This is a genomic window from Pseudomonas sp. 15A4 (genome assembly GCF_016925575.1).
GTDB lineage: Bacteria > Pseudomonadota > Gammaproteobacteria > Pseudomonadales > Pseudomonadaceae > Aquipseudomonas.
On the sequence record NZ_CP068986.1, the window covers coordinates 5,559,387 to 5,617,057 of the forward strand.

48 protein-coding genes, 1 tRNA gene and 7 pseudogenes (2 of these 56 cut by a window edge) are annotated in these 57,671 nt (G+C 59.7%); 24 read left to right on the top strand and 32 right to left on the bottom strand.

What is annotated here, in order from left to right; genetic code table 11:
* Positions 1 to 263 carry the 5' end (the start) of a tRNA preQ1(34) S-adenosylmethionine ribosyltransferase-isomerase QueA gene (gene queA / locus JN403_RS24620; protein WP_205484674.1) on the bottom strand. Its footprint begins 817 nt before the window's first position, so the window shows 263 of its 1,080 coding nt (coding positions 1–263); its start codon is at positions 261 to 263; its stop codon lies off the left edge, out of view.
* A gap of 108 nt (positions 264 to 371) precedes the next feature.
* Between queA and JN403_RS24625 the strand changes: the two genes are divergently transcribed.
* The 4 genes from JN403_RS24625 (at position 372) to JN403_RS24640 (ending at position 4,103) form a co-directional block, all read left to right on the top strand.
* Positions 372 to 456, top strand: a tRNA-Leu gene (locus JN403_RS24625).
* A gap of 88 nt (positions 457 to 544) precedes the next feature.
* Positions 545 to 1,357: a hypothetical protein gene (locus JN403_RS24630; protein ID WP_205484675.1), complete on the top strand. Its 813-nt coding sequence runs from the start codon at positions 545 to 547 to the stop codon at positions 1,355 to 1,357.
* 983 nt (positions 1,358 to 2,340) lie between these two features.
* Entirely contained in the window at positions 2,341 to 2,712 is a 372-nt protein-coding gene (locus JN403_RS24635; RefSeq protein ID WP_205484676.1) for a hypothetical protein, read from the top strand.
* A complete protein-coding gene (locus JN403_RS24640) occupies positions 2,688 to 4,103 on the top strand; it encodes a retron Ec67 family RNA-directed DNA polymerase/endonuclease (RefSeq protein ID WP_240357034.1) in 1,416 nt (471 codons plus the stop codon). The genes JN403_RS24635 and JN403_RS24640 overlap by 25 nt, the downstream gene beginning before the upstream one ends.
* Before the next feature lie 270 nt (positions 4,104 to 4,373).
* Here the strand turns inward: JN403_RS24640 and JN403_RS24645 are convergent.
* A pseudogene (locus tag JN403_RS24645) lies at positions 4,374 to 4,616 on the bottom strand (Presumed portal vertex protein); the annotation flags it as partial.
* Between the two features lie 422 nt (positions 4,617 to 5,038).
* Here JN403_RS24645 and JN403_RS24650 point away from each other — a divergent pair.
* Positions 5,039 to 5,467 (top strand): helix-turn-helix domain-containing protein, encoded by a 429-nt coding sequence (locus JN403_RS24650; protein WP_205484677.1) that lies wholly within the window; start codon positions 5,039 to 5,041, stop codon positions 5,465 to 5,467.
* 600 nt (positions 5,468 to 6,067) lie between these two features.
* Here JN403_RS24650 and JN403_RS24655 read toward each other — a convergent pair.
* Entirely contained in the window at positions 6,068 to 6,811 is a 744-nt protein-coding gene (locus JN403_RS24655) for an SDR family oxidoreductase (RefSeq protein WP_122535009.1), read from the bottom strand.
* A 136-nt stretch (positions 6,812 to 6,947) separates the two neighbouring features.
* On the opposite strand from JN403_RS24655, the gene JN403_RS24660 reads away from it, so the two are divergent.
* The 4 genes from JN403_RS24660 to JN403_RS24675 all read left to right on the top strand — a co-directional run bounded on the left by JN403_RS24660 (position 6,948) and on the right by JN403_RS24675 (position 10,491).
* Complete coding sequence (locus tag JN403_RS24660) at positions 6,948 to 7,835, top strand: LysR family transcriptional regulator (protein ID WP_240356760.1); 888 nt, start codon at positions 6,948 to 6,950, stop codon at positions 7,833 to 7,835.
* Positions 7,836 to 7,978: 143 nt separating this feature from the next.
* On the top strand, positions 7,979 to 8,602 hold the full coding sequence (locus JN403_RS24665; RefSeq protein ID WP_205484680.1) for a DedA family protein: 624 nt from the start codon (positions 7,979 to 7,981) through the stop codon (positions 8,600 to 8,602).
* A 67-nt stretch (positions 8,603 to 8,669) separates the two neighbouring features.
* The gene (locus JN403_RS24670; protein WP_205484682.1) at positions 8,670 to 9,455 is read left to right on the top strand and encodes a transporter substrate-binding domain-containing protein; all 786 of its coding nucleotides are present in this window, start codon (positions 8,670 to 8,672) and stop codon (positions 9,453 to 9,455) included.
* Positions 9,456 to 9,504: 49 nt separating this feature from the next.
* Positions 9,505 to 10,491 (top strand): ATPase, encoded by a 987-nt coding sequence (locus JN403_RS24675; RefSeq protein ID WP_205484683.1) that lies wholly within the window; start codon positions 9,505 to 9,507, stop codon positions 10,489 to 10,491.
* A 77-nt stretch (positions 10,492 to 10,568) separates the two neighbouring features.
* Here JN403_RS24675 and cyoE read toward each other — a convergent pair.
* From cyoE to hmpA, 7 genes and pseudogenes are all read right to left on the bottom strand, one after another.
* Positions 10,569 to 11,458: pseudogene (cyoE, locus tag JN403_RS24680) on the bottom strand (heme o synthase).
* A 10-nt stretch (positions 11,459 to 11,468) separates the two neighbouring features.
* Positions 11,469 to 11,816 (bottom strand): cytochrome o ubiquinol oxidase subunit IV, encoded by a 348-nt coding sequence (gene cyoD, locus JN403_RS24685; RefSeq protein WP_205484684.1) that lies wholly within the window; start codon positions 11,814 to 11,816, stop codon positions 11,469 to 11,471.
* Positions 11,817 to 12,449, bottom strand: coding sequence for a cytochrome o ubiquinol oxidase subunit III (locus JN403_RS24690; protein ID WP_074886388.1), 633 nt, complete (start codon positions 12,447 to 12,449; stop codon positions 11,817 to 11,819).
* 3 nt (positions 12,450 to 12,452) lie between these two features.
* Complete coding sequence (gene cyoB, locus JN403_RS24695; RefSeq protein WP_122535003.1) at positions 12,453 to 14,471, bottom strand: cytochrome o ubiquinol oxidase subunit I; 2,019 nt, start codon at positions 14,469 to 14,471, stop codon at positions 12,453 to 12,455.
* A 3-nt stretch (positions 14,472 to 14,474) separates the two neighbouring features.
* Positions 14,475 to 15,409, bottom strand: a pseudogene (gene cyoA / locus JN403_RS24700) (ubiquinol oxidase subunit II).
* Positions 15,410 to 15,877: 468 nt separating this feature from the next.
* Positions 15,878 to 16,387: a disulfide bond formation protein B gene (locus JN403_RS24705; RefSeq protein ID WP_122535001.1), complete on the bottom strand. Its 510-nt coding sequence runs from the start codon at positions 16,385 to 16,387 to the stop codon at positions 15,878 to 15,880.
* Positions 16,388 to 16,723: 336 nt separating this feature from the next.
* A pseudogene (gene hmpA / locus JN403_RS24710) lies at positions 16,724 to 17,904 on the bottom strand (NO-inducible flavohemoprotein).
* Positions 17,905 to 18,193: 289 nt separating this feature from the next.
* On the opposite strand from hmpA, the gene JN403_RS24715 reads away from it, so the two are divergent.
* The 4 genes from JN403_RS24715 to JN403_RS24730 all read left to right on the top strand — a co-directional run bounded on the left by JN403_RS24715 (position 18,194) and on the right by JN403_RS24730 (position 21,035).
* Positions 18,194 to 19,090, top strand: coding sequence for a chemotaxis protein (locus JN403_RS24715; RefSeq protein ID WP_205484685.1), 897 nt, complete (start codon positions 18,194 to 18,196; stop codon positions 19,088 to 19,090).
* A 41-nt stretch (positions 19,091 to 19,131) separates the two neighbouring features.
* Positions 19,132 to 19,593 (top strand): GNAT family N-acetyltransferase, encoded by a 462-nt coding sequence (locus JN403_RS24720; protein ID WP_205484686.1) that lies wholly within the window; start codon positions 19,132 to 19,134, stop codon positions 19,591 to 19,593.
* A gap of 48 nt (positions 19,594 to 19,641) precedes the next feature.
* A complete protein-coding gene (locus JN403_RS24725) occupies positions 19,642 to 19,968 on the top strand; it encodes a hypothetical protein (RefSeq protein WP_163023052.1) in 327 nt (108 codons plus the stop codon).
* Positions 19,969 to 20,072: 104 nt separating this feature from the next.
* Entirely contained in the window at positions 20,073 to 21,035 is a 963-nt protein-coding gene (locus tag JN403_RS24730) for a GlxA family transcriptional regulator (RefSeq protein WP_205484688.1), read from the top strand.
* Positions 21,036 to 21,084: 49 nt separating this feature from the next.
* On the opposite strand, the gene JN403_RS24735 is transcribed toward JN403_RS24730, so the two are convergent.
* From JN403_RS24735 to JN403_RS24765, 7 genes are all read right to left on the bottom strand, one after another.
* A complete protein-coding gene (locus JN403_RS24735; RefSeq protein ID WP_122623302.1) occupies positions 21,085 to 21,318 on the bottom strand; it encodes a hypothetical protein in 234 nt (77 codons plus the stop codon).
* A 110-nt stretch (positions 21,319 to 21,428) separates the two neighbouring features.
* Entirely contained in the window at positions 21,429 to 22,421 is a 993-nt protein-coding gene (locus tag JN403_RS24740) for a fimbrial protein (RefSeq protein WP_205484690.1), read from the bottom strand.
* 1 nt (position 22,422) lies between these two features.
* Entirely contained in the window at positions 22,423 to 23,196 is a 774-nt protein-coding gene (locus JN403_RS24745) for a molecular chaperone (RefSeq protein ID WP_240356762.1), read from the bottom strand.
* Positions 23,193 to 25,619 carry a fimbria/pilus outer membrane usher protein gene (locus JN403_RS24750; RefSeq protein ID WP_205484692.1) on the bottom strand — a complete coding sequence of 809 codons (2,427 nt, stop codon included), beginning with the start codon at positions 25,617 to 25,619 and terminating at the stop codon, positions 23,193 to 23,195. The genes JN403_RS24745 and JN403_RS24750 overlap by 4 nt, the downstream gene beginning before the upstream one ends.
* A 288-nt stretch (positions 25,620 to 25,907) precedes the next feature.
* Positions 25,908 to 26,651: a molecular chaperone gene (locus JN403_RS24755; RefSeq protein ID WP_172610794.1), complete on the bottom strand. Its 744-nt coding sequence runs from the start codon at positions 26,649 to 26,651 to the stop codon at positions 25,908 to 25,910.
* 72 nt (positions 26,652 to 26,723) lie between these two features.
* The gene (locus JN403_RS24760; protein WP_205484693.1) at positions 26,724 to 27,308 is read right to left on the bottom strand and encodes a fimbrial protein; all 585 of its coding nucleotides are present in this window, start codon (positions 27,306 to 27,308) and stop codon (positions 26,724 to 26,726) included.
* 337 nt (positions 27,309 to 27,645) lie between these two features.
* Positions 27,646 to 27,975: a hypothetical protein gene (locus JN403_RS24765; protein WP_122623296.1), complete on the bottom strand. Its 330-nt coding sequence runs from the start codon at positions 27,973 to 27,975 to the stop codon at positions 27,646 to 27,648.
* A gap of 297 nt (positions 27,976 to 28,272) precedes the next feature.
* Here JN403_RS24765 and JN403_RS24770 point away from each other — a divergent pair, with 297 nt between their 5' ends.
* Genes JN403_RS24770 through JN403_RS24785 form a run of 4 tightly spaced genes read left to right on the top strand, consistent with a single transcriptional unit; the run spans position 28,273 to position 34,656 of the window.
* Positions 28,273 to 29,433, top strand: a complete 1,161-nt coding sequence (locus tag JN403_RS24770) for an efflux RND transporter periplasmic adaptor subunit (protein ID WP_205484694.1) — start codon at positions 28,273 to 28,275, stop codon at positions 29,431 to 29,433.
* Positions 29,430 to 32,570, top strand: coding sequence for a multidrug efflux RND transporter permease subunit (locus JN403_RS24775; protein ID WP_205484695.1), 3,141 nt, complete (start codon positions 29,430 to 29,432; stop codon positions 32,568 to 32,570). Before JN403_RS24770 ends, JN403_RS24775 begins: the two co-directional genes overlap by 4 nt.
* 54 nt (positions 32,571 to 32,624) lie before the next feature.
* Positions 32,625 to 33,302 (top strand): heavy metal response regulator transcription factor, encoded by a 678-nt coding sequence (locus JN403_RS24780; protein WP_122623293.1) that lies wholly within the window; start codon positions 32,625 to 32,627, stop codon positions 33,300 to 33,302.
* A complete protein-coding gene (locus JN403_RS24785) occupies positions 33,292 to 34,656 on the top strand; it encodes a heavy metal sensor histidine kinase (RefSeq protein ID WP_122623292.1) in 1,365 nt (454 codons plus the stop codon). The genes JN403_RS24780 and JN403_RS24785 overlap by 11 nt, the downstream gene beginning before the upstream one ends.
* Positions 34,657 to 35,048: 392 nt before the next feature.
* On the opposite strand, the gene JN403_RS24790 is transcribed toward JN403_RS24785, so the two are convergent.
* Positions 35,049 to 35,474 carry a hypothetical protein gene (locus JN403_RS24790; RefSeq protein ID WP_205484696.1) on the bottom strand — a complete coding sequence of 142 codons (426 nt, stop codon included), beginning with the start codon at positions 35,472 to 35,474 and terminating at the stop codon, positions 35,049 to 35,051.
* Positions 35,475 to 35,742: 268 nt separating this feature from the next.
* Entirely contained in the window at positions 35,743 to 36,084 is a 342-nt protein-coding gene (locus JN403_RS24795; RefSeq protein ID WP_065990097.1) for a zinc ribbon domain-containing protein YjdM, read from the bottom strand.
* Between the two features lie 152 nt (positions 36,085 to 36,236).
* On the opposite strand from JN403_RS24795, the gene JN403_RS24800 reads away from it, so the two are divergent.
* Entirely contained in the window at positions 36,237 to 36,659 is a 423-nt protein-coding gene (locus JN403_RS24800; protein ID WP_122534985.1) for a DUF1810 domain-containing protein, read from the top strand.
* Between the two features lie 24 nt (positions 36,660 to 36,683).
* Here the strand turns inward: JN403_RS24800 and JN403_RS24805 are convergent, their stop codons facing one another.
* From JN403_RS24805 to pmbA, 5 genes are all read right to left on the bottom strand, one after another.
* Entirely contained in the window at positions 36,684 to 37,571 is an 888-nt protein-coding gene (locus tag JN403_RS24805; RefSeq protein WP_205484697.1) for a ZIP family metal transporter, read from the bottom strand.
* A 29-nt stretch (positions 37,572 to 37,600) separates the two neighbouring features.
* The gene (locus JN403_RS24810) at positions 37,601 to 38,212 is read right to left on the bottom strand and encodes a superoxide dismutase (protein ID WP_205484698.1); all 612 of its coding nucleotides are present in this window, start codon (positions 38,210 to 38,212) and stop codon (positions 37,601 to 37,603) included.
* 1 nt (position 38,213) lies between these two features.
* Positions 38,214 to 38,675, bottom strand: a complete 462-nt coding sequence (locus tag JN403_RS24815) for a hypothetical protein (protein ID WP_205484699.1) — start codon at positions 38,673 to 38,675, stop codon at positions 38,214 to 38,216.
* Between the two features lie 11 nt (positions 38,676 to 38,686).
* Positions 38,687 to 39,118, bottom strand: coding sequence for a FagA protein (locus tag JN403_RS24820; protein ID WP_240356764.1), 432 nt, complete (start codon positions 39,116 to 39,118; stop codon positions 38,687 to 38,689).
* Between the two features lie 166 nt (positions 39,119 to 39,284).
* Positions 39,285 to 40,631: a metalloprotease PmbA gene (gene pmbA / locus JN403_RS24825; protein ID WP_122623287.1), complete on the bottom strand. Its 1,347-nt coding sequence runs from the start codon at positions 40,629 to 40,631 to the stop codon at positions 39,285 to 39,287.
* Between the two features lie 93 nt (positions 40,632 to 40,724).
* On the opposite strand from pmbA, the gene yjgA reads away from it, so the two are divergent.
* Positions 40,725 to 41,246, top strand: a complete 522-nt coding sequence (gene yjgA / locus JN403_RS24830) for a ribosome biogenesis factor YjgA (protein ID WP_065990105.1) — start codon at positions 40,725 to 40,727, stop codon at positions 41,244 to 41,246.
* A gap of 48 nt (positions 41,247 to 41,294) precedes the next feature.
* Here yjgA and tldD read toward each other — a convergent pair whose 3' ends face one another.
* The 8 genes and pseudogenes from tldD to mreB form a co-directional block, all read right to left on the bottom strand.
* The gene (tldD, locus tag JN403_RS24835) at positions 41,295 to 42,737 is read right to left on the bottom strand and encodes a metalloprotease TldD (protein ID WP_205484700.1); all 1,443 of its coding nucleotides are present in this window, start codon (positions 42,735 to 42,737) and stop codon (positions 41,295 to 41,297) included.
* 22 nt (positions 42,738 to 42,759) lie between these two features.
* Positions 42,760 to 43,590 (bottom strand): annotated as a pseudogene (locus JN403_RS24840) (carbon-nitrogen hydrolase family protein); the annotation flags it as partial.
* A gap of 208 nt (positions 43,591 to 43,798) precedes the next feature.
* Positions 43,799 to 47,613 (bottom strand): annotated as a pseudogene (locus JN403_RS24845) (YhdP family protein).
* 190 nt (positions 47,614 to 47,803) lie between these two features.
* Positions 47,804 to 49,261 (bottom strand): ribonuclease G, encoded by a 1,458-nt coding sequence (rng, locus tag JN403_RS24850; RefSeq protein ID WP_205484701.1) that lies wholly within the window; start codon positions 49,259 to 49,261, stop codon positions 47,804 to 47,806.
* A complete protein-coding gene (locus tag JN403_RS24855) occupies positions 49,258 to 49,869 on the bottom strand; it encodes a nucleoside triphosphate pyrophosphatase (protein ID WP_205484702.1) in 612 nt (203 codons plus the stop codon). The genes rng and JN403_RS24855 overlap by 4 nt, the downstream gene beginning before the upstream one ends.
* A 250-nt stretch (positions 49,870 to 50,119) precedes the next feature.
* Complete coding sequence (gene mreD, locus JN403_RS24860; RefSeq protein WP_065990112.1) at positions 50,120 to 50,611, bottom strand: rod shape-determining protein MreD; 492 nt, start codon at positions 50,609 to 50,611, stop codon at positions 50,120 to 50,122.
* The gene (gene mreC / locus JN403_RS24865; RefSeq protein ID WP_205487689.1) at positions 50,611 to 51,783 is read right to left on the bottom strand and encodes a rod shape-determining protein MreC; all 1,173 of its coding nucleotides are present in this window, start codon (positions 51,781 to 51,783) and stop codon (positions 50,611 to 50,613) included. The genes mreD and mreC overlap by 1 nt, the downstream gene beginning before the upstream one ends.
* Positions 51,784 to 51,975: 192 nt before the next feature.
* Positions 51,976 to 53,013, bottom strand: a complete 1,038-nt coding sequence (gene mreB, locus JN403_RS24870; protein ID WP_020292894.1) for a rod shape-determining protein MreB — start codon at positions 53,011 to 53,013, stop codon at positions 51,976 to 51,978.
* A gap of 207 nt (positions 53,014 to 53,220) precedes the next feature.
* Here mreB and gatC point away from each other — a divergent pair, with 207 nt between their 5' ends.
* The 5 genes and pseudogenes from gatC to JN403_RS24895 form a co-directional block, all read left to right on the top strand.
* On the top strand, positions 53,221 to 53,508 hold the full coding sequence (gatC, locus tag JN403_RS24875; protein ID WP_122534975.1) for an Asp-tRNA(Asn)/Glu-tRNA(Gln) amidotransferase subunit GatC: 288 nt from the start codon (positions 53,221 to 53,223) through the stop codon (positions 53,506 to 53,508).
* Between the two features lie 15 nt (positions 53,509 to 53,523).
* A pseudogene (gatA, locus tag JN403_RS24880) lies at positions 53,524 to 54,974 on the top strand (Asp-tRNA(Asn)/Glu-tRNA(Gln) amidotransferase subunit GatA).
* 11 nt (positions 54,975 to 54,985) lie between these two features.
* On the top strand, positions 54,986 to 56,431 hold the full coding sequence (gene gatB, locus JN403_RS24885) for an Asp-tRNA(Asn)/Glu-tRNA(Gln) amidotransferase subunit GatB (RefSeq protein WP_205484703.1): 1,446 nt from the start codon (positions 54,986 to 54,988) through the stop codon (positions 56,429 to 56,431).
* Positions 56,432 to 56,582: 151 nt separating this feature from the next.
* Positions 56,583 to 56,957, top strand: a complete 375-nt coding sequence (locus tag JN403_RS24890; RefSeq protein WP_205484704.1) for a septal ring lytic transglycosylase RlpA family protein — start codon at positions 56,583 to 56,585, stop codon at positions 56,955 to 56,957.
* A 36-nt stretch (positions 56,958 to 56,993) separates the two neighbouring features.
* Positions 56,994 to 57,671: the 5' portion of a calcium/sodium antiporter gene (locus JN403_RS24895; protein ID WP_275900189.1), read on the top strand. 384 nt of this gene lie beyond the right edge of the window; only the first 678 of its 1,062 coding nucleotides appear in the window; it begins with the start codon at positions 56,994 to 56,996; its stop codon lies off the right edge, out of view.

Here is a 57,671-nt window from a genome sequence, read left to right on the forward strand (position 1 = left end):
TGATCGAGAACGCGCTCAACGAGGATTTCCAGCTTGCCACCCGAGGCTTTTTGCCCGAACAGCCGCGCCGGAATCACCCGGGTATTGTTGAAGACCATCAGATCGCCGGGGCGCAAATGCTCCAGCAAATCAGTGAATTGGCGGTGTGCCAGCGCGCCGCTTGGCCCGTCGAGGGTCAGCAAACGGCTGCTGCGTCGCTCCGCCAAAGGATGGCGAGCGATCAATGAATCCGGGAGCTCGAAGGTAAAGTCAGCGACACGCATGATGGGGTTCGTCTAGCAGGGCCGGGAAGTTTAGCCGAATAAGTGAAAATTGACCATGAAACATGATTGACCAACGGTAGGCTCATCTCTATACTTCGCCGCCATTGAGCCCTGATGGCGGAATTGGTAGACGCGGCGGATTCAAAATCCGTTTTCGAAAGAAGTGGGAGTTCGATTCTCCCTCGGGGCACCAGCACAATGAAGAAAGGCCTTGATTATCAAGGCCTTTTTTTCGTCTGGCGTAAAGTTGGCGTAAGAGGATTTTTTCCAGGAGGAATGTTTTGGCCCCTTTCAAGCTCGACTGGAAGTTCTTCAGCACCTTTGCTGTGAGCATCTTCGCGATCGCCATATCGCTCTATCTTCCTCGGGCCGAGCTCACTGCGCACGAGCTAACCATGACCCTTGTATCGTCCTGGGAGCTGCAGCCACCCAGCGGACCGCGCTTTCAGGATCTCCAAGTCATACTCGACGGCGATAAAATCGAAAACCCCTTCGTCTCCTCCATCACGATTACTAATACCGGCTCCAAGCCCGTTGCCAGCGCAGATTTTGAAAGCCCTATGGTTTTGACTACGGAGGAGCCTGCACGGTTAGTCACCGCGAGGTTGGCGGGATCGACTCCCAAAGGTATTCCGGTTGAGCTGCAAATCGCCGACGGTAAAATCAAGATTCTTCCATTTTTATCCAATCCTGGCGATGAGATAACGATCACGCTCGTAACCTCGGGAAAACCAGTAGTAAAGCCGACCGCCCGAATTGCAGGCATTAAAGAGATCATCGTTGAAGATTTCACTACTCCTCGCACTAAACCGGTAGCCGCTCTGTGGGCTGGCTTCGTCTCCGTCGGGTGCTTTTGTCTCTACACCTTCTATATGGGATACGGACGACTTTTAAAACCCGCCGTGATCAGCCCATGGATACGCGTTCCAACAGTGTTCTTCTTAGCTTTGTTCGCAATTCAGGCGATCCAAACTCTCACGGTTCACCTCTGGCCCTTACGCTCATACGCAATCATCTGGTCGTGCCTGACCATGGTCGTCGGTTTTGGGGTTGGCCTAGTAGCCGTGAGACTTGCGAATAAGGCCGATCGCTGACGGTAACACCAAGCCTGGACTGCCGCCGAAAGCGGGCCAACAACAGCACATGCACGCGGTTGATTAGCTCGAAACCAAACGCGCGCGTTAGCAGACGCTGAGTCAGCCACTGCGACTGGGTGGGAGAGAACAATCGGGAACGCGGTCCGCCGGTGGCCATCCCTGAGGAGCTATCAGCTTTTCATGTTGACCCACCGGAAACGGGTAAGGAGGGTGAGTTTTTTGCGCACCTGCCTGATACCTCCATTTGGTGCGCCTTTCAGACCGGCAGCCTAGGTTAGCGCTTGGGTTAGGGATAACGAATTTACTAACCTCACAGAGCGTTAAACAACCAAAATATAAAAGTCTTTTCCAACAAATGCTTACGGATAGTTAACCGCTGCGCTTACTGTAATTAACCCCTACGTGTTAGCTCTCCAGCCCAGCAAACACGGGGTGTCGCGGGAACCCACATCCCCGAACCAAAAAACTTACCCATTCCCCGAGCCGACTCCGAGATTTGCTTGCAGGCCGGGCCTTGGTCGTACTTAAAAAAACCGTGCCTCGCGGGTTTTCGCAGGGTTGCAACCGTCCCCACTCTTCCCGGCAGCTCGTAGCCAGCCTTGTTTTGGTCAGGATGCAGAAGCGCAGAAAAAGGGACCTATTTAGCCCGCAGGCGAGGTGGGGGGATGACGGCGCGCGCCACAGACTCCAACACGCAGCAGCGCGGAATGGATCTACCGAGGCGCGGCGGGTTGAGCTGACTGAGAGACCGTGGGATTCGATAATCGGATCGAAGCAGAATTGGTAGGTGACATTAAAAGGCCGGCGAGGTTATGATCAATGCGGGCTTGTAGACAGATCGTTTTATCGCGAATCGCGATAAGTGACATCAACGGTGGTAGGTATTGCCATTACATTACTTCGCAATCTCACGCGGAGAGACTCATTGACACTTGCATATGAGTGTCTACAAGCCCACCACCTTTTCTATGGAATGTCCCATGTCAAAACTGACTAAGCTAAGGAAAGCTACGAGCTTAAGCGATCTCGCTGATATTCTAGAAATGCCTCCCAAGTCAGTCTCGTACATTCTCTATATAAGACCCAAGATAGGTTTATATAGTCAGTTCAACATTCCTAAAAAAACAGGCGGCTCTAGAACTATTTCTGCCCCATGCTTAGAACTTAAGTATCTACAGAAACAGCTAGCAACGCTCCTTCAAGACTGTAACGACGAAATAGAAAAATCAAGATCAGCACCATCAAGCCTGAAAGTTACGTATAAGCAGACAAAAAAAGAAGCTTATCACATGGTTTTAAACCCGGTTACTCCATCATCACGAATGCCATTAATCATCGCAACAAAAATTTAGTCTTAAATATTGACTTGGCTGATTTCTTTGGAAGCATACACTTTGGACGTGTCAGAGGATTTTTCTTAAAAAATGAAAACTTTAAACTCAGTCCATCAGTAGCCACGGTTATTGCGCAAATCGCATGTCACGAGAACGCGCTACCCCAAGGAAGCCCTTGCTCCCCGATTTTATCTAACATGATAGCTCACATACTAGATATCAGATTAGCGCGGCTAGCGGCAGCTGAAAAAAGTAGTTACTCTCGATATGCCGACGATATCACTTTCTCAACTAACAAAAAAGAATTCTCCGAAAGTTTGGTAAGGTGTATCGACCATGTTAATCATACATGGGTCGCCGGCACTGCCTTGGAAAATACAATTAACAGGGCGTGGTTTTCAATAAATAGTAAGAAAACTCGCTTGCAGTACCGCGACTCTCGTCAAATAGTCACAGGATTGACAGTCAACTCAAAGGTCAATGTACGCGCAGAATACCATCGAACTGCGAAAGCCATGACTCATAAACTGTTCCGGACGGGAAGTTTCGAAGTTTTAAAAGCAAACGAGCATGGCATACAAGAGAAAACGGCAGGTAGCCTTCACCAGCTGAACGGCATACTTAGCTTCATCTACATGATTAATGACTACAACAGAAAGCTCCGCGCTCAAAATCCGCTGAATCCCGCTTTTACCCCGACTCCAGATCGTTTGAAGTCGATTGAAAAATCACACAAAAGATTCATTTTCTATAGAGACTTCTATGCCAGCCCAGTTCCTACAATAATCTGCGAAGGAAAAACAGATAATATTTATCTGCGTGCGGCCATTTATAGTCTATCGGCGAAATATCCAGAACTGGTCGAAACAAACAAAGACGGGTCCAAGAAACTTAAAATTAAGCTTTTCAAATACACAGAACAGATAAAACACCTCATGAGTCTTTCTGGCGGAACTGGAGAAATGACAAAATTCATGACTAGCTACACAAAAGAATGTGCCTTTTTTAAGGCACCGATCGGTCTCAAACCAGTAATCATGCTGATTGACAACGACCAGGGCGCTATTGAAATCTACAAGCAGATTCACAAGATGAAGAAGCTCGCCAAAAAACCAGACGGCAGTGACGAGCTCCACTTTATCGGTCGAAATCTATATGTTGTACCCACGCCACTAAACAAAGGACAGAACACTATGGTTGAAGATCTCTTCGAACCGAAGCTGTTGAAAACTGAGTTGAACGGTAAGAAATTCAACCCCGACGACGCGAAAATGACGTCGAACGAATATAGCAAAAATCATTTTGCAAAGTTTGTAGTAAAGGCGCAACAGGAATCGATAGATTTTTCGGGCTTTGAGCCAATATTGAACACTATACTGAAAATTGTTAAGCAGCATGGGAGGTTATAAAAAATATGGGTTACCCAACACGAACTCAAATCAACTCAATTTTCCCGAACATAACTGGTAACTTACAGCAGCTATCGGCCGAGCTGACATTAGTCAAACAATGCTTCTCGTAAGTTGACAGCGCTTCAATCACCAATGACCGCCACATTACAAAACCTCACCTGGACGCCGCCTCGAACTCCGACACCTTCATTTGTGTACCGTTTAAGAACTCATCACCCATCTGCGGAGATGTAGTCAAAAGGCTTAGAAGCTGAAGTGTTTTTGGCTCTATACCTCTGTAGCTATCGCATATACTTTGAACCGCACAACATCCTCACCCACCCAATCATCCAACTGCATCATTCTCGCCTGAATCAGCTCCAGCTCATTGGCCGCATAAATCTGCGCCGCCTCTCTGACCGACCAAAAACCACCAGCATTCTGCGGAACAACCCCCATCAACTGCGGCGGGATCCGCAGGCTGGCGAGCACGTCATTACGCGCCTGATTCTTGATTGAGTTGAATTCATCGGTTGACGGGCAAAGGGTTCCATGGTCATCAACACCAAAGGCCACTGTTACCGATGCGGTAACGACGGCCTGCTTTCATCCGAACTCATTTCAAATTCAATGATTGAGTTTGAGCAACCTTTAAAACTCCCCCTCAATCAGTCCCGCGGCCTTCCAATTACGTGCTAGTTAAAAAATGCCAAGGGCACCCCTTATTTGGCGAATTCCCGCGCAGGTACCCCGCGCAATTAAGGAGTAGTCAACATGGTAAAACGCGGCTAAGCTTCACTCCCCCATGGCAATCACAAAGGACTAAAGATGGCCACCAAGGTCAGTAATCCGCTAACTGTCGTAGCAATATTTTCCACCCTAGCGGAAGGCTTCGCGACAATATCGCTTATCAACCTCCCCCAGAGATTCAGGCTGTATTCGTTTACTTTGTCATGATTTTTCCTATCCTGATTGTGGGAACGTTCTTCGCGCTGCTGAACTGGAACCATACAGTCCTTTATGCACCAAGCGATTTTGCAGATGAGGAGATGTACTTGGAATCCCTGCGTCTGAAGGAGGCCGTAAAAATGGAGGTCATCGGCAGCTTGACTAAGGTTGTGGGTGACGAGGTTGCTCTATCGGCTGAGCAGGTTCAGCGGATCACCGAGAAGGTTGGAGGCGCAGTTGAACAGGCATCCATGGACTCTCGAAAAGAGAAAATCTTGAGTTTGCTTGTAGAAGGCGAACTTTCTACCCAAGACGTTTACGAGAGAATGAGCATCAGCAAGGTATACGTCTACCGTTTGCTCGGGGATCTGCATAACGAAGGCAAAATCGTCCAACGTAAAGAGGGTAGGCACGCTTTTTGGTCTCTGCCCTAACTTTTCGGAGGTGCGGTGGCTGATACAGCACCACTGAGGTTTTATCACTACCAGTAGCACTAATCACATTGTCGCTGTGCACGACATGGATTCTACAGAGTGCGCGAGCCTCCTCGGGCACAAAACAGTAACACCTTCAAGTGGTGTGACTTGATGAACAAAGAAACCGGCCAGCTCTGAGCCGGTTTTTTTGCGGGCGGGATTTGGTGGATGCAGGGAGGACGCGCCGATGGCCTATGCCGTTTACTCATCACTGGCGCCGCATAGAGCGGTATGCGTTCACTGCAAATCTGATGGCGCTCAAACCGGCCTCTTCCCGGCTAAAGCCGGTCCTACTGACACATCGCATGTACTTAGTGAGGCTGGCTTAAGCCGGGAATGCGTCGGGTGGCGCGCTGCAGAATTGGGGGTGCTCATTCTGACCTCTTCCCGGCTGAAGCCGGTCCCACTGACCCAACGCGTGCGCTTGGTAGGACTGGCTTTAGCCGGGAAGGCGCCAGGTGACACACCTCAAAACTATCGGGGTTCAAAGCACCTCTTTCCAATGCTTCCCGTAATCGGCCTTGCGACCTTACCACCCCAGCCGCAATACCCTCCCAATCAAAAGTCCTGCGAAGTCGGCCGCAGCACGATCTCGTTGATGTCCACATCCCCCGGCTGTTCAATCGCATAGGCAATCGCCCGCGCTACGGACTCGGCGGGGATTGCCTGCTTGTAAAACTCTTTGACCACATCCGCGCTCGGCTGATGGCCGCTGCCCAGTTTTAATTCGGAATCCACGGCACCGGGTTCGATGGTGGTGGTGCGGATCTTGCCGCCGACTTCGTGGCGCAGGCCGTCGGAGATCGCGCGGACGGCGTACTTGGTGCCGCTGTAAACGGAGCCGCCCGGGCTGAAGACTTTGATGCCGGCCACCGACGAGATGTTGATGAAGTGCCCGGAGCCCTGTGCTTCGAACTTCGGCAGTGCGGCGGCGATGCCGTAGAGGACGCCTTTGACGTTGATGTCGATCATGCGGTCCCATTCGTCGACGCGCAATTCCGCGATAGGCGCAATGGCCATGAGCCCGGCGTTATTGATCATGACGTCGATGCGGCCGAAGTCGCGAATGGCGTTTTCAACGAGTGCTGACAGGTCGTCTCGACGAGTGACGTCAACCGTGTAGGCCGATGCTTCACCGCCGTTAGCCTTGATGTCGCGGACGATGACGTCCATGCGCTCCTGACGGCGTGCGCCGAGGACGACCTTGGCGCCCAGTTTTGCCAGATGCCGCGCGGTGGCTTCGCCGAGTCCGCTGCTTGCGCCGGTGATGACGACGACTTTGCCTTGAATGCCATTGCTCATTGCAGTTCTCCTGACGCATGGGAAGTTGATGGGAGCCAGTTTGCGCTGGATATTCCTGCCACAAAATGGAAGAGTTCGGTTTTTAGAATTCCACTTTCTGGAATACGGGCGGCCTGACATGCTTAACCGAATGGAAATGCTGCGTATCTTTCTGGTGGCCGTTGACGCGCCTACGTTTCGGGAAGCCGCGACTCGCCTCGGCACCTCGCCACAAAAGGTTACGCGTGCCATCAAAGAGCTTGAGCGAACCTTCGCCGAGCCGTTGTTTCATCGCAGCACACGACAGGCCCATGTCACGGCGTACGGCGCAGAGGTTGCGCGACAGGCGCGTGAGACCCTCGACCAATTCGATCGCTTGTTCGCCGCCCACACGAAAAACCCTGCGGCGGATGAGGTGGGCCGCGTGGGCATTACAGCGCCGCACTCGATCGGGAAGCTCTATCTGGCCGGTTTCCTTCAGCCGTTGATGCAGCAACATCCCGGCCTGCGGATCGAGTTAAGCCTGGACGACCAGCTCACCGACGCCGTCGCCTCGAGGATCGACATCGGCATTCGCATCGGCACGGTCCGGGACCGGCGCTACATCGCGCGGGCGGTGGCGCATGTGCCGTTGAAGATCGTGGCAGCGCCGGCATTGATTGCGGCAGTCGGGATGCCGGCCACACTCGAAGACTTGAAAACACTGCCGCTGTCGGCGTTGATTGACCGTAACAACGGACGACCCTGGCCGTGGTTTCTGTCCGAAGGCCAAAGCTACTTGCCGCCCTCCCCCGCCTTTAGTTGTGATGACCCGGAGACTGAGCTGGAATTCGTGCTGGCAGGCGTCACATTTGCGCAGATGCCCCATTACCTGGCCGAGGCGCATCTTCGCGACGGGCGTCTGGTCGAGGTGTTGCCGAAAGTGGCGCCACCGCCCATGGACCTGTCCGTGTACCGGACGCAGTCAGGGCCGGTGCCGAGCAGGGTACGACTTGTCTACGATCACCTGATCCACTGCCTGAGCGATCCACAGACCTTTCCCTGACGGTGCGGCGCCGGAAGATTCGACTTAAAGCGACCGAACCGATGACGACCGGCTTCGGTCGAACGGCGTGCAATGTGTCCCCCAAGGCGCACACTGCTGGACTTTTCAGCAGGCATCCATTCACCGAAAACCACCGGCCTTCCATGTTCGAACACATCGACTTCAACTATCTGCTCTCAAACTACGGGTACTGGGCCGTGTTCATCGGCTGCCTGCTGGAGGGGGAAACCATCCTGATCCTCGGCGGGCTGGCGGCGCACCAGCACGTACTGCAATGGCAGCAGGTGCTGATCTACGCCACGTTGGGCGGGATGCTGGGCGATCAGATTCTGTTCTGGACCGGGCGCCATTTCGGCCCACGCCTGCTGCCGCGCTTGCACCGCCAGCAAGCAACCATCGATCGCGTGTCCGACCTGATCAAGCGCTACCCCACGGCGTCCATTTTCTCGGTGCGCTTTCTCTACGGCATGCGTTTGATCGGGCCTCTGGTCATCGGCGCGAGTCGCTTGTCGCCTATCCGTTTTGCGGTGATCAACCTGATCGGCGCGGCAGTCTGGGCGAGCCTGTTTCTGGCCGCCGGCTATTGGGCGGGCGGTTTCCTGGAGAACATGCTCGGCAACCTGAAGCCTTATAAAATGCCGATCTTCATCGGCGTGGTTGTGGTGGGCGCAGCTGTCGCGCTGTATCGGCATCGTCGCGCGAAAACGCGCCCCGCCCGCCAGGCAGCCAAGCGGGCGAAAGACGTCCCGCCCTCCTCTGCGGGATAACACTTCCCATCTGCGGCGACCGCCTCTATAACGGCAGACAGGCATTTGACGCAGAGGGATCGACTCGATGAACACACGCATCACCGCCGGTTTGCTGTTGAGCATGGTCAGCATCGCACAGGCCCAAGCCGCTGAGACGCCGTCGCACCTGGACACCGTCATACAGAAGGGCCAACTGGCCGTTTGCGCGACTGGGGACTACAAGCCCTACACCTTTATCAAGCCAGACGGCCAGTACGAAGGCATCGACATCGAGCTGGCGCAGTCGCTGGCCCAGAGCCTCGGTGTGAAGATCGAGTGGGTCCCGACCACCTGGAAAACCCTGATGCCCGACTTCACTGCCGGCAAATGCGACATGGCCGTCGGCGGTATCTCGGTCACCCTGGAGCGGCAGAAGAAGGCGGCGTTCAGCAGCACGCTGGACATCGACGGCAAGGTGCCATTGGTACGTTGCGAAGATGAATCGAAGTACCAGACGCTTGAGCAGATCAATCAGCCCGGCGTTCGACTGATCGAACCTCAAGGTGGCACCAACGAAGCCTTCGCCCACGCTTATTTGCCCAAGGCCAGCCTGGCCTTCCACGACAACAAAACCATTTTCCAGCAGTTGCTCGACAAGCAGGCCGACGTGATGATCACCGACGCGTCCGAAGCGCTGTACCAGCAGAAACGCATCCCCGGCTTGTGCACGGTCAATCCGTCGAATTACATGCAGTACGGCGAAAAGGCCTACCTGCTGCCGCGGGATGACGTGGCCTGGAAGGCCTATGTTGATCAGTGGTTGCATCTCACCAAAGCCACCGGCGCCTACAAGAAAGTGGTTGGCGAATGGCTGGCGATGCCTAAAGAGTGACGACGCGCAGCACGCCCGCAAGACTTCGGCACAGGACCCCGCCGTATCCATGAAAACCAACAGAACCATTACTCGCGCGTTTTGCGTTGAGCTGCAGCAAGAGCTTTCCATCGTGGCGGCGCGACGCGAGTATTTTTCTCAAGAGCCACCTCGGGCGCGCTTCAGTTTCCTGTGCTCGTCCGAATCGTGTCGCGCCTTGGGCGTCAAGATCACCGGGGTTCGCTATGACGTTAAGCCCCAGGAGCATCCGACCTTCGTCGCCGCGCACTACCGGGCCAACCCCAACTATGAACATCACGCCGATTGCGAGTGGGTGGATGAAGCCGTCAAGACGCCGGTTGCGCAGGAAAACGAAACCGAAGTTGAAAGCGAGTTGCGCAAGGTCAAGCGCAAGCTGGATGACTACATCGACGTCTTCGATCCCACCCCGAAGGAACGCGTAAAATCCACGTCGCCGACAGACAAGCCTGACGCCGAGCCGACCGAGAAGCACGAAGACGCCACGCTCCCAGCTGACGCGTTGAAGGCCAAACAGGACAAGCAGAATCGCACCAGCAATCTGGAGCGTCTGGTCGACAGCTTTCGTCAGGCCCAGGCCTCGTTGACCAAGGAAGAACTGGCTCTGCTCACCTTGCGCATTCCGGGGCAGGGCGAGGTGTCATTGCGCGCCTATTTTCGCCATATCAAATTCGCTCAGCTCAATGACGAGCGCCGGGTGCTGTATGGCGGCGGTCTGGTCGAGCGCTATGGGACGGGCTTCAAATTCAAGTTCTTTGATCGCTTGCAAGGCAAGTTGGTGACCTTGTACGTGTCGCCCGCGCAGATGCAGGCCTACCGCTCCAGCCGCTACCTCAGCGAGCTGCTGAGCCATGCCGATGAGGTACGCTTCTTCACGGTCTTTGCCCTGGGCAAACTGGTTGCCAGTCCGTCCGGGAAAAGCGTCAGCGTGGAGATTGAAGACTTGCGCCATCTGGCCATCGTGCTCGGGCCAGCCAAGGACGCCGAGGAGGCCTCCGCGAAAGACCCGGCAAGCTAACCCAGAGACTTTATTCAGCTCAAAAAAATCCGGTTTCTCTCACGAGCAACCGGGTTTTCTTCGTTTCATTCAGTCGACTAAGGCGCTGCGTATGTGACCAACAGTTCCTTAGTTACCTGAAAATCCAGCGACATGGCCACGCTCAAGGCAGTGATCGTGAAGATGGAGAACACGAACAGCTTGCGTGCCCAAACAGTGTCGTCTTTGGCTTTGTAGCCGGTCCAGGCCATGTACAACCAGTACATGCCCATCGCCGCCGCAACGGCCAGATAATTGAGCCCGGCGTAACCGCCGAACGTCAGCATCAAGGTCGCCAGCAGGAAAGCCAAAATGTAGATCAGGATATGCCGCTTGGCGACCCGGATACCACGCTTGACCGGCAGGACCGGAATCGACGCAGCCCGATAGTCGTTGAAGCGGAAAATCGCAATGGCGTACGAGTGAGGCATCTGCCACAGGCTGAACATCACCAGCAAGGTCAGCGCCGCAAGGTCGAAGGTGTTGCTGACCGCGACGTAACCAATCACCGGCGGCATCGCGCCTGACAGGCTGCCTACCAAGGTGCCGTGAACCGACCTGCGCTTCAGGTACAGGCTGTAAAAGCCTACGTAGATCACGAAGCCGATCACGGCAAACAGCGCCGCCAGTGCGTTGGCCTTGGTGTACAGCAGGCCAACGCCGACAACGCCCAGCACGGTAGCGTAGATCAGTGCCAGTTTCAGTGACACCAACCCCTGCACCAGCACCCGATTCTTGGTGCGTTCCATCTTCACATCGATATCGCGATCGATGCAGTTGTTGAACACGCAGCCAGAAGCCACCACTAGCGAAGTCCCGATCACGGCTGCCAGGAACAGGCCGATGTCGACATGTCCCTTGGACGCCAGAAAAAGCCACCTGCCACCGAAAGCACGTTACCGAAAATGATCCCCGGTTTGGTGATTTGGATAAAGTGCTTCAGTGACATCAGGTTTTCCTCACTTCGCCATCATGGCGGTGTGGATGCTGAACATGATCCAGGTGCTCAAACCAACCAGCAGCACGATCACAAGGCCAGCGAAGGCAAACGCGATGACGTTGTTGCGCTGTGCCGCCGAGCGGTCAAGGTGCAGGAAGTACACCAGGTGAACCAACACCTGCACGACTGCGAAGATCAGAACGACCCACAGCGTGGCCACTTTCGAGATCGTCGGGAACATCACCAGACCGAAGGGAACCGCGGTCAGGATGATCGACAGTATGAAACCGACCATGTACGACTTGAAGCTGCCATGGGCGGCAGGTTCATGGCTGGCAGCGTCATTTGAGTGATGTGAATTCGCCATTTAAATGGTCCCCATCAGATAGACAACGGTGAACACGCAAATCCAGACAACGTCCAGGAAGTGCCAGAACAGGCTGAGCATGCTCAGGCGAGTCTGGTTGGTCCCGGTCAGACCGTGCTTGGAGACCTGATACATCATGATCGCCATCCAGATCAGGCCGCTGGTCACGTGCAGACCGTGGGTGCCGACCAGCGTGAAGAACGCCGACAGGAAACCGCTGCGGTTAGGACCGTAACCTTCGGAGATCAGCAGGTGGAACTCGTTGATCTCCATGCCGATGAAGCCCAGGCCGAACAGGAAGGTCACGAACAACCAACCCAGAACGCCCGACTTGTTGCCCTTGTGCATCGCCAGCATGGCGAAGCCGTAGGTGATCGAGCTGAGCAACAGGCAGGCGGTTTCGCCAAGCACGTAAGGCAGTTCGAAGATGTCGTGGCCCGCAGGACCACCCGCTACGTTGTTAACCAGTACCGCGTAAATGGCGAAGATCGACGCAAACAGAATGCAGTCGGTCATCAGGTAGATCCAGAAGCCGTAGATCTTCATCTCGCCGGCGTCGTGGTGACCGTGGTCGTGCTCGTGGTCATGACCGTGGTCGTGACCCTTCGCACCATCAAATACTAAGTTCGACATTGTTTATGCCTGCTCCAGCTTGTTGACAGGAGAGTTTGTCTGACCATTGCGAACACGAGCCAGGATCGCGTGTTGCTCGCCTTCGATACGTGCCACTTCGGATGCAGGAACCATGTAGCCCTGATCGTCACGTGCTGCGTGAATCACGAAGTAAACGATCGTGCCGATCAGGCTGACAGCCGCCAGCCAGAAGATGTGCCAGATCATCGCGAAACCGAACACGGTCAGCAGGCCGCCCATCACCATGCCCGTTGCCGTGTTGTTCGGCATGTGGATGTCGGAGTACTTGGCCGGAACCTTGTACGCCTCGCCATCACGCTTGGCGGCATACCACGGGTCGATTTCGTTGGCTTTCGGCATTTCTGCAAAGTTGTAGAAAGGCGGCGGCGACGAAGTGGACCATTCCAGGGTGTGGCCATTCCATGGGTCACCGGTCAGATCGCGGTTCTGCTCGCGGTCACGGATACTCACGAAGATCTGGATCAGCTGGCAGGCGATACCGACAGCAATCAGCAACGCACCGACGAAGGCGACGTGCAGGTATGGCGTCCAGTCCGGGTTGTCAGTGGTGTTCAGACGACGGGTCATGCCCATGAAGCCCAATGCGTACAGCGGCATGAAGGCGACGTAGAAACCCGAGATCCAGAACCAGAACGCTGCCTTGCCCCACTTCTCGTTCAGCTTGAAGCCGAACGCTTTAGGGAACCAGAACGCGAAGCCGGCGATGTAACCGAACACAGCACCACCGATGATCACGTTATGGAAGTGCGCGATCACGAACAGGCTGTTGTGCAGAACGAAGTCAGCACCCGGGATAGCCAGCAGTACGCCAGTCATACCACCGATGGAGAAGGTGACCATGAAGCCCAGGGTCCACAAGACTGGCGCGGTGAAACGCAGACGCCCCTGGTAGATCGTGAACAGCCAGTTAAACAGCTTCACACCCGTCGGGATGGAAATCAGCATCGTCGCCAGACCGAAGAAAGCGTTGACGCTTGCACCCGAACCCATGGTGAAGAAGTGGTGCAGCCAAACCATGAAGCCGAGGATCGAGATCGCACCGGAGGCGTAGATCATCGAGTGGTGGCCGAACAGACGCTTGCCGGTGAAGGTCGAGATGACTTCGGAGAAGACCCCGAACGCCGGCAGAATCAGGATGTATACCTCGGGGTGACCCCACGCCCAGAACAGGTTCACGTACATCATCGGGTTACCACCCAACTCGTTCGTGAAAATGTGGAAGTCCAGATAACGGTCGAGGGTCAGGAACGCCAGGGTGCCGGTCAGGATCGGGAACGAAGCCACGATCAGGACGTTGGCCCAGGTGCAGGTCCAGGTGAAGATCGGCATGTCCATCAGTTTCATGCCAGGGGTACGCATCTTCAGCACGGTGACCAGGAAGTTGACCCCGGTTAACGTTGTCCCCAGTCCTGACAGCTGCAGTGCCCAGATGTAGTAATCCACACCCACGCCCGGGCTATAGCCCAGTTCCGACAGCGGTGGATAGGCAACCCAACCGGTACGTGCGAATTCGCCGACGCCCAGAGACACGTTGACCAGAATCACGCCGGAGATCAGCAGATAGAGGCTCAAGGAGTTCAGGAACGGGAAGGCAACGTCGCGAGCGCCAATCTGCAGAGGCACGACGATGTTCATCAGGCCGGTGAAGAACGGCATCGCCATGAAGATGATCATGATCACACCGTGAGCGGTGAAGATCTGGTCATAGTGCTCAGGCGGCAGGTAGCCGGGTGAGCCTTCAGTGGCCATGGCCAATTGCGAACGCATCAGCACGGCGTCGGCAAAGCCGCGCAGCAGCATGACCATTGCAATGATGATGTACATGACACCGATTTTCTTGTGGTCGACAGACGTCAGCCACTCGGTGTAGAGGTAAGTCCACTTCTTGAAGTACGTGATCAGACCCAGCAACGCCGCACCACCGATCGCGATCATGGCGACCGTGATCATGACTATCGGCTCGTGGAACGGAATCGCGTCCAGACTTAATTTACCAAACATCGTTTACTCCTCTGCCTGCGCAGCTGAATGCTTACCCATGTCCATCCCTTCCGTACCTGCTACTTCTTTCTTCTCGTGGACAATCTTGCCCGGCTTCATACCTTCATACTTGTCGATGATGATCTGGAACAGGTTCGGAGTGACCGAGGAGTAGAGTTCAACGGGGTTACGTTCGCTAGGCTTGGCCAGCGCGGCGTATTCGGCCGTTGCCAGTGTTTTAGGTGAATTCTTGACGTCGGCAACCCAGGCGTCGAAATCAGCCTGTGAGGTGGCAGTCGCCTTGAATTTCATGCCGGTGAAACCTGCGCCACTGTAGTTGGCGGAGATGCCATCGAACTCGCCGTTTTCATTGGCGATCAGGTGCAGCTTGGTCTGCATGCCGGCCATCGCGTAGATCTGGCCGCCCAGCGCAGGGATAAAGAACGAGTTCATGACCGAATCGGAAGTGATGCGGAAATTGATCGGCGTATTGGCCGGGAACACGATCTTGTTGACGGTGGCGATGCCTTGTTCCGGATAGATGAACAGCCACTTCCAGTCCAGTGCGACCACTTCAATGGTCACCGGCTTGACGTCGGACTCGAGCGGACGGTAAGGATCCAGCGCGTGGGTCGACTTGTAGGTCACATAGCCGAGCACAATGATGATGGCCAATGGAACCAGCCAGACCACCAGCTCAATCCGGGTCGAATGCGCCCAGTCAGGCGTGTACGTCGCGCTCTTGTTGGTAGCGCGATACTTCCAGGCGAAGATGATGGTCATGAAAATGACCGGCACCACCACCAGCAGCATCAGCAAGGTAGCAGTGATGATCAGGTCACGCTCTTGAACGCCCACATGGCCTTTGGGATCCAGCAGGGTGTAATCGCACCCGCTGAGCAGGAGCATGCTGAAAAGGGCCAAGAAGCCAAAAACCTGGGGTACCTTTTTTTACTCATCTCACGACCTCTAAAAGCAGCTTTCGCATCGCAGTTGGGTTTCGACCGCCAACACTTCACCCTGCCAGGTGCTGGCAAATGCTTGGATTGAAAAGGGGCCTGTCAGGAAGCATGGGGCCTCACAACAAATCCGGGTTGAGCTTTGGTTTCTTATTCGAATGGTGGCACCCGCTAATGCGGACCCTATCCCTTGGCGCAGACATTCAGAACGTGACTCGGGAGGCCATTCGAACCGCGTCTACTAGAGCGAAAAGACGCTCCATAACCTCGATTTACACCGTCCCGCAAATGAGGGGGGCGTGAATTGGGGGCGATTGTAGATACGTAAAGTTTTATTGACTATAAGTTTCTGCGCAACAGTTAATTTCACGATCCGTAAAAATGCGGTGTTATGTCGCACCCTGAAACTGGGCAAAGCCCCGGTTCTATTGAAGGATTTCCGGGACTTTGTTACGCAACACTTTGTAATCAGCGTGCTTTCATCCGGTTACGAATGATTCCCACCGGGACCAGCACAACAGTCAGTACGAACGCCACTAACGCCCATTGCGCCAGCGACAATCCGAGAACTGGCGGATATGGCGTCTCGCAGAAACCGCCTACCTGGAAGCCTAGCGGAAATAGCGACGCCAGGGGCAAACCGTCGACAATCGGCTGCAGCACATCGATGCCGCAGCTCTCGGTCGGGTGGGTCTGGATGTACACATGGCGCCCGGCCGTAACCAGCCCGCCCACTGCGCTCAACACCACCAGCGCTTCGCAGATGGTCAGGCTCAGACGGCCCGGCATTGCTGCGCCAATGAACGCGAATACCGCGATGAACAACAGCGCATACCGCTGCAGGATGCACAGCGGGCAAGGCGCCTCGCCCAGTACCACCTGCATGTACAAGGCGCCGCCGATCAACGCCAGGCAGATGATGCCCAGCAACACCAGAAACTGCTTTTCACGCCGCAGGTACAACATCTCTTCAGTCATTCACATGTCCTTTGAATTGGAGTCATCCGGATCGACGGATGTGGAGTGTTGCGGCCCGGACGCCCCGCAAAGGCGGCGATTCTATCACCGTCGAGACAGCCCGTTCACGCAGTGCCATTCGCGACCGGACGTAACCGCCTTCCGGTCCACCGTCGTATCCCGCGCAATGGTGAACACGGCTGCGTTAGCCGAGCGTTAACATTCCAATTCAAACGCTAGTGTGAGCGCTCCTGTTTCCTGCCTATATATAGAAGAGTGCGGCTTTTTGTCGCAGACACGGATCACGGCATTGAGCCCTTCTATATATATGTAGGATGCGTCTAATTGTCGCAGCGATTATTCCAGCGCTGACGCAGGACCGAAGAATTCATAACGCGCCTGTGCCTCGGGCACCCCGGCCGCTTTCAGTTGACGCTTGATCGCCGCCATGAAGCCCTTCGGCCCCAAGAAGTACGCATCGACGTCGCGATTCTCCGGCAGCCACTGTTCCAGGCGTGTCTGATCGAGCAGACCCGTCCCATGAGCCGCCGGGCTGACGCCGTCATCTTCGGCATAGCAATAGAAACGCTTGAGCTGAGGATGCTTGCTCGCCAGGCTCTCGATCCAGTCGCGAAATGCATGGACCGAGCCGTTGCGTGCGCAGTGGATGAAGTAAATCGGCCGCTGGGTCGGCAACGCTGCCTCAAGCATCGTCAGGGTTGGCGTGATGCCGACACCCCCGCTGATGAGCACCAGCGGCTTGTCGCTGTCGGTCAGCGTGAACTCCCCGATGGCGGATACAGATTGATGCTGTCGCCGATCTGCAGCTGATCGTGCAGGTAATTGGAAGCGACACCGTCCGGTTCGCGCTTGACGCTGATGCGGTACTGGTTATTGCCGGCCAGCGCCGACAACGAGTAGTTGCGGCGGATTTCTTCGCCCTCCACCTGCAACTGCAGACCGATGTACTGGCCGGCAGTGAACTGCAAAATCGGCTTGCCGTCTGCAGGGGCGAAGTAGAACGAGGTGATTTCCGAGCTCTCCCGAGTCTTGGCGACGACCTTGAATTCCCGCGCGCCACGCCAGCCGCCCACTGCCTGTGCCTTTTCGTCGTAGATGGTTTTTTCTGCGCCGATCAAAATGTCGGCCAGTTGCCCGTAGGCGTTGCCCCACGCCGTAATCACCTCGTCAGTGGCAATTTCGGCCCCCAGCACTTGGCGGATGGATTCGAGCAGGCATTCCCCGACAAGAGGGTAGTGCTCGGGCAGAATCTGAAGGGCTACGTGCTTGTTGATGATTTTGGCGACCAGATCGCCCAGTTGATCAAGCTGATCGATATGCCGCGCGTACATCAACACCCCGTTCGCCAGTGCGCGAGGCTGATCGCCGCTGGCCTGATGTGCCTGATTGAACAGAGGACGTACGTGTGGATATCGATCGAGCAGCATTTTGTAGAAATGGGTAATCAGCGCTTCTCCGCCGCTTTCCAGCAGTGGCACTGTTGACTTGACGATGGCACGATCCGATGCGGACAACATAAAAGAACTCCCGAGAGGTGATGAGGATGGGTTACCTCGGTAGTTCAGGAATCGTGCCAGCGACTCCAAGGCCCGAAATCAAGGGCTTGGCCACCGCACAGTCAATATGACTCGAGAAAACGGTAGGTCAAAGTGACTTGATCGCAGTCAAAATGACTGCGATTCGGACGGACCACATGGCCGGGAAAAACCGAAAGGGTTAAAGCCTGCCCTCAGCGGGTCGATAAACCGTCATCGAAAGCTGTTGGCCGATTCCATGCGGCCAGGCAACGCATCACAGAAGGTTTATATGTCCAAGAACGTCCGTGCGGATTCACTCTCGCTTCTGCTGTTCACGTTACGCAGCGGAAAGCTGATGGCGATCAACCTGCTCAAGGTCAGTGAAATCATTCCCTGCCCTCCCCTCACGCGTCTGCCGGAATCCCATCCACACGTCAAAGGCGTCGCCACCTTGCGCGGCAATCCGCTGTCAGTGATCGACCTGAGTCGTGCCATTGGCGAGCGCCCGTTGGTGGACCCGGATGGCGGCTGCCTGATCGTCACCGATGTCAGCCGCTCCAAGCAGGGGCTGCACGTGCAGGCCGTCAGCAAGATCGTTCACTGCCTGACCACCGACATTCGTCCGCCTCCGTTTGGCTCCGGTAACAAGTCATTCATCACCGGCGTGACGCAGGTGGACGGGACGCTGGTTCAGGTGCTGGACATCGAGAAGGTGATTCACGGTATCGCCCCGCCGCGCATTGTTGCAGAGCGCGCCGAGCTGCGCCCTGAAGACGCCGAAGTGCTCGCCAAGGCGCGTATTCTGGTGGTCGATGACAGTCAGGTGGCGCTGCAGCAATCGGTGATCACTCTGCGCAATCTGGGCGTCGAATGCCACACGGCCCGCAGCGCGCGGGAAGCCATTGATCAACTGCTTGAACTGCAAGGCACTGCACAGCAGATCAACGTGGTGGTGTCCGACATCGAGATGTCGGAAATGGACGGCTACGCGCTCACTCGCACACTTCGGGAAACGCCGGACTTCCAGGAGCTGTACGTGCTGCTGCACACTTCACTGGACAGCGCGATGAACGCCGAAAAAGCCAACGCCGCCGGCGCCAACGCAGTTCTGACAAAATTTTCCTCGCCCGAGCTGACACGATGCTTGATCGAAGCCGCCCGCACGGTCGAAGCTCAGGGCATCTGAGACCGACCGCAGGCGATGCCTCCACCGCGCATTACTGGCTGATGCGCCGCGACCTCGGCCCGACCCTTGATGATCCGGGGTGGCCGGCCGCCGTGCGCCTCGTTGAATTCACCGCGCAAAACGCGCCTTTGGTGCACCAATTGCTGGCGCTGGGCCGCGAGCACGGTGGCGGTCGCGTCGCGGATTACCCGGCATGGCTTGACGCCTTCGAGACTGATCCTGAGTGTGATCGGGCGCTGTGTTTCGTGCTGGAGGACGCCCAGGGTGTTGCCGCGGTTGCGCAATGCTGGACCAGCGCGTTCATCCGCAACCTGGTGGTTCACCCTCGCGCGCGCAATCAGGGCTTGGGTCTCACGCTGCTCGATCAGGTGTTTAAAGCCTTTCGCCAGCGCCGTGAGGGCCACGTCGACCTCAAGGTGATGGAAAGCAATCTCGGCGCACGCCGGCTGTATGAGCGCGCCGGTATGCAATATATTCAGCGCCACGAACTCGAACCGCGCTGATTCTGCGCCGGGCCGCGTTCACCCCTCACGCCATGGAGATGCCTACCCGTGAAGATGCACACCGCGCTGCTGCTCGTACTAACCGCCGCCGCTGCTGGTCAGGCCAATGCTTCCAGCCCGGACGCCTGGACCGCCTTCAACAAAACGTTGGTCGACAGTTGTGTCAGCGCCAGCTCCCTGAAGAACGCCAAACCTGCCGGCGCCGACGCTGCCTTCGACGACAGCGTCGGCTTCAACGCGCTGTTGATCAAAGGTCAGTACAAACAGGCGTTCATGAAGAACAAGACGGGAACCGAGCTCTGCCTCTACGACCGCAAGAACAAGAAAGCGCTGATTACTGAGTGGGACAACGTCACCACGTTGCCGAAGAAGTAAGGCGACTTGCGCTCGGACTGTTCGCGGCGTGTGCCTGGCTGGCGGGATAATTCCCACAGCAACCCTCGCCTTCAAGCCTCCCGTTTCGGTCTGGATGTGCCGGCATGAAGCGCGTCGCGATCGTGCTGTTTCCCAACGTTCAGTCTCTGGACGTGGCCGGGCCACTCGATGTCTTCGCCGAAGCCAACCGATTCCTGCCCGAGGGTGATGGCTACGAGATCGTCACCATCGGCTCGGCGCCCTACCCGATCATTGCGTCCAACGGCATGCCACTAGGCGCGCAGTATTCCCTGGCGGACGCGCCTAAGCCGTTCGACACCCTCCTGATTCCCGGCGGGCCTTCGCTGCCGGACGCCGGGGAAATGCCCGCCCTTACCCAATGGCTTCTGCAAGCGGTGCCCCAGGCGAGACGCTACGGCTCGATCTGCACCGGGGCGTTCATCCTCGGGCACGCCGGTTTGCTGGATGGCCGGCAGGCCGCTACCCACTGGAGCCACGCTCGACAACTCGCCGACCGGTTCCCCCACGCGAGGGTCGAGCCTGATCGCATTTACGTTCGCGACGGCGCGCTGATGACATCAGCCGGGGTCACAGCGGGGATCGACATGGCGCTGGCATTGGTGGCGGAGGATCACGGCCCGGCGATTTCCCTCGCGGTGGCCAAGCGTCTGCTGGTGGTCGCCCAGCGTCAGGGCGGGCAGTCGCAATTCAGCCCGTACCTCACGGCGTCGGCAGACGACGATTCGCCCGTGGCCAAGGTGCAGCGCTATGTGATGGAGCACATCGGCGAACCGTTTTCAGTGGAGCGGCTGGCCGACGTGGTGGCGATGAGTCCGCGCACGTTCGCCCGGGTGTTTGCCCGCGACGCCAAGGTCACCCCTGCAGAGTTCGTGCAGCGCGCGCGCATCGACGCTGCCCGGCACTTGCTGGAAGGCAGCGAAATGGTGATCAAGGCGGTGGCGTATCACTGCGGGTTTGGCAGCGCCGCGCGGATGCGGCTGATCTTCAGCCAGCGTCTGGGAGTGACGCCGACTCAATACCGGGACAGTTTTCGCAAGGACGCATGAGCATGGCGGGCGGAGAATGATCCTGCAGCGCGCGTCAGCGAAGGCGTAATCAGCGCTTGCCCATTGACCGACGTGTGCCTGATGGCGCAACGCCCGGACGCTTGTCGTGGTTCGATTTGCCTGAACCCTTGTAGTGCTGCTGATCCTTCTTCGACTGCAACAACTCGCCCGGTTTGAACGGGAAGCTGAACGCGGGAATCGCAGGTTTCGTATCCGCCGGGACAGCGTTGGTGTCGACCGACGGGTCCAGTTCAGGAGCGGGCGTGTGTTCGGGGGTGGTCATGAAAGCTCCGGGATGACAGACGGTCGAGGAATACGGGCGGCGCCCGAGGGCCGCGCAGCATACCTGAATCGCCGCCGGATCGCTGCTGCCAACAGACCGGCTGCGCCCGCCTATTTGTAGAACAGATCCACCATCACTTCCGCTGAAAAAGGCCCTGCGGTCGGCGTGCTGGTTTGCCACAGCAGTTCGGCGTTGAAGTCGGCCGTGTCCGAGTAGTTGCCCTCCAGAAGATCGGTCAGGTGAAAGGGTTCGTGGAACGGCACGGGCGAGCGGTCGCGGGCCTGAGTGATCCGAATGCCGATGCTGTCGTTGTCGACCGGCACCAGCACATCGCCCTTGAGTATCCCGGACACCGGGGTAATCCGCGCATTGAGGCTGAACGGCGATTCGCAGGTCCGGCTGGTGGCCAGGGCAAAGCGCTGAAATGTCGCCATCTCTCCCACTCGCACATTGCGAATGGCAACGTCGCCGAAGTCCACCGTCTCGGGCATGACGCGCAATTCGGCGTCGCACGCCACAAAGCGCAAGCCCACCAGGTTGTTGATGACGTAGCTCAACGTGCCGTCAGCCCCGGAACTCGGCCCGTCACGGCCATCCAGTTGAAACATCCGATAGTCGTACAGGTCACTGGCGACACCGGAGGGCGGGGTCGGACCGTACTTCTCTATAAACACCGAAAACGGCAGGTTGAACCTGACGCTCGGGCAGCGCGAGCTTGCATCGGTGCAGGTAGGCGCCTGCTGTTGCGTAGGAATCCGCCCGCTGGTTTGCACGAAATCAACGCCACTGAACGTGAGCCCGGCGCGAATCCCTTCCCCGATCTGCAAGTTTTCAGGGTTCAGATACATGAATACGTCTTCAGCGCCGCCCGCTTCGTCCCGCGCGCACTCGACGGCAAGGTTCAATCGCTCCGAGCGCCAGACCACGCTGCCATCGGGCAGGTTCGCAGGAATGGCAACGGTGCTGCTCAGGTCCGCGCGAACCACTGACTCGCCAGCGCCCTGGGTCTTGCAGGTCAGCGCCAGTGCGAGGGCAGGCATCAATAGCGTCATCAGCAGCGTGATCGGCAGCATCAGCCACTTTCGGATGATGGATGTTTTCATGTCAGCATTTCCCTGTGAGTGAGTGTGAATCCGGCTTGCCCAGCGGCACAGTGAACGGCTGCCCTTCCCGAAATGGTGCGCAGTACTCACGCTGCCCGCCGTAATCGGTCATGGCCTTGAAGCTCAGGGTTTCGGGCAGTGTGCCCTTCTTACCGAGGACAGGCGGCGTCAGTGATGCGTCCGAAAAAGGCGGCAGCAACTGGTGGTCCGCGACCTTGATTCCATTGATGCGCAGGTCCTGCAGCGAAACGTGATACGGCGTCGGGTTGCGCAGGGACAACGCAGCGTTGGCCGACGGAATGCGTTGCCAGATCAGCGTTTGCGGGGCATCCGCCGGATCGCCGGCCAGCCCCGCCGGGCGGTAGAACACGTTAATGCGCTGGCGTATGGCAATGCTCAGTTGCTGAACCGCCGGGCTGCGCCGTGGGATTTCCAGCACGTACAGATGCAGCATCGATTCCCGGTCCTGGGGCATGCCGATGCCTTCATACAACAGGCGCAAGGTTTGTTTGTTTTTTGCCGGGATGCGCACCAGATGCGGGGTCAACGCGAACGGCAGATCGGCTGAGGGCCCATTGCCTGGTTGATCGTCCCCGCGCGGCGTATCGAGCCAGGCTTGAATGAGAGCCTCGGAATCACCGCGGTTACTGACCTCGATCGTCGCCTCGTTGTAGCGACCGTCGAAGATCAACCGGGTGCCTGACAGCGACACCGCGCCTTGGGCCATGCCGCTGATCGAGGCCAGCAAAATACCTGACAGGCAAGCGCGTTTCATCGGCACTGCACCATCAAGCGATCGTAGCTGCGGCGGGCTTCTTTCGGCGGCAGCACGAAGGTTGCGCGGCACTGTTGACCGGTCCATTTGACGATGAGCTCGCCGCTGTCCCGTTCGCTCAGTACCAGTGCTCGCCCGCTCGGATCGACGGTCGCCAGCGGCTTGCCCTGCTCGTCCTCCACCGCTGCGCCCATTGGCACGCGGCTGCCATCGGCCCGCTCCAGGTCGAATTGCACACGCCGGCCAATTGCCGTGCGAAAGCTGACCAAGGGCGCCGCGCCACGGCGAGGCACGACTTGATCCACGGCATTCTCCAACTCGACGTCGGCACCTAGCTGACGCGTGTCGAGGTTGACCCAGTTGGTCCGATACGGCTGGGCGTAAGGCAGGATGGCGTAGCCGTTATCGGCGGTTTCGACGTTGCTGAAATTGCTCAGCCGCGCACCGCTGACGTCTTTTACCTGCACCAGGGCGAAGGTCTCGCCCAGGGGCTGACCGAAATTCACCCCGCCCGCGTGAACAACCACCGAACCTGAAGCGCCCATGCTCAGCGCCTGATAATCCCTGCCCTGCCCGTACCCCGCATCGAAACGCCCGTAGGCCGTTGTGGTGCTGAGTTTGCCGAAGCCCGATGAGCCCGACGCACTGTCGTGGCCGGCCTGCAGCGAGTAGAAGCTGTTGCGGTCGTCGAACAGCTGACCGTTCAAGCCGGACTGCAGGCTGGACGCGCCGGCGCTGTCACGAACGGCATTGGCAAACAGCCGCGACGAACCGGAATCGCTTCCCAGCGGCAGGCTCACTGTCAGCGCAATGCGGTTGTCGGACTGGCTTTCTCCGCTGCGCTCGAAGGTCTGATTGCGCTCCACCGACACGTTGTAGCTAAGGCTACGCCACGCCGAGTTCCACGACAGATAAAGCTGTCGCGTCTTGCTGCCACGGTCCCAGTAGCGCTGCTCCGACCCGGTAAAGCTCAGCGACGCAGACTGCTCCGGCAGCGCCTGGGTCAGGCTGATTTCGATGCGATCTTTGGCGCGCGCGCGGGCTGATCCGTCATCTGCTTGCAACGCATCGACGTGATCGTCGAACGTCAGGTATTGATCGGTTGAATAGCGATAACCGGCCACGGCGAGGGTGGTGTTGGTCAGGTCCAGCGTATTGGCGTAGCGCAGGCGCAGGCTCTGTCCGCTGTAGCGTTGCTCGCGCTGTCGGCTGAGGGACTGGGTCACGTCCAGCGACACCGCGCCCAGCCCGGTATTGACCCCCGCGCCGATGTTGCCCGCCTGATAATCCTCGGCGATTTGCACGCCGCCCGCTGCGGTCATCTGCTCGGTCAGGCCATACACCAGCGTGCCACTGGCAAATGAGGGTGAAAGGCCGTCTTCAGTGTTGCTGTCGTATTGCCCCGCGGCGAGGCTGTAGCGCAACGCGCCTTTCGGCACCATGATCGGCAGCGATGCGTAGGCCTGGACGAAGACACGCTTGCTGCCGTCGGCTTCGACGACCGTCACTTCCAGATCACCGTTCGACCCGCTGGGGTAGATGTCGGTGATTTCGAACGGACCCGGCGAGACGTTGCCGCTGTACAGCATGAAACCGTTCTGCCGCACTTCCACCAATGCGTTGGTGTCGGCGATGCCACGAATGACGGGCGCGAACAGGCGCTCGCTGTCAGGCAACATGCCTTCATCGGACATCACCATGGCGCCGAGGAATCGAACGCTGTCGAAGACTTGCGAATCGGTAAAGGTCTCGCCCAGGGTCAGCTGGCTTTTCAGCGAGGTGATGTCCCGCTGCATGAACGTCCGATTGCTGCGAAAGCGGTAGGGCTGGTCATTGCCATAGGTCAGCGAAGACTCGTTGCGCAGTCGCCAAGCACCCAGATTCATGCCGTTGCGCAGGCTCAGGTAATACTGATCCTGCGCTTGAGATCGACCTTGGCCGCTGCGGGTACGGCGCGCGCCGCTGAAGTTGTAATTGACGAAACCGACGGTCTCGCCTTCGTCCCATAATTCCGGCGGCACGTAGCCGCGAGCGCTGCGCGACATCATCGCCTGAGGAATGCTGATGTTCAGGCGCAAGCTCGCCGGCTGGTAATCGACGCGGGCAAATTCGACACGCGCCGGGAGATCGAAGCACGCCGTCGGCAAGGTGTCGCCGGCTTGCACAGCCTCTGCGTTCATGCCGAACTGGCGGAGCATGTCCAGGGTGAGACAGGGTTCGACGGAGCCTTTTTCAGCATTGGGGACAAAGTTGATGTCGCGCCGGCCGCTCAGGACACGGTTGACGTAGACGTCCACCCGATAGCTTCCGGGCACCACGCTGTTGCCATGCAGAAACGTCGCGAGATCGGCAGGCTGATCGGTGCCCTGAATGAACGAAGTATTGAATTTCAGATCGGTCGCGGCGCTGTTTTGATCAGTCATTGCCGTCGCAGACGAGGCCAGCGCCAGCCCTGCCGATGCAAGGATGATCCTCGCCAACGGGTTCAGCAGGAACGGCCGGCGTGCCTGATGTCTGCGGTCGACGGGGGAAAAGCATGCTGCGGTCCGTGCATGTCCCTTGGTGTGATCTCGGGGTTCCATTGGCTGGTTTCACTCGTGTTCTCGATTCCGACGCGCTGGCAAAATCATGTTTGGCAGGCGCAAGGCGCTGGAGCCGCATGACTGCGACCGAAGGAAGACCTGGGCAAAATTCCACCCGCAACCGAGTGGCTACTCGGCGTGGGTCACGACATTGGCGGCCTTGATGGCTTGGGTCGGCTGTCCACCGGACACTTTTGCGGTGTACGGCTCCTGCGCGCCGAAATCGTTGATGCTGATGAACCGAAGGTCCACCGCCTGACCGCTGGCCGTCTGCTTGAGCGGCAACTGCACGGTCTGCAGGGGCGCCAGCATCCGGCTGTCGGCGGTGAACAGCGTCTTGCCCTGCTGTCGGGCGTCGATCTGGATCATCGACACGTGATAGGGCGTCGGATTGCTGACTTCCAGCTGGCCGTCATGCACCCGCCATCGCAGGTTTTTTGCAGCGTCGAGCGGGTCGCCACTCAATGCGGCGGGACGGTAAAAGAGCTTGATACGCTGGCGAATCGCGATCTGCAGCTGGTTGTCTTTCGCCGATTGCGGGATCTCCTGGACGTTGAGCCAGAACACCGACTCGCGGTCCTGAGGCAAACCTTCGCCGGCGTAGATCACCCGAATCATTTGCCGCGTACTGCCCGCCATTCGCGCCAGCGGCGGGGTGACGACGAAGGGCAGGTTCTCGGTGTCGCTCTGCGCTTCCAGCCAGGACTGGGCAAGAATGTCAGCCGTACCGCTGTTGTTCACAACGAAACTGACCTCCTTGTCCGTGGCCTGGTAGATGACACGCGTGGTGTTGAGCACGATACCTGCCTGCGCCGGGGCAGCCAGAAGCAACCCCAGCCAGATGGCGGAGCAACGAATGAAATCAGGAAGCATGATGAGACCGTCTCGGGTTTGGAAGTGAGCGCGTGAGGAAGGCGAGCGAGCAGTGCCCGCTCGCCTGCTACATCACTGGTAATCCATCACGAACGGCAGGAAGCCGTCGGCGTTACCCGGGTTGGTTGTCGCACCGTTGAGGACATAAACCGCGCCGAAGTTGATCTCGGCGGTAGCGCCATCGGCGCCGTCCTTGATCAGCGGCGTGTCGATGGTTTCGTTGCCGCTGAGGTCCATCAACTGGTTGGATGCATTGAGCAGGCCGATGCCCACACCGTCTGCCGCACCGGTAGCCCGCAGCAGTTTCTGATCGAGGTTATCCAGACCGCTGCCCTGACGGGCGACGAAGCGCATGTTGACAGTGTTGTATTGAGCGGCGCCGCCGGTGCAGTTGACCAACAGCTGGATAGGCGAAGCGGTTTCAAGTTTGTTATCGGCAAAGAGCCCGATGTCGGAGAAAGAGACGTTGCCGAGGTCTACGTTGATCTCGCCCGGGTTGTTGCCGGGGGTTGCGCCAGTCCCGGCGCCGATGTCACACGTGATGTTGGTCAGGGTGCCGGTGAAAACAAGTTTGCCGTTGTTGGCAGCATTCGCGGTACCGGAAATGCCGAGGCCGAACGCGGCCACGATAGCCAGGGTAAGAGAAAGCTTTTTCATATAACGACGTTCCTTGTGTCGATTCGTGTGTGCCCAAAAGGACGAGACGAACTATAAGCAGCGCTTCCAAGGGCGGCTGTCAGGCGCTCTACTTCCTATGGACAGAAAGCACAGTGGCGCGCGTCGGACTTTTCGGTAGGAGGTTACGCTTTTGTGTCACACCTCCCGTAGGCCGGGGCTTGCGTGATTGAGCCTTCAGAAAACCTGGTACGAACGTTTGCACCGTGCCCCGAAAGGCCTGGCCGCCGAAGGCCGGCTTAAAAGCCTTCACCCACAAAAAACCCGGCTCGATTGAGCCGGGTTCGTGAGCGAATGTTTTAGGGGAGCTAGAAACCGCCTATTGGTAAGTCAGCGTGACGATGCCCGCGTGAATATCCGGCCCGGCTGCGGACAGCTCGTTGAAAGTGACCTGTACGGGCCCAACTCGCTGAGCGCACGTGTCGTCACCACCGCTATCGCCCACGGTCAGATAAGTGTCGGCTCGCAAGGTTTTAAAAGAGCCGGTTGAAGACGGAGCGCTATAAACCTGCGCGTCGCACGTCGCATTGGTCACGCTGCCGTGAAACATGAGCGCGCCTTGGGCAGCCCAGGCGGCTGGCGTTGTCATGGCACATGCACCGATGACCGTGATCGAGAAAAACAGCGAAACAGCCTTTTGGCTTTTCATCGCAAACACTCCGGAGTAGGCCCGGCTCACAAAGTAAGTCCCGGCCTGTGAACAAGCATTTAGAACTCACGAAGTTTATGTAGGAATTTTCCCCGTCACAGTAGAACTCGTTCATCGAAACTCGTGGCTTCTACTTGGGTATCGCCCTGCGGCGCTGTTTCTTTACCCACGTTCATCGTCTGCCCTTATTCACCTGACAATATTGACAGGTAGCAGTCATTTTGCTGACCGGGTCAAAGGGTTATAAAGGACGCTTCCGGTTACCCGCCCCTCATTCACTGGCTGGCCTGTCCCTGTATGCAGAAGAAGAACAACGTGGTGGTGCTCGCGACCCTGGTGGTCGTGCTGGTGGTGATAGGCGTCTGGGCAATGACCCGCCCCGCTGCGAAAAAGGTCAGCGCTCCCGTTGCCGTGCCGGTGCGCGTCATCAACGTCATGCAGGAAGACGTGCCCCGCTATGTCACCGGCATAGGCTCGGTGCTGTCGCTGCAAAGCGTGGTGATCCGCCCGCAGGTGGACGGCATCCTGACCAAAGTGCTGGTCAAGGAAGGGCAGCAGGTTAAAGCAGGTGATCTGCTGGCAACCATCGATGATCGCTCGATCCGCGCCGCCCTCGAACAGGCCAAAGCGCTGTTGACCCAAAGCCAGGCGCAGCTGAACGTGGCCAATGTCGACCTCAAGCGCTACAAGCTGCTCACCGTCGACAACAGCATTTCCAGGCAGCAATACGATCAGCAGCAAGCGCTGGTCGACCAACTCAAGGCCACGGCGCTGGGCAATCAGGCGTCGATCAATGCCTCGCAAGTGCAGCTTTCCTACACGCAAATACGCTCGCCGGTGACGGGCAGGGTTGGCATCCGCAACGTCGATGAGGGCAACTTCCTGCGCGTCAGCGATGCCACCGGGCTGTTTTCGGTGACGCAGATCGACCCGGTGTCAGTGGAGTTCTCCCTGCCGCAGCAGATGCTGCCCACGCTGCATGATCTGATTGCTTCCAGCACGCCCGCGCCGGTCAACGCCTACCTCGGCGAAGGGGCGACCGGCACGCTGCTGGGTCAGGGCAAGTTGCTGTTGATCGACAATCAGGTGGCCGCTAGCACTGGCACCATCCGCGCCAAGGCGATATTCGACAATGCGCAGGAGAAGCTATGGCCCGGGCAATTGGTGACCGTGCGGATTCAGACCGCCATCGACCGCGGAGCCCTGAAGGTCCCGCCGCAAGTGGTGCAGCGCGGCATCGACCAGCATTACGTGTATCGGATCAAAGGCGACACTGCCGAGGTGGTGCCGGTCAAGGTGCTGTACCAGGACAGCGACCTGATGTTAATCAGCGGGGTGGAGGCCAATGACGTGCTGGTCAGCGACGGTCAGTCGCGCCTAAAAAACGGCACGCGCATCGAGGTGGTCAAGGGTGATCCTGTGGATACCCTGGCCGACGCCACCGGGGCGGCGAAATGAACAGCCGCGGGTCTATTTCCGCCTGGTGCGTCAATCACCCGATTGCCACAGTCCTGCTGACCTTCGCGCTGGTGCTGCTGGGCTGCATCGCCTTCCCTCGCCTGCCGGTGGCGCCGCTGCCGGAAGCCGAATTTCCGACGATTCAGGTCGCGGCCCAGTTGCCCGGTGCCAGCCCGGAAACCATGGCGTCATCGGTGGCAACACCGCTTGAAGTGCAATTCAGCGCCATTCCCGGCATGACCCAGATGACCTCGAGCAGCGCACTGGGCTCCACCAACCTGACCCTGCAATTCACCCTTAACAAAAGCATCGACACCGCCGCGCAGGAAGTGCAGGCAGCGATCAACACGGCGGCTGGACGTTTGCCCGCAGACCTGCCGACACTGCCGACCTGGCGCAAGGTCAACCCGGCGGACAGCCCGGTGCTGATTCTCAGCGTCAGCTCGAACCTGATGCCCGGCACCGAACTCAGTGACGTTACCGAATCCCTGCTGGCACGTCAGTTGAGCCAGATCGATGGCGTCGGACAGGTCAACATCACCGGCCAGCAACGTCCGGCAATTCGCGTCCAGGCGGCACCTGAAAAACTGGCGTCCATCGGACTGACCCTCGCCGATCTTCGGGAATCCCTGCAGCAGACCAGCCTCAACCTGGCCAAGGGCGCGCTGTACGGCAAAGACAGCATTTCCACCCTCGCCTCCAACGATCAGCTATTTCAGGCGAAGGACTACGAACAACTGATCGTTTCCTACAAAGACGGCGCCCCGGTTCATCTGCGTGACGTGGCGAAAGTCATCAACGGTTCTGAAAACGCCTACGTGCGGGCCTGGTCCGGGGATCAACAAGGCGTGAACATCGTGGTGTTCCGCCAGCCCGGCGCGAACATCGTCGAGACGGTCGATCGCGTGCTCGGCCAGTTGCCCAAATTGCAGGAAATGCTCCCGGCGTCGGTGGACGTTTCGGTGCTCAGCGACCGCACCAAAACCATTCGTGCGTCGCTGCATGAAGTGGAAATGACGTTGCTGATTGCCATCGCGCTGGTGATTGCGGTCATGGCGCTGTTCCTGCGCCAGCTCTCTGCGACGCTGATCGTGACTGCCGTGCTGGGCGTGTCCCTCGTCGCCAGTTTCGCGCTGATGTACGTGCTCGGCTTCAGCCTGAATAACCTGACGCTGGTGGCCATCGTGGTCGCGGTGGGGTTTGTCGTCGACGATGCGATTGTCGTGGTGGAGAACATCCATCGACACCTGGAAGCCGGCGAAAGCAAGCGCGACGCGGCGATCAAGGGGTCCAGCGAAATCGGTTTTACTGTGGTGTCGATCAGCTTTTCGCTGATCGCCGCCTTCATTCCGCTGCTGTTCATGGGCGGCGTGGTCGGCAGGCTGTTCAAGGAGTTCGCGCTGACGGCGACGTCGACCATTCTGATCTCGGTTGTGGTCTCGCTGACCCTGGCGCCCACCCTGGCGGCGCTGTTCATGCGCGCGCCGAAACACGATTCCCACGCCAAACCCGGCTTCGGCGAACGACTGCTGGCGCGGTATGCCCGCGGCGTGCGCTTCGCCCTCGCCCACCAGCGATTGATGATGGGGATTTTTGGCCTGACTCTGGTGCTCGCGGTTGTCGGCTATGTGCTGATCCCCAAAGGTTTCTTCCCGGTGCAGGACACCGGCATGGTGCTCGGCACGAGCGAAGCGGCGGCGGATATTTCCTTCCCGGACATGATCGAGAAACACAAACAGCTGGCGAAAATCATCGCGGCCGATCCGGCGGTCAAGGCGTTTTCCCACTCGGTGGGGGTCAGCGGCAGCAACCAGACGATCGCCAACGGCCGGGTGTGGATCGCCCTCAAGGACCGTGCAGACCGTGACGTTTCCGCCAGTCAGTTCATCGACCGGATCCGGCCGAAACTGGCGCAGATCCCCGGCATCGTCCTGTATCTGCGCGCGGGGCAGGACATCAACCTGAGTTCCGGGCCGAGCCGCGCGCAGTACCAATACGTGCTCAAGAGCAACGACGGCGCGCTGCTGAATGTCTGGACGCAGAAGCTGACCGATAAGCTGAAAACACTGCCGGCTTTCCGCGACCTCTCCAACGACTTGCAACTGGGCGGCAGCGTCACCCATCTGGACATCGACCGCAGCGCCGCCGCGCGCTTCGGCCTGACCACGGCGGATGTCGATCAGGCGCTGTACGACGCCTTTGGTCAGCGCCAGATCAACGAATACCAGACCGACATCAACCAGTACAAAGTCATTCTGGAGCTGGAGCCGCAACAGCGCGGCAAGGCCGAAAGCCTGAACTACTTTTACCTGCGCTCGCCGCTGACCAATGAAATGGTGCCGCTGTCGGCGCTGGCCAAGGTCGGTGCGCCGAGGATGGGCCCGTTGTCGATCAGCCACGACGGTATGTTCCCGGCCGCCAACCTGTCCTTCAACCTGTCGGCGGGCGTGGCGCTGGGCGATGCCGTGGTGTTGCTCGATCAGGCGAAGAACGAGATCGGCATGCCGGCCTCGATCATCGGCAACTTCCAGGGCGCGGCCCAGGCATTTCAGAGCTCGCTGGCGAACCAGCCGTGGCTGATTCTCGCCGCACTGGTGGCGGTGTACATCATTCTGGGCGTGCTGTATGAAAGCTTCGTCCATCCGCTGACGATCATTTCCACCCTGCCCTCCGCCGGTATCGGCGCACTGTTGCTGCTGTGGCTGATGGGTCAGGACTTTTCGATCATGGGCCTGATCGGCATCGTGCTGCTGATCGGCATCGTCAAGAAAAACGGCATCCTGCTGGTGGACTTCGCGCTGGACGCCCAGCGCAATCGCGGGATGTCCCCGCGCGACGCTATCTATGAAGCGTGTCTGACCCGCTTTCGGCCCATCATCATGACCACGCTGGCCGCATTGCTTGGCGCGCTGCCCTTGATGCTCGGTTATGGTGTCGGCGCTGAACTGCGTCAGCCGTTGGGCATTGCAGTGGTCGGAGGATTGCTGGTGAGCCAGGCGTTGACGCTGTTCACCACGCCGGTGATCTACCTGCAACTGGAGCGAATTTTCCATCGCCAGCGTCCGACGCCGGGCTCGGTAGCATCAGGTTCAACAGTTCCCAGGCCGGCTGCGGCCGACCTGGTTGCTGAAAAATAAGTGGTTGAACCCAAGCACCTAATAAGCAAGCAGCGAAAAAGTGAGCGTGGACCGATGCGTGTCCTGATTATCGAAGACGAAGAGAAAACCGCCGATTACCTGCACCGGGGCCTGACCGAGCAGGGTTACACCACCGACGTCGCGCGCGAAGGCATCGAAGGCCTGCACATGGCGCTGGAAAGCGAATACGCGGTGATCATTCTCGACGTCATGCTGCCGGGACTGGACGGTTATGGCGTGCTGCGCGCCCTGCGTGCGCGTAAACAGACGCCGGTGATCATGCTCACCGCCCGCGAGAACGTCGACGATCGCATCCGCGGCCTGCGCGAAGGCGCTGACGATTACCTGGGCAAGCCGTTCTCGTTTCTGGAGCTGGTGGCGCGTCTGCAAGCCTTGACCCGGCGCAGCGGCGGCCACGAGCCGGTACAGATCAGCGTCGCCGATTTGTGGATCGACCTGATCAGCCGCAAAGCCAGCCGCGCCGGCGTGCGTCTGGACCTCACCGCCAAGGAGTTTTCGCTGCTCAGCGTATTGGCCCGGCGTCAGGGGGAAATCCTGTCGAAGACGTCGATTGCCGAGATGGTCTGGGACGTGAATTTCGACAGCGACGCCAACGTTGTCGAAGTCGCGATCAAACGCCTGCGGGCCAAGCTCGACGGGCCGTTCGAGCAAAAATTGCTGCACACCATCCGCGGCATGGGTTACGTGCTGGAGAGCCGTCGTGTCGACTAATTCCATCGCCCTGCGCCTGAGCGGCATGTTTGCCCTCGTGGCGCTGCTGGTGTTTCTGTTGATCGGCTGGGCGCTCTACCTGCAAGTGGATAAAAGCCTCGGCCTGCTGCCGGAAGCGGAGGTCGACGCCCGCTACAGCGTGCTCGAATCCGCCGTGCAGCGTTACGGAAACCCGGAACACTGGGCCAAGATCAACGCCAAGCTCAGGCTGCTCAGCGAGGAAGACAAACGCCTGCGCTTCTGGGTGGTCAGCGACAACCCGACCTACGAATTCGGCGACCCGGACGCCGAGATCCGTGCCTTCGCCAACGGTCCGCTGGGCATGCGCGACTTGAACCTGAGGGGCCATGATTACCCGTTCAAGGTGCTGGTCAGTCAGTTCCCGGCGAAAGATCAACGCCCGCCGCTGCGTTTTCTGACAGCGGTCGACACCGAAACCTTCTGGCAGACCCAACATTCCCTGCTGATCGCGCTGATCAGTCTGGCGGCCATCGGCATCCTGCTCGCGTCTGCATTGGGTTACTGGGTGGCGCGTATCGGCCTGAAACCGCTGACGGAGTTGTCACTGGAGGCGCGCAAGCTGACGCCGCCACGACTGAGCGGGCGCCTGAAGTTGTCGCCGCTGCCGCCGGAACTGGATCAGTTCGTGACCTCCTTCAACTCAACGCTGGATCGGGTCGAGCAGGCTTATTCGCGGCTGGAGTCGTTCAACGCCGACGTTGCCCACGAATTGCGCTCGCCGCTGACCAATCTCATCGGCCAGACCCAAGTGGCGCTGACCCGGGGGCGATCGGCCGAGCATTACTTCGAGGTGCTGCAATCCAATCTTGAAGAGCTCGAACGGCTGCGCTCGATCATCAATGACATGCTGTTTCTGGCCAGCGCCGATCAGGGCAGCAAGGCCACGCAACTGACCCAGGCCTCGCTCGCCCAAGAAGTGGCGAAGACCCTGGATTATCTGGATTTCATTCTCGAGGACGCCCAGGTCCAGGTTGAAGTGCGTGGTGATGCCAACGCGCCGATCGAAACCGCGCACTTGCGCCGGGCGCTGATCAATCTGCTGCACAACGCGGTGCAGCACACCTCGCCGGGGCAGTTGATTCAGGTGGATATTCGCGATGAGGGCGATCACGTCAGTATTGGCGTGACCAATCCCGGCGCGCCGATTGCTGGCGAGCATCTGCCGAAACTGTTCGAGCGCTTCTATCGCGTCGACGCCTCGCGCAGCAACAGCGGCGCCAACCACGGGCTGGGCCTGGCGATCGTCAAAGCCATCGCCCTGATGCACGGCGGCACCGTGTTCGTGCGCAGCGAGCATGGGGTGAATACGTTCGGGATTAATTTGCCGAGTTGAGGCGCAGACGTGTCACCCCACTATGACCGTTGCCACGCTCCGCGTGCTAACGCCTTCGGGGATGCTCCGCGTCTCTCAGCTACATGGCGGCTTGCAGTTAACGGTGGGAGTGACCGGGGTGGCACTCCACAGGCGCGGGGCATCATGAGCGGCATTCCCACGCGGAGCGTGAGGAACGATCACAGCGCCCGTTAGCAAGGCCGCTGGGATCGCACTTACCGACTAAGCTCTGCGCTTTTTCAACTCGCGCCTCAAGCGCGTGTTGTCCACCGCAAGCGACACAACTATCAAAGTGCTTATTAGCTCAAAGCCGTTCAGACCGACGTAGTGCCAGAAAACCCATGCGGCATAGGCGACGATCACAGCGACTGTCAGCAGCAAGATTGAGTCTTTCACACCACATGTCCCAAGAATCGATAAAGGGTTTTGCCCGGAGTGGCGGCTTGGTATATGCCTGGATACATGTGTAAGCAATGGACCAGCCAGTCAGTCCTAAGGTCATGGGATTGGGCGGTGAGAAGCACGTCGGACAAAGTCGCGCCGTTACCAAGCACCCTTCCGGTAGCAACGGCAATGCTTCCAATCACCGCACCCAAATAGAACGCCGCCGAGCATGTTCCGACGATTGCAAGTTGCTCTAATCTGGTACCCGCGCGCACAAGCTCATTAATGGTCACTTTTTTACCGAATTTCTCGACCTGGCTGAGAAGCGTCGTCGCTGTCGCCACCGCGCTCGTCACAGAGCCGAAGAGCGATTGGGGCGCAGGCAGTCCCATGCTTTCCATGTTTTCTTTGAAGTACTGGTAGAAATCTGACACCGAAGCAATCCCTGTATTAGCCAATCCAAGGTGGCAAAGGCTATGGGACTTACAGCGGGTTTGATGGGCAGCAATGCCACTCTGGCGGTAGGAAGCGTCCGAGATGGCAGGAGGATCAGGCCTACATAATTGCGACATTCGTCCCAAGTCCGCGCCTACATTGAGGGGACGCGGAGCATCATCAGCGGCATTCCCACGCAGAGCGTGAGGAACGATCAGCAGGCAAACCGTGAGGGACGATCAACCTGCCGATCAGGCCGGCCGGCGATCAACCCTTCTTCACAAACTCGGACTTCAACTTCATCGCGCCGATGCCGTCGATTTTGCAGTCGATGTCGTGATCGCCGTCCACCAGGCGGATGTTTTTGACCTTGGTGCCGACCTTGACCACCAGCGAAGAGCCTTTGACCTTCAGGTCCTTGATGACGGTGACGGTGTCGCCGTCCTGCAGGGTGTTACCCACTGCGTCCTTGATGACCTTTGTGTCATCGCCCGCTTCAGCGCTGGCGCCATCAGCCGACCACTCGTGGGCGCATTCCGGGCACACGAGCTGGCTGCCATCTTCATAGGTGTACTCGGAACTGCATTTTGGGCACGGCGGTAAGCTCACGGCGGATCTCGCATCAGATGAATAGGCGCAGGATTATAAGGGTTTTTACCCACCTGGGGAGTCGGCGCCTCAAAGAGCTGGAAACATCGCCCACTGCTGTAGTCTCAATCTCATGAACGGCGGGGTGCCGTGGTCAGAACGAGGTGAGTGAAATGAGCGATCCATTTGACCTGCAGCGATTTGTCGAGGCGCAAGCGTCAATGCATGAACGCGCATTGGCGGAACTCAAATCCGGGCGCAAACAGTCGCACTGGATGTGGTTCGTCTTCCCGCAGCTGGCCGGCCTGGGCCACAGCGACATGGCCCGGCGGTATGGCATCAGTGGGCGTGAAGAGGCGATCGCTTATGTGCAGCATCCGGTATTGGGAGATCGGCTAGCCCGTTGCTGCGAAGCGTTGCTTCAGTGGGAAGACCGCAGCGCCACGCAGATCATGGGCTCACCGGATGACATGAAGCTGCGATCAAGCATGACGCTGTTTGCAGCGGTCGCGCCGGACACACCAGTGTTTCAGCAAGTGCTTGAGGCGTTTTTTGATGGCGAGCCAGATGCCGTGACGCTGTCGAAGCTGGGCTGAGGCAGACCTTCACCTGCGCGCTCCTCAGGCCAGCGCGGTGTCCATCACCATCATCAGGCAGAACCCGACCAGCAATCCGAAGCTGGCGATCTTTTCGTGACCATTGCGACGGGATTCGGGGATGATTTCGTGGGTCACCACCAGCAGCATCGCCCCGGCCGCCAACGCCAGTCCCACCGGCAACAGCAACGCGGCCACTTCCACCAGCCAGGCGCAGAGCACCGCGAATACCGGCTCGACCAGTCCGGACGCCGCGCCGATCAGGAACGCCTTGAGGCGGGACATGCCGGCCGACGCCAGCACCAGCGCGATAACCAGTCCTTCCGGGACGTCCTGCAAAGCGATGCCCATCGCCAGGCTGTCGGCGTGGGCCAGACCGCCGCCTGCCGACACCCCCACTGCCATGCCTTCCGGAATGTTGTGGGCAATGATGGCAATCACAAACAGCCAGATGTTCGAAGGGATCGCCGGTTTCCCGGCCACCTCCGATAACTGCGGCCCTCTGGAGACCAGCGTATCCACCAGAAACAAACCCGCCGCCCCGAGCAGTATCCCGAAGCTGACCAAGGCTCCGGCACCCCATGGAGTAAAGCCCAGGTCATGAGCCGCGCCCAGGCCCGGCACGATCAACGAAAAGGCTGTCGCCGCCAGCATGATGCCGGCGCCGAAACCCAGGAGGCCGTCGGACACCGCCACCGGCATGCCACGGATCACCAGCACCGGCACGGCCCCCAGCGCGGTGCCCAATGCACAGATGGCGCCGCCTTCCAGCGCTCGTAACATTCTGGGCTCAAGCGCCACCCACGAGAGGCCCTGGGCCACCAGCAACGCTGTGCCTACGATGACCAGAATCAAGCCCAATGCCAGGCGCAGTAATCGCACGCTGCCGAGAGCCAGTATGTCCGAGCGCATAAATCGCCTTATCCGAGTTCTGAGAGTTTTCAGCCGAGTGCTGCTGCGTAGCGCCTGGCAACTTCATCCCAGTTGACGACGTTGTAGAACGCAGCGATGTATTCCGGCCGACGGTTCTGGTAGCGCAGGTAATAAGCGTGCTCCCAGACGTCCAGCCCGAGGATCGGCGTGTTGCCGTTCATGAGAGGACTGTCCTGATTGCCGCTGCTTTCCACCACGAGCTTTTTGTCCGGGGTGACGCTCAGCCAGGCCCAGCCGCTGCCGAAACGTGTCAGCGCCGCCTTGGTGAAGGCATCTTTGAACGCTTCGAATCCGCCCAGTTGCCCGTCGATCGCTGACGCCAGCGCACCGCTTGGCACGCCGCCGCCTTGGGCGCTCATTACTTCCCAGAATAGAGAGTGGTTGGCATGACCGCCGCCCTGATTGATGACCGCCGGGCGCATTTTTTCCGGAAGCTCGGCGACGCTGGCGACCAACCTCTCGATGGGCCACTCGGCGTATTCAGTGCCGTCGACCGCCGCGTTGAGATTATTGATGTAGGTCTGGTGGTGCTTGCTGTAGTGAATTTCCATGGTCTGAGCATCGATGTGGGGTTCGAGCGCATCGTAGGCATAGGGCAAGGCTGGCAAAGTGAAGGGCATGTCAGTGGACTCCGAACGAGAGGGTGCCGGCACGAGCAGCAGGGTGCTGAAGCGCCGAGCGGGAATGTTCGCCATTGCTGTTGAGCAGGCGTTGGGTACGTGGGTACTCGCCGTATTGGCCGACGAAACCCACGAGTTCGCTGTAGGTTTTATTACTGTGTCGCAGCGCTGCCTGTCGCAGGGCCGGTGCCATTTGTGGGTCTTGAATCACATTCAGCAGCCGCTGATGGACGGTGCAGAGGTATTCGGCGCTCTCCTCCGGCTGACCCAGACTCAAATGCAAATCCGCCAGGTTGTGATGAGAAATCACGTATGCCGCCACGGCTTCATCGGCGACGCGCCATCGGTCGAACAGCACCTGCGCCAGGGCGAGAGCCTGCAGGTACAGCTCGCGCGCATCGATCAGGTCGCCTCGGTTGAAGCAACTGTTACCGCTCAGGATGGTACGTTTCCATTGCTCCATGGCGCAGGTCCTCACGGGTGGCGCCGGCGATCAGATGCCGTCGGCAGGGCGTTTTGCGGATTCGATGGCGCGCGTTCTGCCAGAGGCAACGACGGCAGCAGCGCGCAGTTCGCGAGGCGACGAGCGAAAGCCTGGACGCGTTGCTGTTGCGCAGCCGACTCGGCGAGCGACTGCATGTCACGCAGCGGACGCCATGCCTGATCCAGGCACAGGCATCGCCAGTGCCAGGGCAGCGCGGTGTCGCTGGCGGTGTCGATCAGCAGGCGAAAGGTGCTTTCACAGATGAGGGATTTGGGCGTGGCGGTAAAGCGCGCCAGATAGCGGCCTTCCGCAAGGTAGTGTTCGATAAGCCGCGGCTCGTCCGGATCCAGCGCGCAACGAATCCGCAGACTCAATGCGCGCCAGTGCTCCAGGTACGGCGACTCGTGCAGAACAGTGCCCATGACCAAGGCCCACTTAACGAATGAGATTCATTATTAAATGAGTTTAAGAATCAGCACAACCCCAGTGATGGATTCAGTTGAAGCGCTGAGCCTGAACGCGCCCATTAAAAAGGCCCGCACCGGGATCGGGGCAGGCCTTGGGATGGAGCGATGAAACACAGCGAACTTAGCTACCCGCCACCATCATTTTCTCGATCAGCACAGAACCGGTGCGGATGTTGCTGCGCAGCTCCAGATCACTGCCCACGGCGACGATTTGCTTGAACATATCGCGCATGTTGCCGGCAATGGTCACTTCCTGAACCGCGAATTGGATCTCGCCATTCTCGACCCAGAAACCCGCCGCACCGCGGGAGTAATCACCGGTGACCATGTTCAGGCCGCTGCCCATCAACTCGGTAACCAGCAGCCCGCGTCCCATGCGGCGGATCAGCGCTGCCTGGTCTTCGGTGCCGTGGCTGACGAACAAGTTATGCACGCCACCTGCGTTCGCGGTGCTCGGCAGGCCGAGTTTGCGGCCTGAATAGGTGCTGAGGATGTAGGAAACCAGATCGCCATTTTCGACAAACGGCTTGGCGTAGGTCGCCAGGCCATCGCCGTCGAACGCAGAACTGCCCATGGCGCCGACCAGATGGGGGCGCTCATCGATGGTCATCCACTCGGGGAACAGACGCTGACCGATCGCGCCTTCGAGGAACGACGACTTGCGGTACAGGTTACCGCCGGAAATCGCGCCCATAAAACTGCCGAACAGACCGCCCGCCAGTTCTGCCGAGAACAGCACCGGCACTTCGCAGGTCGGCACCGGCCGTGCGCCCAGTCGGCTCGCCGCGCGTTCGGCAGCTTTCTGGCCAATCAGTGTGGCGTCCATCAACAGCTCGCCACGACGGTTGACGTCATACCAGTAGTCGCGCTGCATCTGCCCCTCGCCTTCGGCGATCATCACGCAGCTCAGGCTGTGGCGGGTCGACGCGTAGCCGCCGATGAAACCGTGACTGTTGCCATACACGCGGCAGCCCTGATGCACGTTCAGCGTGGTGCCGTCGGCGTTCTTGATCCGGCTGTCGGCGTCGAAGGCAGCGGCTTCACAGATCAGCGCGCGTTCGATGGCCTGCTCGGGAGTGATGTCCCACGGGTGATAAAGATCAAAATCCGGCTGGTCTTTCGCCATCAGCGCAGCGTCGGCGAGACCTGAGGCCTCGTCTTCCGACGTGTGTTTGGCGATGGCCAGGGCCGCGGCAACGGTTTCACGAATGGCGTCGGGGCCGCTCGCGGAGGTGCTGGCCGAACCCTTGCGATGGCCCATGTACAAGGTGATGCCGAAACCCTGATCACGGTTGAATTCGACCGTCTCGACTTCGCGCTGGCGAACCGTGGTGGACAGGCCCTGCTCCAGCGACACGGCGACTTCGCACGCGGTCGCGCCCTGACGCTTGGCTTCAGCGACGATCTGCTCGACCTGCTGCTGCAATGCCGGCAAAGCCTGCGGGCCGACGCTTTCTGATGCACTCATGACGTTCTCCATCAAATTCTGATTTCAGCAGCCGGGCCGGACAACCGGGCCCTGACTGGTTATCATGGCGGCGTTTATTTGCGGACGGCCCCCATGGTTGATTCTTACGACGACTCCTTCGACGGAGAGAAAAGCAAAACCCAGGTCAAACGAGAGCTTCACGCTCTGGTGGAGCTGGGCGAACGCTTGACGACATTCAAGCCCGATGTGCTGGCCAAGCTGCCTCTGACCGACCCTCTGCGTCGGGCATTGGCCGATGCTCCCAAGCACACCGCGCACATTGCGCGCAAACGCCACATTCAATTCATCGGCAAGCTGATGCGCGATCAGGATCTGGATGAAATCCTGGTGCTGCTCGATCAGCTCGACGCTTCTACGCGCCAGTACAACGAGCGCTTCCACAATCTGGAACGCTGGCGTGATCGCCTGGTGACCGGTACCGACGACGTACTTGAGCAGTTCGTCAGTGAATACCCGGACGCCGACCGCCAGCAACTGCGCTCGCTGATCCGTCAGGCTCAGCATGAAGCCGCGCAGAACAAGGCCCCTACCGCGACCCGCAAAATCTTCAAATACATCCGCGAGCTGGACGAAAGCAAACGCGGACTGCGCTAGAACCGCTGCGCCGTTTGAAACACTCAACCGGCGCAAGCCCCTCGACTATCAAGCCCCGCCAGTGCCGCCAACGGTGATCGCATCGATCTTCAGCGTGGGCTGACCGACGCCGACCGGAACCGATTGACCGTCTTTGCCGCACGTGCCAACGCCGCTGTCCAGTGACAGATCGTTGCCCACCATCGACACGCGGCTCATGCATTCCGGGCCGTTGCCAATCAGCGTCGCACCTTTGACCGGCGCGGTGATTTTGCCGTCTTCGATCAGATAGGCCTCGCTGGTGGAGAAGACGAACTTGCCGCTGGTGATGTCCACCTGTCCACCGCCGAGGTTGGCGCAGTAGATGCCGCGCTTGACCGACGCGATGATTTCCGCCGGATCGCTCTGGCCGCCGAGCATGTAGGTATTGGTCATGCGCGGCATCGGCAGGTGCGCGTAGGATTCGCGACGACCGTTACCCGTACGCGCCACGCCCATCAGCCGTGCGTTGAGCTTGTCTTGCATGTAGCCCTTGAGCACGCCATTTTCGATCAGCGTGGTGCATTCGGTCGGGGTGCCTTCGTCATCGACGGTGAGAGAACCGCGGCGATCGGCCAGGGTGCCGTCATCGACGATGGTGCAGAGCTTGGACGCGACCATCTCGCCCATGCGGCCGCTGTACGCCGAACTGCCCTTGCGATTGAAGTCGCCTTCAAGGCCGTGGCCGACGGCTTCGTGCAGCAGCACGCCGGACCAGCCCGAGCCCAACACCACCGGCAAGGTGCCCGCCGGGGCCGGAATCGCTTCGAGATTGACCAGCGCCTGACGCAGCGCTTCGCGGGCATAGCCCATGGCACGGTCGTCGCTGAGGAAATAACGATAATCGGTACGACCGCCGCCGCCATGCCCGCCGCGCTCACGACGGCCGTTCTGCTCGACGATCACGCTGACGTTGAAGCGCACCAGCGGACGCACGTCGGCGGCAAGACCGCCGTCAGTGGACGCCACAAGAATGCGTTCCCAGACACCGGCCATGCTCACGGTGACCTGCTGAATACGCGGGTCCAGCGCACGGGTGGCGGCGTCAACGCGCTTGAGCAGCTCGACCTTCTCGGCGCGGGTCATGACCTCCAGCGGGTTGTCCGGTGCATACAGCTGGGCGACGTCCTGAGTGGTGAACGCTTGAACTTGGCCATTCTGACCCGCACGGGAAATCGAGCGAGCGGCACGGGCCGCCTGGGTCAGTGCTTCAGGGGTGATGGCGTTGCTGTAGGCGAAGCCGGTTTTCTCACCCGATTGCGCGCGGACGCCGACGCCCTGGTCCAGGTTGAAGCTGCCTTCCTTGACGATGCCGTCTTCCAGCGCCCAGGACTCGGAAATCTGCCCCTGGAAATACAGGTCGGCCGCGTCGATGCCTGGACCGGCCAGTTCGCCGAGCACCGATTGCAGGCTGCCGATGCTCAGGCCGCCGGGTGCCAGAAGGTGTTCGCTGACAGAGGACAAGTGGCTCATATTCACTCCGGGGTATTGGCAGGTCGCACGGCGGCCTGCGAAAAAATCGCCGGTGATTCGATACCGGCATGCGCGTCCGTATGGACGCTTGTTCTACGCTGTCTCGTTCGGCCAGCAGCACGGCTTCACCCTGTGCCTGCTCGGCCAGCACGCGGCCCCATGGATCTATGATCGCCGCGTGCCCAAATGTTTCTCTCGGTCCCGGATGAATTCCACCTTGCGCGGCCGCCAGTATGTAGCACTGGGTTTCGATGGCGCGGGCGCGCAGCAGAATCTCCCAGTGCGCCGCGCCGGTCACCGCGGTGAAGGCAGACGGCGCGGCGATCAATTCAGCCCCCGCCTCCCGCAGCGCGGTGTACAGCTCCGGGAAACGCAGGTCGTAACACGCCGAAAGCCCCAGCCTGCCGACCGGCGTATCAGCCACTACGACATTGTTGCCGTGGGCGTAATCATCGGATTCCCGGTAGCGCCCCCGTGCATCAGCGACATCGACGTCGAACAAATGCAGCTTGTCGTAACGCGCGACTTGCCGGCCTTGGTCGTCGACCAGCAGCGAGCATGCGGTGACTTTGCCATCAGGCTGACCTTCAGGGGGCAGCGGCAATGTCCCGGCCACTATCCATAATGTGAGGTCGCGAGCAGCCAGTTTCAACCATGGCAGGATCGGTCCTTCACCAAGGGCCTCGGCGCGGCCGATGGCAGCGACATCACGACGGCCCATGGCAGCGAAGTTTTCCGGGAGCACTGCCAGCTTCGCACCCGACGCTGCGGCCTGTTCCAGCAACCTGCGCGCCTGGGCCAGATTGCCGAGCACATCGCTCTGGCTGACCATCTGAATGACTGCAAAGGACATAAGCGCTCCCTGATCGATAGAACTGCACTCTACTCCAGGCACCGATGATTGGGCTTGTTCGACAGTCCCAATTCGACAGCCAACCGCAGTGGACCGGCTTTAGCCGGGAAGGCGGCAGGTGTTGCACCGCAGAACTCAGCCACGGCGGACAGATTAATTTACGGTGAAGCGCTGTAAATAAATCAGTCCCCTTGGGGGTGCACTGTGATTACTGCGGTTTCTCGAACGGCTTGTCGAAGGTGATCTTGGGTTCTTTCCATGGCCCTTCAACCTTGTACTGCACGCTGGCGAAGCGCGATACGCGATCCCCGAGCAGCTTGTCGACGAGAAACAACGCGCCGCCGATTGCTGGCGCGCCGACGATCAACGCGGCAATCGGCAGGTTATTGGTCACCGGCAGCGTGACCAACAGCTTGGCGTCGACGCGGTCGCGGACCATGTCCAGCGTGCCGTCGAGCTCCAGATTGGTGGACGGGCCGGTCATGGTGATCGGATCGCGAGTGACGTAGACACCATCGCTCGCCACCAACAGCCCCTTCACCTTGTCATAGCTCAAGCCCTTGCCCAGCAGGTCGGAGAAGTCCAGGCGCAGACGCCGGCCAATCGAATTGAAGTTGAGCAACCCAAACACCCGCAACGCCTGCGCGCCGCCCTCGACCTCAACGAACTGGCCGTTCTTCAGCGTCGCATCCAGGCTGCCGGAGTACCGCTTCAAGCCTACCCACGCGGGCGAGCCTGGCCAGCGACCGTCAGCGTTCAGCTCGAATTCCTGACTGGTAACGGTGGGCGCGAAACCCCAGGCTTTCAGCACGTCAGCGAGATTCTTGCCGCTCACCTGGCCCTTGAACCAACTGCTGGTCGTCCCCGGCGTACCTTCCCAGCCGCCGTTGCCCAGCAGCGCAATGCCTTTGAGCCCCAGATTCATGTCGGCCATCTGGATGCCGTTCGGCGTCGGGCGGACCTTGAGCGACCACGCGCCCATCAATTGATCGCCCTGAAACAGCTGGGTGATCTTGATGTTCAGCGCAGGGATCTTGCGCGGGTCCACGTCCGCCAATGGGTCCGGCGCGTTTTCAACGACCGCCGCGGTCGGGTCCGGCGCCGGCAAGCGCACATACAGCAGGCTGATGTCGATAGGCGCAGTCTTGCTGTCCGGCAACGTTGCCGTGCCTTTCACCTTCGAGCTGTCCAGCGACAGGGCCCATGCGGCGCTGCTGCGTTGAAGCTGAACCCCCACCTGCTCCAGGGTCGTGCCCATCGCGGTCAGCTTGCCGATCTGCAAATCGACGCTGTTGAGTAATTGCTTGGCGCTGCCGCCCGGGTCATTGCCAGCGTAGCGCTCAGCCATGGCTTGCCAGGGCGCGATGTCCAGTTCCGGCAACGAGCCGCGAACGCGCAGGCCCTTGCTGTCCGGCACGATCGCCCCGCCTTCACCAAGGAACAGCTCGCCACGCCCATCACCAAACGCGCCCGGCGGTGATGCGAACGCGAGGTTAGCGATGTTGCCGTAGCCGACGTCAATGCGCCGCTCCGGACCTTGCAGGTTCATACGGAAATCAGTGTCGCGCGTCTCATCAGAGGTTTTGCCGAACGGCGCTGGCAGATCGACCGCCAGCCCTTTCAGGTTCGAGTTGATCTGCAGCTGACTGGCGTTGCCGCTTAACGTCAACTGCAGCTGATAGGGCAGATCCCCAGAGATCGGCAGCGGCTGCGTGACGCCCAGCCAATCGGTCAGGCGTTTGCTGGCGATCTGGCTGCTGGCGGTGATGCGCGTCACCGGCGCCCCCGGCTTGCCTTCGGCAAAAATCTCGGCGTTCACCGGCTTGTCGAACGCGACGGCCTTGATGTTCTTGCCGCTCAAGCCTTTGGTGTAATCGAATCGGAAGTCCCCGCGCAGTTGCGTCAGCTCCAGCACCGGATCAGCGAGCTTGAGCCGCGCGATGTCGGTACTGAAATCCATCACGACCTTGGGGTCCTGACCCTTGACCAGCGGAATATCCAGATTGAGATGCCCCTGCAACGGCCCTTCCGCCTGCCAGCCCGCAAAGGTCTGGGCGGTGCCGATCGGCGCTTCCTGAAGAATCTTCATACCGTCCTGGAGGCTGCCTTTCAGATCCGCATCCACCAACAGATGGCTGGACTGGCCCGCCGGCACGTGGGGAATGTCCACATCGACGTTGCTGACTTGAGTGTTCAGCAATTGACCTTTGTTGGCACGAATGCGCACGCCGCTGTTTTCGACGAACACATCGCCGTCGACATTGTTCAGCTGCGGCCATCCCGGCTGGAAGGCCAGGCTCGCGTTGCGCACCTTGAAGAACAGGCTGATGACCCGGGCCACATCAGGCGCGTCCTTGTTGATCGAGCCTTGGTACTGGAAGAAACCCTGATCGACGTTGCCCCCAGAATCGCGGTGCGCAGCCGCTGATCGAGGGCCGGGCTGAGCACGGCGGGCAAATACTTGGAGGTGTAGCGACCGTCGCCGTCGACCAGCCCGACGCGCAGGTCCATGTAGTCTTCCTGGCTGTGATCGAAGTGCAGGCGGATCAGGAAATCACTGGCAATGCTGCCCTCTTCCCCCTCGACCTTGATGTACGGCGCAATCAGCGTGAAGCCCTGATCGTCCAGCGACCACGTCAGCTTTGCATTGGCATGACGGTACTTCCATTCGTTACGGAAGATCGGGTCCAGATGCAGCATGAAATCGTCGGTGTCGAGGCGCAGTTCGCCTTGGCCGAGATCACCGCTAATGGCACCGCTGACGTTCCCCGCCGCCGGCGCGCCGTGGTAGGCGTCGAACCCGACCTTGTCCAGATTGGCGGCGAAGCTCAATCGCTTGGGCGGCTCGGCCTGCGGTCGGTAATCGACCAGCACGTTGCGCAGCCCGCCGGTGACTTTCAGGCGGTCGACCGCCACCATGACTTTGTCGGGCAACGGCGCCAGTGAGTCGAGCAGCGGCGTGATCGGCGTCAGATCAAGCCGGTCAGCCTGAACGTGCCACAGTTCTTCGGCGTCGGCCGTCGCGGCGGTCTGCTGCAGATGAACGTGGCTTTCCCAACGCTTGCTGTTCAGGTCCATCGCCAACGGGTCGAGCGTGGCGCTAAAGCCTTTTTCGTCGCGCTGAAACCAGGCGTTGAGGGCAAGATTATCGATACTTGCAGGTTTGCGGTCGGCGTACGCGCCTTTGAACTGCGGCGCATTCAGGCGCGCAACCGCGTTCTGAAGATTGCCTTTGCCCCAGTTCAGCCACACCTCACCGCCGGCCTTGAGCTTCTGGATCTTCCAGTCGCGGGTCAGGCTCTTCGGCAGCCACTTCGACCAGTCGCTTTGCGGCAAGCTCAAGTAGGCCTCGGCCTTGCCGTCGCGCCATTCGTGGGCGCGCACGGTAGAGCGGACATTCAGCGACAACGGCTGGCCATCAGGCAGGTTCAGGCGAGCGTCGAGGCGCTGATGCAGACTCCCGGTCCTCAGCGTCAGGCTCACGTAGGTCAGCGTCAGAGGCGAGTGGTCATACGGCTGCAAGGTGATCTGGCTGTCGAACAGCGACAGCTGCGAAACCATCTGCATCTGGTTGAGGATTTTCTCGGGATCGGCAATCTGATCGGGCTGCACTGGAAGCCCTTGCAGTGCCCAGTGGCCGTTCTGGTCTTCTTTCAGGCCGATCTGCAGGCCGTCCAGCTCAAGCCGTTCGAGGCGGACTTCGCGAGTCCGCAAGCTGGCGAGCAGGTCCGGCATGGCCCGCACATGATCGAGCCGAACGGCGTTGCCGCCGTCACCGATCATCACGTCGCGCGCAACGAAGACAGGGGCGAACCCGCTCCAGCTGCCTTCCAGGCGGCCAATGCTGACCGGCATGCCCAGCGCGGCCTGAGCCTTGGCTTGGACGTCGGCGCGGTATTCGGCCACCATCGGGACCAACTGGCGTCCGACGCTCACGTACAGGGCAACCAGCACCACGACGAGGGCGCACAGGCTCAGCCCCCAACGGGTCAGCACAGCCAGAAAGCGGGTCAGACGCTCCATGTCGCAGCGCCTCCGCAAAAACTGCCTGCAAGTGGAATCCGGCCCAATCGTGCAGGTGCGGGTACGTCCAGGTTGTGCTCAATCGCCACGCGGTGTTCTCTTTGGACGGCATCCGTTCCGTCTGCCTCAAGGGCACTGTTTTCTGTTTTCAACGGCACCGCCACTCGGCAGCGCGGCGCATCACGCACTCTCAGAGCAGCACGACGTCATATTGTTCCTGGGAGTACATGGTCTCGACCTGGAAACGAATGGTCCTGCCGATGAACACCTCCAGCTCGGCCACGTTGCCGGATTCTTCGTCGAGCAGCCGGTCGACCACTTTCTGATTGGCCAGCACGCGATAACCCACCGCTTGATAAGCGCGGGCTTCGCGCAGAATCTCACGGAATATCTCGTAGCAGATGGTCTCCGGTGTCTTCAGCTTGCCACGGCCCTGACAACTGCTGCATGGCTCGCACAGCACTTGCTCCAGACTTTCCCGGGTGCGCTTGCGGGTCATCTGCACCAGACCCAGTTCGGTGATGCCGATGATGTTGGTTTTGGCGTGATCGCGCTCGAGTTGTTTTTCGAGGGTTCGCAGCACCTGACGCTGGTGCTCGGCGTCTTCCATGTCGATGAAATCGATGATGATGATGCCGCCGATGTTGCGCAGCCGCAGCTGCCGGGCGATGGCCGTCGCGGCTTCAAGATTGGTCTTGAAAATGGTCTCTTCGAGGTTGCGATGGCCAACGAACGCGCCGGTGTTGACGTCGATGGTGGTCATGGCTTCGGCAGGATCGATCACCAGATAGCCGCCGGACTTGAGGGGCACCTTGCGGTCCAGCGCCCGCTGAATTTCGTCTTCGACGCCATACAGGTCGAAGATCGGCCGTTCGCCGGGGTAATACTCAAGGCGGTCGGCGATTTCCGGCATCAGCTCGGCGACGAACTGGGTGGTCTTCTGGAAGGTTTCCCGTGAATCGATGCGAATCTTTTCGGTGCGCGGGCTGACCAGATCGCGCAGCGTGCGCAACGCCAGGCCCAGGTCTTCGTAGATCACGCTGGCCGGGCTGATGGTTTTGATCTGCTCACCAATCTGGTCCCACAGCCTGCGCAAATAGCGGATGTCCATCATGATCTCGTCCGCGCCCGCGCCTTCGGCCGCCGTGCGCAGGATGAACCCGCCCTTCTCCTTGATCCCTTCCTTGGCGACGCAATCGCTGACCACTTGTTTCAGGCGTTCGCGCTCGGCTTCGTCTTCGATTTTCAGAGAAATGCCGACATGGGCCGTGCGCGGCATGTAGACGAGATAGCGGGACGGGATCGACAGTTGAGTCGTCAACCGCGCACCTTTGCTGCCGATCGGGTCTTTGGTGACCTGCACGACAAGACTCTGTCCGTCGTGGACCAGCGAGCTGATGGTCTCCACGGCCGGCCCTTCGCGCATGGAGATTTCCGATGCATGAATGAACGCCGCGCGGTCCAGGCCGATGTCGATAAATGCCGCCTGCATGCCAGGCAGCACGCGCACGACCTTGCCCTTGTAGATATTGCCCACGATCCCGCGACGTTGAGTGCGTTCGACGTGCACCTCTTGCAACACCCCGTTCTCAACGACGGCCACGCGCGATTCCATCGGCGTGATGTTGATCAGAATCTCTTCACTCATGACTTGTCACCTTCCGGGCGTTGCCAACAGGGTATGCCGAAACGCTGGAGGATTTCTGCGGTTTCGCACAAGGGCAGGCCAACCACGGCGGAATAACTGCCACTGAGGTTTTCCACGAACACCGCGCCAAGCCCTTGAATGCCATAGCCGCCAGCCTTGTCGCAGGGCTCGCCGCTGGCCCAGTAGAGGCGGGCCTCATCTTCCGGGATCTCGCGGAAACGGACACGGCTGGTGACAGTTCGCGTTTCGCAGCGCTCTTCGTGGACCACGGCAACGGCGGTCAGGACTTCGTGTTCCCGGTTCGAAAGTGCGGCGAGCATCGCCAGCGCCTCGGCTTCATCCGCCGGTTTGCCGAGGATGCGGCCATCAAGGACCACGGCGGTGTCGGCACCGAGGACGCAGGCGGTCGGGTACGCAGGATCGTTGGCGAGCTGTAGCAGCCCGGCGTCCGCCTTGCCACGAGCCAGTCGCAGGACGTAAGCGGCTGGGGTTTCGTCAGCCAGAGGGGTTTCGTCGATATCGGCGCTCAGGGTCGTGAATGGCACGCCAATCTGAGTCAGCAATTCGCGACGGCGCGGGGAGCCGGAGGCAAGAAGAAGTTGGGGCATGGGACGTCTCCGTGTCGTTGATCACAAGCGTAGCCTTGGTGCATGCCGCTAACGTGATGGTGGTCACACCGGCCTCTTCCCGGCTGAAGCCGGTCCCACTAAAGCATCGCGTTCATCCTGTGGGACCGGCTTTAGCCGGGAAAGCGTCGGGTGTCACGCTGCAAAATTGATGGCGCCCATACCGGCCTCTTCCCGGCTGAGGCCGGTCCTACTGAGACAGACCGCAGCCGGTCCCACTGAATGGTATTGCTCAGTTGATCTTCAACCGCAGGCGCAATCCGCGCAGGCCGTAGCTGACCCATGGCCAGAGCAATGCGCTGACCAACGCCGGCAAGACCAGCGCCAGGGTCGGCTGACGGTTGCCGGTCAGGGCGCTGAGCCACAGCTGCACCAGTTGGGCGAGGCCGAAAATCACCAGGATCACCAGGCACTGCTGCCACATGGGGAACATGCGCAAACGTTGCTGCAACGAGAGCACCAGAAAGGTAATCAGCGTAAGGATCAACGCGTTCTGCCCCAGCAACGTGCCGTACAGCACGTCCTCGGCCAGCCCGAGCATCCACGCCGTGACCATGCCGATCTTGTGCGGCAGCGCCAACGCCCAGAAGGCCAGCAGCAGCGCGAGCCACAGTGGTCGAAATATTTCCATGAACTGCGGCAGCGGCGAGACGCTGAGCAGCAGGCCGATGGCGAAGGTCAACCAGACCACCCAGCCGTTTCGTGCGGGAGCGTGACGCGCCATTATTCTTCCCTCTCGCGTGGGGCGGCCGTGGTCGCAGCAGGGGTCGCCGGTCGGGTGGCGGCAGGTTTCGCCGCAGGTTTGGCGGCCGGCTTGCTGGTCGCGGGCTTGGCAGGCGTGGTTGCCGCCGGTGCGGTGGTCGCCGGAGCCGCTGCGCCATTGGCGTTGGCGGGCGTCGATGAAGCACTGTGCCCGGCAGGCTTCGGCACGGTGGCCGGAACGACCGGTTTGTTCGGCGTGGCGGCTGGGGCAGCACCGGGCACAGTGGCCGATGGCACTGCTGACGGGTCAGCCGTCTGACGATCAAGGGATTCCTGCTGCTGCGCGGCGTCGGCAGCGCGTTCTTCTGGAGAACGGCCGTCCGAGAACACCAACAGCAGATAGCGGCTGCGATTCAGCGCAGCGGTCGGCACCGCTCGCACGATGGCGAAGGGCTGGCCGGAGTCGTGAATCACTTCCTTGACCGTCGCCACCGGATAGCCCGCCGGGAACCGCTGACCCAGACCGGAGCTCACCAGCAGGTCGCCTTCCTTGATGTCGGCGGTGTCCGCCACATGGCGCAGCTCAAGACGTTCCGGGTTGCCGGTGCCGCTGGCAATCGCGCGCAGGCCGTTACGGTTCACCTGAACCGGAATGCTGTGGGTGGTGTCGGTCAGCAGCAGCACGCGAGACGTGTACGGCATCAATTCGACCACCTGCCCCATCAGGCCGCGCGCATCGAGCACCGGTTGACCGAGGACCACGCCGTCGCGCTCACCCTTGTTGATGATAATCCGGTGGGTGAACGGATTGGGGTCCATGCCGATCAGCTCGGCGACTTCGACTTTCTCGTTGACCAGTGCCGACGAATTCAGCAACTCGCGCAGACGCACGTTCTGCTCGGTCAGGGCAGCCAGCTTTTGCAGGCGGCCTTGGAGCAGCAGGTTCTCGGTCTTGAGTTTTTCGTTTTCGGCGGCGAGTTCGGTGCGGCTGCCAAACTGGCTGGCGACGCCCTGATACAGGCGCTCGGGCAGATCGGCAATCCAGTAAGACTGCATCAGCACCAGCGACATCTGGCTGCGGACAGGCTTGAGCAGGGTGAAACGCGCGTCCACGACCATGATGGCCACAGACAGCACGACCAGCACCAGTAGACGGACGCCCAGGGACGGGCCCTTGGAGAAAAGCGGTTTAATGGGCCGCTCCTTCCAGAGATGCGTGAGTGTGACTGTGCTTATTCATGCGACATGAAACCGGCCTGATGCGGGTTGATGGAAATGCAGGGCGTCAGACTTGCAACATCGCTGCGCGACGTCAACAGGTCAGACACGAACAGGCAGCACGGTGAGGTGCTGCCCGTTAAGCGCAACATGCTGCGATCCGGCGACTTATTCGCTGGAGAGCAGGTCCATGGTGTGCTTGTCCATCATTTCCAGCGCACGACCACCGCCGCGAGCGACGCAGGTCAGCGGGTCTTCAGCCACGATCACCGGCAGACCGGTTTCCTGGGCCAGCAGCTTGTCGAGATCACGCAGCAACGCGCCACCACCGGTCAGCACCAGACCGCGCTCGGCGATGTCCGAGGCCAACTCTGGCGGAGACTGCTCCAGCGCGCTCTTCACGGCCTGAACGATGGTTGCGAGGGATTCCTGCAACGCTTCCAGCACTTCATTGGAGTTCAGGGTGAAGGCACGTGGCACGCCTTCGGCCAGATTGCGACCGCGCACATCGACTTCACGCACTTCGCCGCCCGGATAGGCCGTGCCGATTTCCTGCTTGATGCGCTCGGCAGTGGATTCGCCGATCAGGCTGCCGTAGTTGCGACGCACGTAAGTGATGATCGCTTCGTCGAAACGGTCGCCACCGACACGGACGGATTCGGCATACACGACGCCGTTCAGGGAGATCAGCGCGATTTCAGTGGTACCGCCACCGATGTCGACGACCATCGAACCGCGGGCCTCTTCGACCGGCAGGCCGGCACCGATGGCCGCAGCCATTGGCTCTTCGATCAGGAAGACTTCACGTGCACCCGCGCCCAGAGCGGATTCGCGGATGGCGCGACGCTCGACCTGGGTCGATTTGCAGGGAACGCAGATCAGCACACGAGGGCTTGGCTGCAGGAAGCTGTTCTCGTGAACCTTGTTGATGAAGTACTGAAGCATTTTTTCGCAGACGCTGAAATCGGCGATGACGCCGTCTTTCATCGGGCGAATGGCGGCGATGTTGCCCGGGGTACGGCCCAGCATCCGCTTGGCTTCCATCCCGACCGCAACAACGCTCTTCTGATTTCCGTGGGTCCGAATGGCCACAACTGATGGCTCATTCAGCACAATGCCGCGCTCACGCACGTAAATAAGGGTGTTGGCAGTGCCCAGGTCGATGGAAAGATCGCTGGAAAACATGCCACGCAGTTTCTTGAACATGGGGAAAGGACCCTAGGCAACGCGTGGGTAAAAAAGTGCGGCAAACTCTAACAACGACAGGGATTTTGGGCAAGGAGCCAATATGTTAAATTGGCGGTTTTTCCGAGCACTACCCTGGTAGATCGCGGCCTTATGACCGTTTAAAGGGCGTAGTGTTCCGCAATCTGACGTACGGCTCGCGCCGTGCGCATTCCACTGGAGAACCCCATGGCGCTTGATCGCTCCGACGTGGAAAAAATCGCTCATCTGGCCCGACTGGGCCTTAATGACGCCGATATCCCGCGTACTACTGAAGCACTGAACAGCATTCTCGGGCTGATTGACCAGATGCAGGCGGTCGATACCACCGGCATCGAGCCCCTCGCGCATCCCCTTGAAGCCTCGCAACGCCTGCGTGTAGACGCCGTTACCGAGGTCAATCATCGCGACGCCTATCAAGCCATCGCACCAGCGGTCCAAGACGGCCTTTATCTGGTTCCGAAAGTCCTCGACTAAGGGAATGTGCCTGCAATGCATCAAATGACTCTGGCAGAGATCGCTCGCGGACTCGCCGATAAAAAGTTTTCTTCCGAAGAATTGACCCGCACTCTGCTGGCGCGCATCGCCCAGCTGGATCCGCAGCTCAACAGCTTCATTACCGTCACCGAAGACCTGGCGATTACCCAGGCTCAGGCCGCCGACGCCCGTCGTGCGGCAGGCGAAACCGGCGCGCTGCTGGGCGCTCCCTGGCGCACAAGGACCTCTTCTGCACCAAGGGCATTCGCACCAGCTGCGCGTCGAAGATGCTCGACAACTTCAAGGCGCCCTACGACGCCACCGTGGTTGCCAGGCTCGCCGCCGCCGGCACCGTGACCTTGGGCAAGACCAACATGGACGAATTCGCCATGGGGTCGGCCAACGAATCCAGCCATTACGGCGCGGTGAAAAACCCGTGGAACCTGGAGCACGTCCCGGGCGGCTCGTCCGGCGGTTCAGCGGCGGCGGTGGCGGCGCGTCTGCTGCCCGGCGCCACCGGCACCGACACCGGCGGTTCCATTCGCCAGCCTGCTGCACTGACCAACCTGACCGGCCTGAAGCCGACTTATGGTCGCGTGTCGCGCTGGGGCATGATCGCCTACGCCTCCAGTCTCGATCAGGCCGGCCCGATGGCGCGCACCGCTGAAGACTGCGCGCTGTTGCTGCAAGGTATGGCCGGTTTCGACGTCAACGATTCCACCAGCATCGACGAGCCCGTGCCGGATTACAGCGCCGGTCTGAATGCCTCGCTGCAAGGCCTGCGCATTGGCGTGCCGAAGGAATACTTCAGCACAGGTCTGGACCCGCGCATCGCCGATCTGATCATGGCCAGCGTCGAAGAGTTGAAAAAGCTCGGCGCCGTGGTCAAGGAAATCAGCCTGCCGAACCTGCAACACGCGATTCCGGCCTACTACGTGATCGCGCCGGCCGAGGCCTCCTCGAACCTGTCGCGTTTCGATGGCGTGCGCTTCGGCTATCGCTGCGAAGACCCGAAAGACCTCACCGATCTGTACAAGCGTTCCCGCGGTGAAGGCTTCGGCCCTGAAGTGCAGCGCCGGATCATGGTCGGCGCCTACGCGCTGTCGGCCGGTTACTACGACGCTTACTACTTGCAAGCGCAGAAGATCCGCCGCCTGATCAAGAACGACTTCATGAACGCGTTTGCCGAAGTCGACGTGATCCTCGGCCCGACCACGCCGAACCCGGCCTGGAAAATCGGCGCCAAGAACGCTGACCCGATCGCCGAGTACCTGGAAGACTTCTACACCATCACCGCCAACCTCGCGGGCCTGCCGGGTCTGTCGATGCCTGCCGGTTTCGCCGACGGCCTGCCGGTGGGCGTGCAATTGCTGGCGCCGTATTTCCAGGAAGGCCGCTTGCTGAACGTTGCCCATCAATATCAGCAAGTAACCGATTGGCACACCCGCTCGCCGGCTGGCTTCTAAGGAGAAAACACATGCAATGGGAAGTCGTCATCGGGCTGGAGATTCACACCCAGCTCACCACCCAATCGAAGATTTTCTCCGGTAGCGCCACCACGTTCGGCTCCGAGCCCAACACTCAGGCCAGCCTCGTCGACCTGGGCATGCCCGGTACGTTGCCGGTGCTGAACCAGGAAGCCGTGCAGATGGCGGTCAAGTTTGGCCTGGCCATCGACGCCGAGATCGGTCAGCACAACGTGTTCGCCCGCAAGAACTACTTCTACCCGGACCTGCCGAAGGGTTATCAGATCAGTCAGATGGAATTGCCGATCGTGGGCAAAGGCCACCTGGACATCACCCTGGAAGACGGCACCATCAAGCGCATCGGCGTGACCCGCGCCCACCTTGAAGAAGACGCCGGCAAGAGCCTGCACGAAGACTACAGCGGCATGACCGGCATCGACCTGAACCGCGCCGGTACGCCGTTGCTGGAGATCGTTTCCGAGCCGGACATGCGTTCGGCCAAAGAAGCCGTCGCCTACGTCAAGGCCATGCACGCGCTGGTTCGCTACCTCGGCATCTGCGACGGCAACATGGCCGAAGGCTCGCTGCGCTGCGACTGCAACGTGTCGATTCGTCCAAAAGGCCAGGTTGAGTACGGGACGCGCTGCGAGATCAAGAACGTCAACTCGTTCCGCTTCATCGAGAAGGCGATCAACAGCGAGATCCAGCGCCAGATCGACCTGATCGAAGACGGCGGCAAGGTCATTCAGCAGACCCGCCTGTACGACCCGAACACTAACGAAACCCGTGCCATGCGCAGCAAGGAGGAAGCCAACGACTACCGTTACTTCCCCGATCCTGACCTGTTGCCAGTGATCATCGAAGACGCATTCCTGGAGCATACCCGCGCCACGTTGCCGGAACTGCCGCCGCAGAAACGCGAGCGCTTCCAGTCGCAGTTCGGCCTGTCGCTGTACGACGCCAGCGTCCTGGCGTCCAGCCGTGAGCAGGCGGACTTCTTCGAGAAGGTGGTCAGCATTTCCGGCGACGCGAAGCTCGCGGCCAACTGGGTGATGGTCGAATTGGGTTCGTTGCTGAACAAGCAAGGCGTCGAGATCGACGAGTCGCCGGTCAGCGCTGAACAGTTGGGCGGCATGCTGCTGCGGATCAAGGACAACACCATTTCCGGCAAGATTGCCAAGATGGTGTTTGAGGGCATGGCCAATGGTGAAGGCAGCGCCGACGAGATCATCGAGCAGCGCGGGCTGAAGCAAGTCACCGACAGCGGCGCCATCGAGTCGATGCTGGACGATGTCCTCGCCGTCAACGCCGAGCAGGTCGAGCAATATCGCGCGTCCGACGAAGCCAAACGCGGCAAGATGTTCGGCTTCTTCGTCGGGCAAGCGATGAAAGCATCGAAAGGCAAGGCCAACCCGGCTCAGGTCAACGAACTGCTGAAGCGCAAGCTGGAAGGCTGAAGGCACTCAACCTGATTGCATGATTGTTCCCACGCTCTGCGTGGGAGCACCTACCCGGACGCTCCGCGTCTGTTTTGTAACGCAGAGCGTCACCCTTTGCATTCCCACGCGGCGCGTGGGAACGATCAATCCCGGATCAGGACCCTGCCCCATGCAGCGAATCCTCGGCGCTTGCGCCCTGCTCTCTCTGCTGGCCGGCTGCGCCAGTGACGGCATCATCGACCCGCACGGTTACAACGCCACCGGCGGCGCCTCGTACTACGGCTCGCAACATCATGGTCAGCGCACCGCCAGCGGTGAACGCTTCGACGCCAATTCCCTGACCGCCGCGCACCGGCAACTGCCGTTCGGCACGCGCGTGCAAGTCACCAACCTGGACAACGACCGCAAGGTCATTGTCCGTATCAACGACCGCGGCCCGCACACCCGGGGGCGGCTGATCGATGTGTCACGTGCAGCCGCCGCGCAATTGGGTATGCTGCGCAGCGGAACCGCCCACGTGCGGGTACAAGCCCTCGACGACTGACTGGTGCCCTGAATTCTCGCCCTAACGAATCTTCCCCTGCCTACGCTCATCGAGCTGGCGTGCGGCCTGCTGTTGATGATCCTCGGCGCGCAACTGTCGGTGCGCGCTGCCGTGGCCCTGGCCGCCCTGCTCAAAACCCGCCCTCTGTTTCTCGGCCTGACCGTCGTTGCGCTGGGCAGCAGCGCCCCGCAACTGGCGGTCGGGCTGCAAGCGGCGTTCACTGACAGCACCGACATTGCGGTGGGCAGCGTCATCGGCAGCAATATCTTCAACGTGCTGGTCACGCTGGGGCTGTCTGCCCTGATCATCCCCCTGCGCGTGGCCCGGCAACTGGTGCGCGTTGATTTGCCATTGATGATCGCTGCCACCGCCCTGGTTGCAGCGCTGGCGTGGAATGGCGAGTTGAGCGCGCTGGATGGCGTCGTGCTGTTGCTGGCCATGGCGGCGTATCTGTTCGTCGTGGTGCGCCAGTTCGCCCACGGCGCGCGGCATGTGGCGAGGACGGACCTTGAGCCGCGTCGTCGCGTCACGCCGCTGCTGGGTCGACTGGCGCTGATGGCCTGCGGCCTGGCCCTGCTGACCTTTGGCAGTCATCTGCTGGTCGGCGCGGCGGTCTCGGTGGCCCTGGATCTGGGCCTGTCGGAGCGGGTGATCGGCCTGACCGTGATCGCCGTTGCGACCTCGCTGCCCGCGCTGATGACCTCGCTCATCGCA

Bases quoted from the DNA above. Each gene is read 5' to 3' on its own strand.
- JN403_RS24750 (WP_205484692.1), bottom strand. From the start codon at position 25,619: ATGACTGATCAAAACAGCGCCGCGACCGATCTGAAATTCAATACTTCG.
- JN403_RS24755 (WP_172610794.1), bottom strand. From the start codon at position 26,651: ATGCTTCCTGATTTCATTCGTTGCTCCGCCATCTGGCTGGGGTTGCTT.
- JN403_RS24675 (WP_205484683.1), top strand. From the start codon at position 9,505: ATGAAAACCAACAGAACCATTACTCGCGCGTTTTGCGTTGAGCTGCAG.
- JN403_RS24705 (WP_122535001.1), bottom strand. From the start codon at position 16,387: ATGACTGAAGAGATGTTGTACCTGCGGCGTGAAAAGCAGTTTCTGGTG.
- mreD (WP_065990112.1), bottom strand. From the start codon at position 50,611: ATGGCGCGTCACGCTCCCGCACGAAACGGCTGGGTGGTCTGGTTGACC.
- JN403_RS24670 (WP_205484682.1), top strand. From the start codon at position 8,670: ATGAACACACGCATCACCGCCGGTTTGCTGTTGAGCATGGTCAGCATC.
- JN403_RS24665 (WP_205484680.1), top strand. From the start codon at position 7,979: ATGTTCGAACACATCGACTTCAACTATCTGCTCTCAAACTACGGGTAC.
- JN403_RS24635 (WP_205484676.1), top strand. From the start codon at position 2,341: ATGTCAAAACTGACTAAGCTAAGGAAAGCTACGAGCTTAAGCGATCTC.
- JN403_RS24855 (WP_205484702.1), bottom strand. From the start codon at position 49,869: ATGCCCCAACTTCTTCTTGCCTCCGGCTCCCCGCGCCGTCGCGAATTG.
- gatB (WP_205484703.1), top strand. From the start codon at position 54,986: ATGCAATGGGAAGTCGTCATCGGGCTGGAGATTCACACCCAGCTCACC.
- JN403_RS24810 (WP_205484698.1), bottom strand. From the start codon at position 38,212: ATGCCCTTCACTTTGCCAGCCTTGCCCTATGCCTACGATGCGCTCGAA.
- JN403_RS24765 (WP_122623296.1), bottom strand. From the start codon at position 27,975: ATGAAAAGCCAAAAGGCTGTTTCGCTGTTTTTCTCGATCACGGTCATC.
- yjgA (WP_065990105.1), top strand. From the start codon at position 40,725: ATGGTTGATTCTTACGACGACTCCTTCGACGGAGAGAAAAGCAAAACC.
- JN403_RS24715 (WP_205484685.1), top strand. From the start codon at position 18,194: ATGTCCAAGAACGTCCGTGCGGATTCACTCTCGCTTCTGCTGTTCACG.
- JN403_RS24650 (WP_205484677.1), top strand. From the start codon at position 5,039: ATGATTTTTCCTATCCTGATTGTGGGAACGTTCTTCGCGCTGCTGAAC.
- pmbA (WP_122623287.1), bottom strand. From the start codon at position 40,631: ATGAGTGCATCAGAAAGCGTCGGCCCGCAGGCTTTGCCGGCATTGCAG.
- JN403_RS24775 (WP_205484695.1), top strand. From the start codon at position 29,430: ATGAACAGCCGCGGGTCTATTTCCGCCTGGTGCGTCAATCACCCGATT.
- cyoB (WP_122535003.1), bottom strand. From the start codon at position 14,471: ATGTTTGGTAAATTAAGTCTGGACGCGATTCCGTTCCACGAGCCGATA.
- JN403_RS24660 (WP_240356760.1), top strand. From the start codon at position 6,948: ATGCTGCGTATCTTTCTGGTGGCCGTTGACGCGCCTACGTTTCGGGAA.
- JN403_RS24805 (WP_205484697.1), bottom strand. From the start codon at position 37,571: ATGCGCTCGGACATACTGGCTCTCGGCAGCGTGCGATTACTGCGCCTG.
- JN403_RS24760 (WP_205484693.1), bottom strand. From the start codon at position 27,308: ATGAAAAAGCTTTCTCTTACCCTGGCTATCGTGGCCGCGTTCGGCCTC.
- JN403_RS24780 (WP_122623293.1), top strand. From the start codon at position 32,625: ATGCGTGTCCTGATTATCGAAGACGAAGAGAAAACCGCCGATTACCTG.
- JN403_RS24740 (WP_205484690.1), bottom strand. From the start codon at position 22,421: ATGAAAACATCCATCATCCGAAAGTGGCTGATGCTGCCGATCACGCTG.
- JN403_RS24890 (WP_205484704.1), top strand. From the start codon at position 56,583: ATGCAGCGAATCCTCGGCGCTTGCGCCCTGCTCTCTCTGCTGGCCGGC.
- rng (WP_205484701.1), bottom strand. From the start codon at position 49,261: ATGAGTGAAGAGATTCTGATCAACATCACGCCGATGGAATCGCGCGTG.
- mreB (WP_020292894.1), bottom strand. From the start codon at position 53,013: ATGTTCAAGAAACTGCGTGGCATGTTTTCCAGCGATCTTTCCATCGAC.
- tldD (WP_205484700.1), bottom strand. From the start codon at position 42,737: ATGAGCCACTTGTCCTCTGTCAGCGAACACCTTCTGGCACCCGGCGGC.
- JN403_RS24690 (WP_074886388.1), bottom strand. From the start codon at position 12,449: ATGTCGAACTTAGTATTTGATGGTGCGAAGGGTCACGACCACGGTCAT.
- JN403_RS24730 (WP_205484688.1), top strand. From the start codon at position 20,073: ATGAAGCGCGTCGCGATCGTGCTGTTTCCCAACGTTCAGTCTCTGGAC.
- cyoD (WP_205484684.1), bottom strand. From the start codon at position 11,816: ATGGCGAATTCACATCACTCAAATGACGCTGCCAGCCATGAACCTGCC.
- JN403_RS24655 (WP_122535009.1), bottom strand. From the start codon at position 6,811: ATGAGCAATGGCATTCAAGGCAAAGTCGTCGTCATCACCGGCGCAAGC.
- JN403_RS24815 (WP_205484699.1), bottom strand. From the start codon at position 38,675: ATGGAGCAATGGAAACGTACCATCCTGAGCGGTAACAGTTGCTTCAAC.
- gatC (WP_122534975.1), top strand. From the start codon at position 53,221: ATGGCGCTTGATCGCTCCGACGTGGAAAAAATCGCTCATCTGGCCCGA.
- JN403_RS24820 (WP_240356764.1), bottom strand. From the start codon at position 39,118: ATGGGCACTGTTCTGCACGAGTCGCCGTACCTGGAGCACTGGCGCGCA.
- JN403_RS24720 (WP_205484686.1), top strand. From the start codon at position 19,132: ATGCGCCGCGACCTCGGCCCGACCCTTGATGATCCGGGGTGGCCGGCC.
- JN403_RS24800 (WP_122534985.1), top strand. From the start codon at position 36,237: ATGAGCGATCCATTTGACCTGCAGCGATTTGTCGAGGCGCAAGCGTCA.
- JN403_RS24770 (WP_205484694.1), top strand. From the start codon at position 28,273: ATGCAGAAGAAGAACAACGTGGTGGTGCTCGCGACCCTGGTGGTCGTG.
- JN403_RS24745 (WP_240356762.1), bottom strand. From the start codon at position 23,196: ATGAAACGCGCTTGCCTGTCAGGTATTTTGCTGGCCTCGATCAGCGGC.
- JN403_RS24735 (WP_122623302.1), bottom strand. From the start codon at position 21,318: ATGACCACCCCCGAACACACGCCCGCTCCTGAACTGGACCCGTCGGTC.